The 57,671-nt window shown below is 44.9% G+C and carries 61 protein-coding genes (2 of these 61 cut by a window edge); 27 read left to right on the forward strand and 34 right to left on the reverse strand.

Annotation, left to right across the window (positions count from 1 at the left end):
• From G6047_RS09630 to G6047_RS09640, 3 genes are all read right to left on the reverse strand, one after another.
• On the reverse strand, positions 1-296 hold the 5' portion of the coding sequence (locus G6047_RS09630; protein WP_169527401.1) for a nuclear transport factor 2 family protein. Its footprint begins 190 nt before the window's first position; 296 of the gene's 486 nt are visible here — the first part of the coding sequence; it begins with the start codon at positions 294-296; the stop codon falls past the left edge of the window.
• 308 nt (positions 297-604) lie between these two features.
• On the reverse strand, positions 605-1,996 hold the full coding sequence (locus G6047_RS09635) for an ammonium transporter (protein ID WP_169527402.1): 1,392 nt from the start codon (positions 1,994-1,996) through the stop codon (positions 605-607).
• 175 nt (positions 1,997-2,171) lie between these two features.
• The gene (locus tag G6047_RS09640) at positions 2,172-2,387 is read right to left on the reverse strand and encodes a hypothetical protein (protein ID WP_169527403.1); all 216 of its coding nucleotides are present in this window, start codon (positions 2,385-2,387) and stop codon (positions 2,172-2,174) included.
• Between the two features lie 176 nt (positions 2,388-2,563).
• Here G6047_RS09640 and G6047_RS09645 point away from each other — a divergent pair, with 176 nt between their 5' ends.
• The gene (locus tag G6047_RS09645; protein WP_169527404.1) at positions 2,564-4,597 is read left to right on the forward strand and encodes a M13 family metallopeptidase; all 2,034 of its coding nucleotides are present in this window, start codon (positions 2,564-2,566) and stop codon (positions 4,595-4,597) included.
• Positions 4,598-4,702: 105 nt separating this feature from the next.
• Entirely contained in the window at positions 4,703-5,005 is a 303-nt protein-coding gene (locus tag G6047_RS09650) for a hypothetical protein (RefSeq protein WP_169527405.1), read from the forward strand.
• A 14-nt stretch (positions 5,006-5,019) separates the two neighbouring features.
• Here the strand turns inward: G6047_RS09650 and G6047_RS09655 are convergent, their stop codons facing one another.
• Both G6047_RS09655 and G6047_RS09660 read right to left on the reverse strand, forming a co-directional pair.
• Complete coding sequence (locus tag G6047_RS09655; RefSeq protein ID WP_169527565.1) at positions 5,020-5,673, reverse strand: metal-dependent transcriptional regulator; 654 nt, start codon at positions 5,671-5,673, stop codon at positions 5,020-5,022.
• Positions 5,674-5,697: 24 nt separating this feature from the next.
• A complete protein-coding gene (locus tag G6047_RS09660) occupies positions 5,698-7,572 on the reverse strand; it encodes an Nramp family divalent metal transporter (protein ID WP_169527406.1) in 1,875 nt (624 codons plus the stop codon).
• A gap of 81 nt (positions 7,573-7,653) precedes the next feature.
• Here G6047_RS09660 and G6047_RS09665 point away from each other — a divergent pair, with 81 nt between their 5' ends.
• Together G6047_RS09665 and G6047_RS09670 are read left to right on the forward strand one after the other, a co-directional pair.
• A complete protein-coding gene (locus G6047_RS09665; protein ID WP_169527407.1) occupies positions 7,654-8,406 on the forward strand; it encodes a transporter in 753 nt (250 codons plus the stop codon).
• A 100-nt stretch (positions 8,407-8,506) separates the two neighbouring features.
• Positions 8,507-8,917: a BrxA/BrxB family bacilliredoxin gene (locus G6047_RS09670; protein ID WP_169527408.1), complete on the forward strand. Its 411-nt coding sequence runs from the start codon at positions 8,507-8,509 to the stop codon at positions 8,915-8,917.
• Positions 8,918-8,965: 48 nt separating this feature from the next.
• On the opposite strand, the gene G6047_RS09675 is transcribed toward G6047_RS09670, so the two are convergent.
• Positions 8,966-11,023, reverse strand: a complete 2,058-nt coding sequence (locus tag G6047_RS09675; protein WP_169527409.1) for a glycosyltransferase family 9 protein — start codon at positions 11,021-11,023, stop codon at positions 8,966-8,968.
• A gap of 22 nt (positions 11,024-11,045) precedes the next feature.
• A complete protein-coding gene (locus tag G6047_RS09680) occupies positions 11,046-11,243 on the reverse strand; it encodes a hypothetical protein (protein ID WP_169527313.1) in 198 nt (65 codons plus the stop codon).
• Between the two features lie 217 nt (positions 11,244-11,460).
• Between G6047_RS09680 and trhO the strand changes: the two genes are divergently transcribed.
• The 9 genes from trhO to G6047_RS09725 all read left to right on the forward strand — a co-directional run bounded on the left by trhO (position 11,461) and on the right by G6047_RS09725 (position 20,978).
• Positions 11,461-12,801, forward strand: coding sequence for an oxygen-dependent tRNA uridine(34) hydroxylase TrhO (trhO, locus tag G6047_RS09685; RefSeq protein ID WP_169527410.1), 1,341 nt, complete (start codon positions 11,461-11,463; stop codon positions 12,799-12,801).
• Positions 12,802-13,003: 202 nt separating this feature from the next.
• Complete coding sequence (gene ricT, locus G6047_RS09690; protein WP_169527411.1) at positions 13,004-14,545, forward strand: PSP1 domain-containing protein; 1,542 nt, start codon at positions 13,004-13,006, stop codon at positions 14,543-14,545.
• A complete protein-coding gene (locus G6047_RS09695; protein ID WP_169527412.1) occupies positions 14,529-15,017 on the forward strand; it encodes a gliding motility lipoprotein GldH in 489 nt (162 codons plus the stop codon). Before ricT ends, G6047_RS09695 begins: the two co-directional genes overlap by 17 nt.
• Before the next feature lie 2 nt (positions 15,018-15,019).
• Positions 15,020-17,329, forward strand: a complete 2,310-nt coding sequence (locus G6047_RS09700; RefSeq protein ID WP_169527413.1) for a penicillin-binding protein 1A — start codon at positions 15,020-15,022, stop codon at positions 17,327-17,329.
• A gap of 462 nt (positions 17,330-17,791) precedes the next feature.
• Positions 17,792-18,493, forward strand: coding sequence for a CoA transferase subunit A (locus G6047_RS09705; RefSeq protein WP_169527414.1), 702 nt, complete (start codon positions 17,792-17,794; stop codon positions 18,491-18,493).
• Between the two features lies 1 nt (position 18,494).
• On the forward strand, positions 18,495-19,154 hold the full coding sequence (locus G6047_RS09710) for a 3-oxoacid CoA-transferase subunit B (RefSeq protein WP_169527415.1): 660 nt from the start codon (positions 18,495-18,497) through the stop codon (positions 19,152-19,154).
• A 78-nt stretch (positions 19,155-19,232) separates the two neighbouring features.
• Positions 19,233-20,378 (forward strand): esterase, encoded by a 1,146-nt coding sequence (locus G6047_RS09715; protein WP_169527416.1) that lies wholly within the window; start codon positions 19,233-19,235, stop codon positions 20,376-20,378.
• A gap of 22 nt (positions 20,379-20,400) precedes the next feature.
• Entirely contained in the window at positions 20,401-20,802 is a 402-nt protein-coding gene (locus tag G6047_RS09720; protein WP_169527417.1) for a hypothetical protein, read from the forward strand.
• Between the two features lie 23 nt (positions 20,803-20,825).
• On the forward strand, positions 20,826-20,978 hold the full coding sequence (locus G6047_RS09725) for a hypothetical protein (protein ID WP_169527418.1): 153 nt from the start codon (positions 20,826-20,828) through the stop codon (positions 20,976-20,978).
• 4 nt (positions 20,979-20,982) lie between these two features.
• Here the strand turns inward: G6047_RS09725 and G6047_RS09730 are convergent, their stop codons facing one another.
• The 19 genes from G6047_RS09730 to hemA form a co-directional block, all read right to left on the reverse strand.
• Positions 20,983-21,378: a hypothetical protein gene (locus tag G6047_RS09730; RefSeq protein WP_169527419.1), complete on the reverse strand. Its 396-nt coding sequence runs from the start codon at positions 21,376-21,378 to the stop codon at positions 20,983-20,985.
• Positions 21,362-21,967: a class I SAM-dependent methyltransferase gene (locus G6047_RS09735; RefSeq protein WP_169527420.1), complete on the reverse strand. Its 606-nt coding sequence runs from the start codon at positions 21,965-21,967 to the stop codon at positions 21,362-21,364. Before G6047_RS09735 ends, G6047_RS09730 begins: the two co-directional genes overlap by 17 nt.
• Positions 21,968-22,107: 140 nt before the next feature.
• Entirely contained in the window at positions 22,108-22,842 is a 735-nt protein-coding gene (locus G6047_RS09740; protein ID WP_169527421.1) for a DUF2071 domain-containing protein, read from the reverse strand.
• Entirely contained in the window at positions 22,835-23,215 is a 381-nt protein-coding gene (locus tag G6047_RS09745) for a DoxX-like family protein (protein WP_169527422.1), read from the reverse strand. Before G6047_RS09745 ends, G6047_RS09740 begins: the two co-directional genes overlap by 8 nt.
• 1 nt (position 23,216) lies before the next feature.
• Complete coding sequence (locus G6047_RS09750) at positions 23,217-24,656, reverse strand: nucleoside recognition domain-containing protein (protein WP_169527423.1); 1,440 nt, start codon at positions 24,654-24,656, stop codon at positions 23,217-23,219.
• A 92-nt stretch (positions 24,657-24,748) separates the two neighbouring features.
• Positions 24,749-25,144 carry a hypothetical protein gene (locus G6047_RS09755; RefSeq protein WP_169527424.1) on the reverse strand — a complete coding sequence of 132 codons (396 nt, stop codon included), beginning with the start codon at positions 25,142-25,144 and terminating at the stop codon, positions 24,749-24,751.
• A gap of 211 nt (positions 25,145-25,355) precedes the next feature.
• A complete protein-coding gene (locus G6047_RS09760; protein ID WP_169527425.1) occupies positions 25,356-26,069 on the reverse strand; it encodes a 3'-5' exonuclease in 714 nt (237 codons plus the stop codon).
• A gap of 24 nt (positions 26,070-26,093) precedes the next feature.
• The gene (locus G6047_RS09765; protein WP_169527426.1) at positions 26,094-27,254 is read right to left on the reverse strand and encodes a serine hydrolase domain-containing protein; all 1,161 of its coding nucleotides are present in this window, start codon (positions 27,252-27,254) and stop codon (positions 26,094-26,096) included.
• Between the two features lie 9 nt (positions 27,255-27,263).
• Positions 27,264-27,737 carry a methylated-DNA--[protein]-cysteine S-methyltransferase gene (locus G6047_RS09770; RefSeq protein ID WP_169527427.1) on the reverse strand — a complete coding sequence of 158 codons (474 nt, stop codon included), beginning with the start codon at positions 27,735-27,737 and terminating at the stop codon, positions 27,264-27,266.
• A gap of 65 nt (positions 27,738-27,802) precedes the next feature.
• Positions 27,803-28,180 carry a c-type cytochrome gene (locus tag G6047_RS09775; RefSeq protein WP_169527428.1) on the reverse strand — a complete coding sequence of 126 codons (378 nt, stop codon included), beginning with the start codon at positions 28,178-28,180 and terminating at the stop codon, positions 27,803-27,805.
• A gap of 3 nt (positions 28,181-28,183) precedes the next feature.
• The gene (gene hemB, locus G6047_RS09780) at positions 28,184-29,176 is read right to left on the reverse strand and encodes a porphobilinogen synthase (protein WP_169527429.1); all 993 of its coding nucleotides are present in this window, start codon (positions 29,174-29,176) and stop codon (positions 28,184-28,186) included.
• A gap of 24 nt (positions 29,177-29,200) precedes the next feature.
• Complete coding sequence (locus tag G6047_RS09785) at positions 29,201-30,184, reverse strand: DUF4421 family protein (protein ID WP_169527430.1); 984 nt, start codon at positions 30,182-30,184, stop codon at positions 29,201-29,203.
• A 12-nt stretch (positions 30,185-30,196) separates the two neighbouring features.
• Positions 30,197-31,099 (reverse strand): oxygen-dependent coproporphyrinogen oxidase, encoded by a 903-nt coding sequence (gene hemF / locus G6047_RS09790; protein ID WP_169527566.1) that lies wholly within the window; start codon positions 31,097-31,099, stop codon positions 30,197-30,199.
• Positions 31,089-31,640: a GNAT family N-acetyltransferase gene (locus tag G6047_RS09795; protein WP_169527431.1), complete on the reverse strand. Its 552-nt coding sequence runs from the start codon at positions 31,638-31,640 to the stop codon at positions 31,089-31,091. The genes hemF and G6047_RS09795 overlap by 11 nt, the downstream gene beginning before the upstream one ends.
• The gene (locus tag G6047_RS09800; RefSeq protein ID WP_169527432.1) at positions 31,637-31,978 is read right to left on the reverse strand and encodes a hypothetical protein; all 342 of its coding nucleotides are present in this window, start codon (positions 31,976-31,978) and stop codon (positions 31,637-31,639) included. Before G6047_RS09800 ends, G6047_RS09795 begins: the two co-directional genes overlap by 4 nt.
• Positions 31,979-32,112: 134 nt before the next feature.
• Positions 32,113-33,135 (reverse strand): uroporphyrinogen decarboxylase, encoded by a 1,023-nt coding sequence (gene hemE / locus G6047_RS09805; protein WP_169527433.1) that lies wholly within the window; start codon positions 33,133-33,135, stop codon positions 32,113-32,115.
• 46 nt (positions 33,136-33,181) lie between these two features.
• On the reverse strand, positions 33,182-33,877 hold the full coding sequence (locus tag G6047_RS09810) for a uroporphyrinogen-III synthase (RefSeq protein WP_169527434.1): 696 nt from the start codon (positions 33,875-33,877) through the stop codon (positions 33,182-33,184).
• Positions 33,874-34,791, reverse strand: a complete 918-nt coding sequence (hemC, locus tag G6047_RS09815) for a hydroxymethylbilane synthase (protein WP_169527435.1) — start codon at positions 34,789-34,791, stop codon at positions 33,874-33,876. Before hemC ends, G6047_RS09810 begins: the two co-directional genes overlap by 4 nt.
• Positions 34,788-36,044, reverse strand: coding sequence for a glutamyl-tRNA reductase (gene hemA / locus G6047_RS09820; protein WP_169527567.1), 1,257 nt, complete (start codon positions 36,042-36,044; stop codon positions 34,788-34,790). Before hemA ends, hemC begins: the two co-directional genes overlap by 4 nt.
• A 225-nt stretch (positions 36,045-36,269) precedes the next feature.
• Between hemA and G6047_RS09825 the strand changes: the two genes are divergently transcribed.
• The 6 genes from G6047_RS09825 to G6047_RS09850 are packed head-to-tail and all read left to right on the forward strand — an operon-like array spanning position 36,270 to position 42,332.
• Positions 36,270-37,142 carry an AraC family transcriptional regulator gene (locus G6047_RS09825; protein ID WP_169527436.1) on the forward strand — a complete coding sequence of 291 codons (873 nt, stop codon included), beginning with the start codon at positions 36,270-36,272 and terminating at the stop codon, positions 37,140-37,142.
• Between the two features lie 16 nt (positions 37,143-37,158).
• Entirely contained in the window at positions 37,159-38,190 is a 1,032-nt protein-coding gene (hemH, locus tag G6047_RS09830) for a ferrochelatase (protein ID WP_169527437.1), read from the forward strand.
• The gene (locus G6047_RS09835; RefSeq protein ID WP_169527438.1) at positions 38,191-39,537 is read left to right on the forward strand and encodes an MATE family efflux transporter; all 1,347 of its coding nucleotides are present in this window, start codon (positions 38,191-38,193) and stop codon (positions 39,535-39,537) included.
• On the forward strand, positions 39,530-40,075 hold the full coding sequence (locus tag G6047_RS09840) for a CopD family protein (protein WP_169527439.1): 546 nt from the start codon (positions 39,530-39,532) through the stop codon (positions 40,073-40,075). Before G6047_RS09835 ends, G6047_RS09840 begins: the two co-directional genes overlap by 8 nt.
• Positions 40,076-40,132: 57 nt before the next feature.
• The gene (locus G6047_RS09845) at positions 40,133-41,548 is read left to right on the forward strand and encodes an ATP-binding protein (RefSeq protein WP_169527568.1); all 1,416 of its coding nucleotides are present in this window, start codon (positions 40,133-40,135) and stop codon (positions 41,546-41,548) included.
• 1 nt (position 41,549) lies between these two features.
• Positions 41,550-42,332, forward strand: coding sequence for an enoyl-CoA hydratase/isomerase family protein (locus tag G6047_RS09850; RefSeq protein WP_169527440.1), 783 nt, complete (start codon positions 41,550-41,552; stop codon positions 42,330-42,332).
• A 60-nt stretch (positions 42,333-42,392) separates the two neighbouring features.
• Here G6047_RS09850 and G6047_RS09855 read toward each other — a convergent pair whose 3' ends face one another.
• Positions 42,393-43,283 (reverse strand): NAD(P)H-binding protein, encoded by an 891-nt coding sequence (locus G6047_RS09855; protein ID WP_169527441.1) that lies wholly within the window; start codon positions 43,281-43,283, stop codon positions 42,393-42,395.
• Positions 43,284-43,365: 82 nt separating this feature from the next.
• Between G6047_RS09855 and G6047_RS09860 the strand changes: the two genes are divergently transcribed.
• Positions 43,366-43,803 carry a winged helix-turn-helix transcriptional regulator gene (locus G6047_RS09860; RefSeq protein WP_169527442.1) on the forward strand — a complete coding sequence of 146 codons (438 nt, stop codon included), beginning with the start codon at positions 43,366-43,368 and terminating at the stop codon, positions 43,801-43,803.
• Positions 43,804-44,028: 225 nt separating this feature from the next.
• Here G6047_RS09860 and G6047_RS09865 read toward each other — a convergent pair whose 3' ends face one another.
• From G6047_RS09865 to G6047_RS09880, 4 genes are all read right to left on the reverse strand, one after another.
• Entirely contained in the window at positions 44,029-45,492 is a 1,464-nt protein-coding gene (locus tag G6047_RS09865) for a hypothetical protein (protein WP_169527443.1), read from the reverse strand.
• Between the two features lie 99 nt (positions 45,493-45,591).
• Positions 45,592-46,242 (reverse strand): HD domain-containing protein, encoded by a 651-nt coding sequence (locus G6047_RS09870; protein WP_169527444.1) that lies wholly within the window; start codon positions 46,240-46,242, stop codon positions 45,592-45,594.
• Complete coding sequence (locus tag G6047_RS09875) at positions 46,242-47,234, reverse strand: acyl-ACP desaturase (RefSeq protein WP_169527445.1); 993 nt, start codon at positions 47,232-47,234, stop codon at positions 46,242-46,244. Before G6047_RS09875 ends, G6047_RS09870 begins: the two co-directional genes overlap by 1 nt.
• A gap of 11 nt (positions 47,235-47,245) precedes the next feature.
• Complete coding sequence (locus G6047_RS09880; protein WP_169527446.1) at positions 47,246-47,980, reverse strand: lysophospholipid acyltransferase family protein; 735 nt, start codon at positions 47,978-47,980, stop codon at positions 47,246-47,248.
• A 339-nt stretch (positions 47,981-48,319) separates the two neighbouring features.
• Here G6047_RS09880 and recA point away from each other — a divergent pair, with 339 nt between their 5' ends.
• The 4 genes from recA (at position 48,320) to G6047_RS09900 (ending at position 52,105) form a co-directional block, all read left to right on the forward strand.
• Entirely contained in the window at positions 48,320-49,321 is a 1,002-nt protein-coding gene (gene recA / locus G6047_RS09885; RefSeq protein WP_169527447.1) for a recombinase RecA, read from the forward strand.
• Positions 49,322-49,387: 66 nt separating this feature from the next.
• The gene (locus G6047_RS09890; RefSeq protein ID WP_169527448.1) at positions 49,388-49,876 is read left to right on the forward strand and encodes a hypothetical protein; all 489 of its coding nucleotides are present in this window, start codon (positions 49,388-49,390) and stop codon (positions 49,874-49,876) included.
• Positions 49,877-49,886: 10 nt separating this feature from the next.
• On the forward strand, positions 49,887-50,432 hold the full coding sequence (locus G6047_RS09895; protein ID WP_169527449.1) for an RNA polymerase sigma factor: 546 nt from the start codon (positions 49,887-49,889) through the stop codon (positions 50,430-50,432).
• Positions 50,429-52,105 carry an outer membrane beta-barrel protein gene (locus tag G6047_RS09900; RefSeq protein ID WP_169527450.1) on the forward strand — a complete coding sequence of 559 codons (1,677 nt, stop codon included), beginning with the start codon at positions 50,429-50,431 and terminating at the stop codon, positions 52,103-52,105. The genes G6047_RS09895 and G6047_RS09900 overlap by 4 nt, the downstream gene beginning before the upstream one ends.
• A gap of 31 nt (positions 52,106-52,136) precedes the next feature.
• Here G6047_RS09900 and G6047_RS09905 read toward each other — a convergent pair whose 3' ends face one another.
• A complete protein-coding gene (locus G6047_RS09905; protein WP_169527451.1) occupies positions 52,137-52,910 on the reverse strand; it encodes a lysophospholipid acyltransferase family protein in 774 nt (257 codons plus the stop codon).
• Between the two features lie 97 nt (positions 52,911-53,007).
• On the opposite strand from G6047_RS09905, the gene trpS reads away from it, so the two are divergent.
• Positions 53,008-54,000, forward strand: coding sequence for a tryptophan--tRNA ligase (trpS, locus tag G6047_RS09910; RefSeq protein WP_169527569.1), 993 nt, complete (start codon positions 53,008-53,010; stop codon positions 53,998-54,000).
• On the opposite strand, the gene dprA is transcribed toward trpS, so the two are convergent.
• Entirely contained in the window at positions 53,997-55,097 is a 1,101-nt protein-coding gene (gene dprA / locus G6047_RS09915; RefSeq protein WP_169527452.1) for a DNA-processing protein DprA, read from the reverse strand. The genes trpS and dprA overlap by 4 nt on opposite strands.
• Before the next feature lie 102 nt (positions 55,098-55,199).
• On the opposite strand from dprA, the gene G6047_RS09920 reads away from it, so the two are divergent.
• Together G6047_RS09920 and G6047_RS09925 are read left to right on the forward strand one after the other, a co-directional pair.
• Positions 55,200-56,144, forward strand: a complete 945-nt coding sequence (locus G6047_RS09920; protein WP_169527453.1) for an HU domain-containing protein — start codon at positions 55,200-55,202, stop codon at positions 56,142-56,144.
• A 74-nt stretch (positions 56,145-56,218) separates the two neighbouring features.
• Positions 56,219-56,728 (forward strand): acyl-CoA thioesterase, encoded by a 510-nt coding sequence (locus G6047_RS09925; protein WP_169527454.1) that lies wholly within the window; start codon positions 56,219-56,221, stop codon positions 56,726-56,728.
• 3 nt (positions 56,729-56,731) lie between these two features.
• Here G6047_RS09925 and G6047_RS09930 read toward each other — a convergent pair whose 3' ends face one another.
• A protein-coding gene (locus G6047_RS09930; protein ID WP_235946528.1) for a murein hydrolase activator EnvC family protein crosses the window boundary here: on the reverse strand, positions 56,732-57,671 show its 3' portion. It continues 338 nt past the right edge of the window; the window shows 940 of its 1,278 coding nt (coding positions 339-1,278); its start codon lies off the right edge, out of view; the stop codon is at positions 56,732-56,734.

Raw genomic sequence — 57,671 nt, forward strand, 5'->3', positions numbered from 1 at the left:
AACCAAGCCATCTTTTCGTCGTTACTTAAAAAAATATGACGCTCAAGAGATGTGAAACTCCATGCTTTTCCTTTGTCGAAATAGGGTTTTGAAAAGGCTTTGAATTCGTTGACATTCCAATTTTCGGTGGCATCTGTCCCAATAAATATCGCATCTGTTGACATCGAATCAAAATAGGCATCGAACTGTGCATCGGCAGCGGCTTTGAGCCATGCGTCAAGGGTTTTGGTGATTTCGGCTTTTTGTGACAATAAAGCTGTTGGAATCAGGACCAGAAAAAGAAGTAGGTATCGCATAGTTTTTTGGACAAGATAAGCATAATTAATGCGAACGGTAATAGAAAATTACTACAGAGATTTAACAATTCAGGCAGTTTTTCTGTAATCAACCTATTTTGGCAATCCATACCTTGTCATAGGGAAGGGGCCGATGGTATCCCTAAAAAATCCGCGGTAATAAGAGGTACAGAAAAAATGTACTTTTTAGCTTCGCTCAGTTCTGCTAAAGCCTCGGGTGTTAAATGAATATGTTTTCGTTTTCAGTCCAAAAAAATCCCGTACCTCAACAAGTAAGATACGGGAATCACATGGCTTATGATTTACGGTCAGCCGTTCTGCATCAGGTTCATATAACCCAATGGTTCCGGCTTTGAATTGTCTATGGATTCATCATGTTGCGAAAGGTCGAGGCCTAAATGTTCTGAATCTTCCGAAACCCGCAGCGGGATGAAATAGTTGGTGACTTTAAATAAAATCCACGCCCCGAAAAAGGTGAAAACAGATACCAGTACGAGTGCCATCATGTGATGAGCGAACACGTTCCATCCGCCGTGCAACAGGCTCGCATTTTCTCCCTGGGCAAAAATCGCGGTCAGGATCATTCCCATGATGCCACCGACACCATGGCAGGCAAAAACATCTAATGTATCGTCTATCTTCTGCATGTATTTCGACGTAAGCACTTTGTTTGAAACGATGGCAGTAATGAATCCGAAGAAAATACTCTGGGGAACGCTCACATAACCGGCTGCCGGTGTAATGGCAACCAATCCGACGACAGCGCCCACACAAGCGCCCATAGCCGATACTTTACGGCCGTTGAGCCTTTCAAAAAAGAGCCACGTCAACATAGCCGCAGCTGATGCCGTGGTGGTGGTGGCAAAAGCCATCGCAGCCGTTCCGTTTGCCGCCAAAGCAGATCCGGCGTTGAATCCGAACCAGCCGAACCAAAGCATTCCCGTACCCAAAAGCACAAAAGGAATGTTGGTTGGAATGTGGCGTGAATTTTTGCGTTTGCCCAAAACAATCGCTCCGGCCAACGCTGCAAAACCGGCACTCATATGGACTACGGTTCCGCCCGCAAAATCCTTGACGCCAAAATAAGTTCCGAGGATTCCGCTCGGATGCCAGACCGAATGGCAAAGCGGTGCATATATGAATAAGGTAAATAGACAGATAAAGAGTAAAAAGGAAATGAAACGAACGCGTTCGGCGAAAGATCCGGTAATGATAGCAGGTGTTATCACTGCGAATTTCATCTGGAACAACGCAAACAGCATAAATGGAATGGTCGATGCCATTTTGTTATGAGGCAAAAGCCCTACATGATCCATAAATGCAAAGCTGCGCGGATCGCCAAAAAAACTGTAGAATTTTCCATCGATGGTAATCCCGATCGGGTCGCCGAATGAAAGGCTAAAAGCAACTACGACCCATAAAAGCGTCACCACGCCAAGGCAGATGAAACTTTGTAACATGGTAGAAATGATGTTCTTTTTGCCGACCATGCCGCCGTAAAAAAACGACAGTCCGGGTGTCATGAGAAGCACAAGGCTTGAAGCTGTCAATAACCAGGCGACATCGGCGGTTACGATCTGATCGGTGGTTCCGAACTGGCCTGTTGTATCAGGAGCGGCTTCTGGCCAGAAAACACCTGTAATGGAAACAATTGTAATGATTGCGAAAGAAATGATCCAACGTTTTTCCAGCTTCTTCATAAATTCAAAATATTAATCCTACCCCTGATTTGATGAGGCAAAATTAAAAAAATTATGTCTTTAAAGGATTAGTCGGTCAAAAAATAAAGGGTGTGACAGCTATTTTTACCAACATCTGTTTATCACACCCTGAATTAAAAAATTTTAATATAAATCCCGGATAAGGGAATCGATATTATTTCGCCGGAGCAGCAGTAGTGTCTTTTGCCACTGTATCTGTAGTAGCCGGAGCAGCTGCAGGCTCTGGTGTAGCTGCTGTTGTGGTGTCAACTGTTGTCGTATCGGTTGCAGCAGGTTCTTCCATTCCTTCTTTGCTCTTGCAGGAAAATACGGTTCCGGAAAGCATCAATGCCAATGCAAGGACGGTAAGCGATTTTGTGATAGATTTCATAATTAAGAGGTTTTTGTTTCCGTCCAATTTATAAAAAAATCGCATTGAAATTCCAATAATCTATTTTTTAATGGGTTGAATGTTAATTTATCGTAACATTTTTATTCGATCAGGGACAAACACTCCGCGCCATAATTTTATATTTGAAGGCTATTTGCATAACAAAACCAAATTTCATGAAAAGACACAAAGTACTTCTACTTGTCCCAACACTTACTACCTTATTATTATCATCGTGCAAAAAAGAGGAAAAGCACGAACTGACTTCCGGAATCATCAAACAAAATATGGACACCCTTGTCAAGCCGGGTGATGATTTTGACGCTTATGTAAATGGCGGATGGATGAAGAAAAACAAAATCCCGTCCGATAAATCATCGTTCGGGGTCGATGCGATTCTTGACGATGAAGCCCAGGCCAATGTAAAATCCATCATTGAAGAAGCTGCGAAATCAAACGCCAAAGAAGGTTCCAACGAACAAAAAATAGGCGATTTCTACAATTCTTACATGGATCAGAAAACACGGGATGCAAAAGGAATCACTCCGCTTAAACCTATTTTCGACCAGATTGACGCGATTACGAATGTCACGGAATTGCCTGCATTTTTCGGAAAGGCGAACAAAGCAGGTTTATCGGCACCGTTCAGTATCCAGGTTACTGAAGATTTCAAAGACCCGACGACTTATATGGCTTTCGTATGGCAAGGCGGCTTGAGTCTTCCAGAGCGCGAATATTATATGCTCCAGGATGCAAAGTCAAAGGAAATCCGCGTTAAATATGAACAACATGTAGCTTCCATGCTCAAGCTTGCGAACATTGCTGAACCGGAACTCAAGGCAAAAGAAATCCTGGCACTCGAAACCCGTATCGCATCGAACCATGTCAAAAAAGAAGAAACGCGTGATGCCACTAAAATGTATAATGTTTTTGATCTGGCTGCACTCGACAAGCTTTCACCGGGTTTCGACTGGACCGGCTTCCTTAAAGAATCGGGATTTGGCGGACAGAAAAAAATCATCCTTGCACAACCAAGTTACATTTCCAAAGTGTACGACATTATAAGGACCACGCCGCTCGAAGTGTGGAAGACCTGGCTTAAATGGGGCGCTATCCATGACAACGCGACTTATCTGTCAGCCAATCTTGACAACGAAAATTTCAATTTCTATGGTAAAGTACTCAGCGGAACCACCAAACAACGCGAATCGTGGAGACGTGCCGTTGGAGCTGTAAACAACAATCTTGGTGAGGTCGTCGGGGAACAATATGTCAAAAAACATTTTACGCCCGAAGCTAAGGAGCGTATGTCTGAACTCGTCAAAAACCTGCTCAAAGCATACGAAGCCAGCATAAAGGAACTAACTTGGATGACACCTGAAACCAAGAAAGAAGCATTGGACAAATTGTCGAAATTCACGCCTAAAATCGGTTATCCGGATCATTGGAGAGATTACAGCAAACTCACGGTGAAAAAGGATGATCTATTCGGGAACATGCAGCGTTCGTACGAATTCGAATACAACCGCATGCTTGACAAACTCGGTAAAAAAGTAGACAAGACCGAATGGGGAATGACACCTCAAACCGTAAATGCCTACTACAATCCGTCACTTAATGAAATCGTATTCCCGGCAGCCATATTGCAACCGCCATTCTTTGATTTGACTGCAGATGACGCGGTCAACTATGGAAGCATCGGGGCAGTTATCGGTCACGAAATCGGACACGGATTCGACGATCAGGGAAGCACATTCGATGGAAACGGCGTACTTCGCAACTGGTGGACGGAAGCCGACAAAAAAGCGTTCGAACAACGCACGGGCGCACTTGTAAAACAATACAGCAGCTTCAAGGTTTTCCCGGATCTAAATGTGAATGGTGCGTTTACACTTGGCGAAAACATTGGCGATTTGGGCGGATTGGCGATTGCTTTCAAGGCATACAAAATCAGCCTTGGCGGAAAACCGTCACCAAAAATCGAAGGTATGACAGGCGAACAGCGTTTCTTTATCGGATACGCACAATCGTGGCTTGTCAAGCAACGCGAGGAAGCATTACGTACACAGGTCGCTTCAGATCCGCATGCACCGGCACATTTCCGTGTCAACGGAATCGTGAGAAACACGCCGGAATGGTATGATGCCTTTAATGTAAAACCAGGAGATTCCTTGTATCTTGCTCCGGCAGATCGCGTGAAAATCTGGTAACACAACACGAACATCAATTAAAGCCTTCTTTCGGGAAGGCTTTTTTGCATGATGTAAATTGGCAGAACCGAATATTTCACTATATTCAATCTGCAAATCGAATTTATGACTGCCGATTATTCTCACATCCTCGACGCCCTTATCAAGCAAGGCTTCCATCAGATTCCCGAATCCAATCCGGAAACAGGAAAGAAATTCGATTACCGGATCACCGCCTATTCGCTCAATACCAAACTGAGTTTCCGGTTTGAAAGCCTGGAACATTTTGTTGAATTCCTTAAACTTTCAGATGCCGACAGCGAGAAAAGGATTGCCGTGCTCCAAACCAGGTTTACCGAACTCGGCCTTGACCCGAATCAGTTTTTCTGGGTGAATTTCTTTGAAGAAGGCAAGGAAAAAGAGATGTAGTTTATTAGGAAAATCTAACCTTTACGCACAAACAAATTCCCGGCAATTTTTTGGGAAACCACAACTTCACCTTGTTTGGTTCGGATGTGAAGCGACTGATCGAAATCTTCCTTTTCCAAAACTTCTATCGTTGTTCCAAGTGAAATTTGTTGTTTATCCAGATATTTAAGGAATTCGGACGAGCTGTCCTTAACGCCTACGCAAATCGCTTTCTCCCCTACTTTGAGTTCCGATAACAATTGCTTTTCGGTTTTTGCGATCTTGCCGTCGGCATCCGGAATTGGGTCACCGTGCGGATCCTGGGTCGGATTCCCCAAAAAATCGGCAAGCCGGTCAATCAGTTTTTCAGACTGGATGTGCTCGAGTTGTTCGGCTATATCGTGGACCTCATCCCATTTGAAATCGAGATGTTCGACCAAAAAAACTTCCCACAGCCGGTGTTTACGCACAATCATCTTGGCCTCATGCAAACCCGAATCTGTCAGTAAGACACCTTGGTATCGTTTATAGGAAACCAGATTCTTCTCGGATAGTTTCTTAAGCATATCGGTTACCGATGAAGCCTTGGTTTCCATTTTATCGGCAATGGAATTCGTGCTCACGCCTTCCGGGTGCAAGCTCATGAGGTGATAGATGGTCTTGAGATAATTCTCTTCGGAAAAAGTCATCGGTTTCATCAATGCAACTTTTGGTTAATCGCGTACAATCATCAACGGAATGGAAATGCCGTGTCGTACCTTGTCTACGGTTGTACCAAAGATAAGGTCTTTGAGGCCGGAATGCCCATGTGTTCCCATGACAAGCATGTCAAAATCGCCTTCGTTGACTATTTTAGGGATGCCTTTTCCGGGTTCTCCGTAACCGAGTCTGGTTTCGATGTCGTATCCTTTTTCAGTCAGCATAATATCATATTCGGCTAATAATTTTTCATCGACAGATGTTTCATGGTCTACAGTCTGTTCCCCATACATCATGGCCCCGACGGTTTCAACCACATGTATCAAGGTGTAATGTGCCTGGTTTCCGCCAATGGAAAACGCATGGTTGAGCGCACCTTCATCGGCACTTGAAAAATCGACCGTGACAGCAATTTTCTGTGCTTTGAGACCCGCGCTTTGGTTGAATTCCAGTTTGAGATTATGTGGACTGTGGTTGTAGATATGCTCTTTCGGTTTGACCACAAACGGACGGATCACGATATACAACAGCAACAAGGCAAAAAACACAGTTATCGGCACAACTGTAAACCAAAGCAACGTAGCATTCGGTGACGATGAAAGCCAGTCGCGCAATTCGCCGTAAACCAGCCTTGCATTTAACCCGACGATGACGAGTGCAATAGCCCACGCGGCAATCTGTGTCGGTTTGTTGATATGGAACCCTTTCATCCGGGTCTTGTCGCTGACAAAATGGATCAGCGGGATAATGGCGAATCCAAGCTGCAAACTCAGGATGACCTGGCTTAAAATGAGCAGTTTTCCGGTTACGCCTTCTCCAAAAACAGATATGGTGACCACAGCCGGAACAATCGCCAAAAGGCGTGTCATAATGCGTCGGACCCACGGACGGATACGCAAATTCAGGTAACCTTCCATGATAATCTGTCCGGCCAATGTTCCGGTCACGGTAGAACTTTGTCCAGCTGCAATAAGTGCTACAGCGAATAAAATCGGGGCGAATTTGGTTCCGAGCAACGGCTCAAGGAATCGATGCGCGTCCTGGATTTCGGCAATTTCAAACATGCCGTTTTTGTAAAAAGTAGCGGCAGCCAATATCAGGATTGCGGCATTGACAAAAAAGGCAAGGTTCAGGGCGATGACCGAATCGAGGAAATTGTATTTGATGGCTTGCCTGACACCGGAAATATTACGGTCGAATTTTCGCGTCTGGACCAATGAGGAATGCAAATAAAGATTATGCGGCATCACGGTCGCTCCGATAATACCGATTGCTATATAGAGTGCATTTTCATTCGGTATCGATGGAATCAACCCGGCAAAAACCTTCGGAAGTTCCGGTTGTGCAAAGATCATTTCAAATACGAACGAAAACCCAATGATGGCAACCAACGCAATGATGAATGCTTCCATTTTCCGCATGCCTTTATTGATGAGGAACAGCAACAGGAAGGTATCGAGTACGGTAATGAAAACACCGTGAAGCAACGGAATATCGAATAATAAGTTAAGCCCGATGGCCATTCCGAGTACTTCGGCCAGATCACAGGCGGCAATCGCTATTTCAGCTAGGAAATATAAGATATAATTGATACCTTTTGAATACGTTTCGCGTGAAGCCTGGGCCAAATCGAGTTGGGTAACGATACCAAGCCGCGCACTCAGGCTTTGAAGCAAAAGTGCCATGATGTTACTCATCAGCAATACCCAAAGCAACGAATACCCGAATTGGCTTCCGCCGGCAATATCAGTCGCCCAGTTGCCTGGATCCATATACCCGACGCTGATCAGGTAAGCCGGCCCTAAAAACGCCAGTATCTTTTTGAACCCGGACGTTTTATTCTGGGTCGATATCGATTCGTGTACTTCTTCGAGCGATTTTGATGACATGATTTTATTTTTTGCAACACAAAACTAATTAAATTTTCAATTGAACAAAATAAATTTTTAGATTTGTCTAAAAATAAAACTATGGCCCGCCTGTTTTTTGCCTCATTTATATTGTTCCCCTTCTATGCATTTGCCCAGGAGCCGGAAAAACCTGAACCTATTGAAGCCGATAGACCGGATCAAACCGAAACACCTGCCATTGTACCAAAAGGAATGTTCCAGGCCGAAACCGGTTTTGTATATGAGAAAGCGAATTCAGACGAAGAAAGTTTTGTCACACCCACCGTTTTATGGAAATACGGCGTCAATGAAAACTTCGAGCTTCGGTTGATTACTGAGTTGGAAACCCAGAAGAATCCACAAACGACCACAACAGGTTTGGCTCCTGTAAAAGTTGGTTTCAAAGCGAAATTGCTTGAGGAAAACGGCATCATTCCAAAAACCTCGATCATCGCACATTTACAGCTTCCGGATCTGGCCTCGAAGGAATTCAAAGCCGAACATTATGCCGCGTTGTTCCGGTTTACCATGCAGCACACCTTGTCGGACGATTTCAGCCTTGGCTATAATCTAGGTGCCGAATGGGACGGAAATGTGCCCGATGCGACTTTTATCTACACCTTGACCGCGGGCTATTCGATATCAGAAAAACTAGGATGCTACGCGGAAGTATTTGGATTCGCCCCAGAGGAAAGTACCACTTACCACAGTGCCGACGGCGGATTCACTTATTTGATATCGAACGATTTCATGATCGATGCCTCAGCCGGAGTAGGATTAACCGAACTTGCGCCCGATTATTATATCTCGTTGGGCTGCTCATTCAGACTGTGATAACTACAGCTGATGGTATCATCTGCACATCTAATTGTTAATTATTAATCGTTAATTATTCATTCCCCTATCTTTGCACTCTAACTTTAGCATAAATTTTATGTATCCAGCAGATCTTGTACAACCTATGCGCGCGGAACTTTCCACCGCTGGTTTTGAAGAATTATATAGTGCCGATGCCGTCGAAAAAGCAATCGGACAAGAAGGGACAACATTGGTCGTGGTAAATTCCGTTTGTGGATGCGCCGCGAGAAATGCACGTCCGGGAGCAAGAATGAGCCTTGAAGGTTCCAAAAAACCAGATCATTTGGTAACCGTTTTTGCAGGCGTTGACCGTGAAGCCGTTGATGCAGCCCGTGAAAAAATGTTTCCGTTCCCACCATCTTCCCCAAGTATGGCTTTGTTCAAAAACGGGGAATTGGTGCATATGTTAGAGCGTCACCACATTGAGGGCCGACCGGCGGAACTGATTGCCGAAAACCTTAAAGACGCTTACGAAGAGTTTTGCTAATTTCGTTACAGAAGTTACGTTAAGAAGGCTGCCGATTGGTGGCCTTTTTTATTTTGGGAAACTCGGTATGTCAAGGATAATTTTTTGTTCCGATAGAAAGTCGACAAACGGCCGAAGATGTTTTTTTGACGCATCGGAAAAATCTCCGGACAGAATCTGATACACTTCACCCGATGCGAATTCGTTGGTAAATTCGAGGTCGAACTTTGAATTGTCAATCGTCAGTCCGCAACCCGATTCCAATTTCTCAATAATCAAAGAAGGATTGATTACTTTTTGGATGCCCAATTCCGGATACGTTTTCTGCAACAATTTAAAAACCGCGCCCATAACCATCTTGCTTGTCGTAGATGACAAACAAACCCGATGTTCGCAGGCCAGTATCACTTCATAATTGCATCTCAATTCGCAATTTCCGGGTTTCCCCCATACGATTTCAGTCTGTTCCGAAAAACAACCCCAAGCACCGGGACCGGTCGGGCCGTAAATCCCGACGCTGGGAACATTATATGCTCCGGCAACGTGCGTGATTCCGGCATCATTGCCAATATGGAATAATGCTTTGGACATCGCATTACCTACATCTTCAATTCCACCGGTCACCAAATCAATGTAATCATGCTGGCCTTGCATGAAATCAACAGGATTTGGATCATCTGGCCCAACAATTACTTTACAGCGAAGTCCCGGGAATTCTTTGTGCAAATCCTGGATCAATTGGGCATATTTTTCTGTCGGCCATATTTTCAGCAGAAAACCCGCACCCGGATGAATGGTGTAATAGGGGTTTTCAAAATCCGGCGTTCGGTTGAAATAGGGAAATGGTTTTACCGCCGATGGATTCGGATGCATTTTGGCAATCGCATCGGCGTAATGACCAATGGCGTGTTGCTTCACCTTTTTATGCGTGACGTAATCGAGTTGTTCGGGATATTCGCGTCTTCCGAAAGCAGGACAATTCCCGAGCTCGATGACACGATCGAAATCTGAATTGGATGCTTCATTCCTGTCGATGAAAATCAAATCGGGAATATTTGCCTGAAGAAAATCCACCAGGCGCTTTTCAACAGCAAAAGTCACTTTATCTGAAATGCTTTTTAAAACGATAAGCGACGGAATCACAAAGAAAATATCGCCCAATCCGCCATAGGATTTGCGGACAAGCACGTTTCCGAGCGTATTTTGTTCCGATGCCGGTTCATCTGGAATCAAACCTTCAACCGTGTCCCAGAATTTTCCCGGCGTTTCCTCCATTTCACGAATGGCACGTTGTTTATCATTCGGATAGAAATCATACGAAAACGTCCCGACACGATCATTGGCGATAATCTCGCATCCGCTTAACCAGGCTTCCGCAGCCAGTCTTCCCGATGGTTCCGGCCAATACGGCTGGCAGAAAAAGTATTTGGATTTGCCCAGAATTTCAAGAACCTGTTCATTCGGAACCGATTCCATAAAAAAGACATTCTGTGGAATTTCGCGCTGCAGTTTATTCTTTCCGTAGACTTCGAATCGTCTTTGAGGATTTTCAATCGCATAATCTACAAATGCATTTCCGCCTTTGAGCAGGCTTAATTCACCAAAATAGGGAATAGTATGTTCCTGTTTCTCCGGATTGTCCTGGATCAGATCGACCTCGACCGTTGGCGGCATCAATTGATAAGCCCCGATTGCTTCCCCGTAAAAATGTTTGTGGTTTTCGTAATGCTTTGGCGATTGGAAGAAGTTCATCTTCGAACCTGCAGAAAGTTCGCGATACGCATGGAACTTATCGGTTTCGCAACAATTCTTGTAACGCGGATCTACGGTACAATAAATGGTTCTCCTGGCGCAGAAATTATGGTCGAATTCCAGCTTTGCATACGGCTTTTTACTGTCGATGAGGAATCGGATCAACTCCGTTTCAAATGGACAACGCGACGTGCTGCTGACGATTATAAAATCGGAAATTGAAATCGCCTGTTTTACATCATCAAAATCCTGAACGGAATTGCAAGAAACACGAAAACCTCTCGATTCGCCAAGGGAAATAAGTTGCTTTAATGTCAACTCGGCCCCGCGGCGCAGCGAAAGGTCTGTATCGTGTAAAAAAAGGATATGCTTCAAAAGTGGAATTTACGAACTGATTCTAATCGTCGTAATAACCGTCATCGTAATAGCCATCGTCATAATAGCCATCATCGTAGTAACCGTCGTCGTAATAGCCGCCGGAGTAATTTCCGTTGTCATCACTGCTACAAGCCTCCATTAGACCGCCCGTGACAACCAATCCTGTGGTGACAAGGACAACTTTTGCCGTTCCTGTCAGGAATTTTCTTCTGTTCATAGCGTGATTTTTTAAGATTCCGAAGCCAAAATAACCATTCGGTGCAAAAAAATCAAATAAAAAGCCAAATTAGTTCATTTTATGTTGAATATTCTGATAATAAAAATCACAATTAACTGAGGATCAGATATGAAAATTCTATTGAAACAAATTATATTTGCAGCCTCTACTAATCGGACCGGATAAAACCAGTCCACAAACTTAATTTGTTTATAGCATGCAACTGTACAACACATTAAGCGCAGAGGAACGTGCCGTGCTCATTGACGAAGCCGGAAAGCAACGACTGACTTTGTCGTTCTACGCCTATGCGCGAATTGAAGACCCTAAAAAATTTCGGGACGATTTATTTTTAGCATGGAATCCGCTTGACGTTTTGGGTCGGATTTACGTGGCACATGAAGGTATCAACGCCCAATTGTCACTTCCGGCAGATCATTTCTATGAATTCCGAGACACGCTTGAAGCCTATGATTTCATGCAAGGCATCCGGTTGAATGTCGCTGTGGAACAGGACGATCATTCGTTTTTGAAACTGACGATAAAAGTGCGCGATAAGATTGTCGCCGACGGATTGAACGACGATACGTTCGATGTCACAAACAAAGGCATTCACCTCAAAGCCTCCGAATTCAACGACATGCTCAATGATCCGGATACGATCCTGGTCGACATGCGCAATCATTATGAAAGCGAGATCGGTCATTTTGTTGGCGCGATAAAACCAGATGTAGATACGTTTCGCGAGTCGTTGCCTATCATTGAAGAACAGATTGCGGAACATAAACAGGATAAAAAACTGCTGATGTATTGCACAGGCGGAATCCGGTGTGAAAAAGCAAGTGCCTATTTCAAGCACAAAGGTTTCGAGAACGTCTACCAGCTCGAGGGCGGAATCATAGAATACACACGCCAGGTAAAAGCGGAAAATCTCGAAAGCAAGTTCATCGGCAAGAATTTCGTATTCGACCAGCGTTTAGGCGAACGTATTACGGACGATATTGTCTCCAACTGCCACCAATGCGGAAAACCGTGCGACACACATACCAACTGCGCGAACGAAGCGTGCCATTTGTTGTTTCTTCAATGTGAGGAATGTGCCGAAGCAATGCACGGATGCTGTTCCGTGGCCTGTGCCGATATCGTGCAATTACCGGAAGCCGAGCAAAAAGAATTGAGACGCGGCATCCAGAAAGGAAACATGATTTTCAAGAAAGGACGGCCGGAGAATCTGACGGCGCGTGAGAGTTTAGAGATTTTAGAGCCAAGAAGCAAGAGCCAAGAGCCAAGGCCAAAATTGCGGAAAAGCTATCTTGGAAAAGGCGTCCATTATTTTCCAAAAGCGGGAATCGGGCAATTTTTGATTGTGGAAGGTGAACTTAAAGTTGGTGACGAGATATTGATTTCGGGTCCAACGACGGGTGAAGAGATTTTAACGGTCGGTGAACTTTTCGTCAAAGACAATCCGACAAATCCGGCTCAGGTGAACGACTTGGTTTCCTTTAAATTGCCGTTCCGGATTCGGTTGAGCGATACACTTTACAAAGTGCTACGATAATCATTGAGCCTCGAATATCCGGGGCTTTTTTGTGGCCTTATTGCATCAGTCACACAAATGTTCGGATATAGCGTATAATTCTTTTCTGACCTTCCAGACTTTCCTGACTTTTCCGACTTCACCGACTTTCATCTCAAAACACTATCTTTACCGACTAAGTTGAGAAACGTAGTGGCATTGCCACGATCACTATATACATATTATGGCTTGTACATCTTGTTCAACCTCCGACGGCAGCGCGCCTAAAGGTTGTAAAAATAACGGCACATGCGGAACCGACAGTTGCAACAAACTGACGGTTTTTGACTGGCTTGCCAACATGAGCCTGCCTTCTGGCGAAGCGCCTTTTGACTGTGTCGAGGTGCGTTTCAAGAACGGCAGGAAAGAATTCTACAGAAATTCCGAGAAACTCACGCTGAGTATTGGCGATGTGGTTGCAACTGAAGCAGCATCCGGGCATGATGTTGGAATCGTGACGCTTACAGGCGAATTGGTGAAAGTGCAGATGAAGAAAAAGCACACGCCGGTCGATTCGCCGGAAGTTTTGAAAGTCTACAGGAAAGCTTCGCAAAAAGACATCGATATCTGGAGCAACGCACGTGATCGTGAAGAACCGATGAAGGTTCGGGCACGTGAGCTGGCCATCATGCTCAAACTGGAAATGAAGATTTCAGATATTGAATTCCAGGGCGATGCCTCAAAAGCTACCTTTTATTATACGGCCAATGACCGTGTCGATTTCCGTCAATTGATCAAGGAATTTGCGCGTGAGTTTTCAATCCGAATCGAGATGAAACAGGTCGGTTTCCGGCAGGAAGCGTCGCGTTTGGGCGGAATCGGCTCTTGCGGACGCGAATTGTGCTGTTCGACGTGGCTGACGGATTTCCGTTCGGTGAATACATCGGCAGCCAGATATCAGCAATTGTCCTTGAATCCGCAGAAACTCGCCGGACAGTGTGGCAAACTCAAATGCTGTCTCAATTACGAACTCGACACGTATATGGACGCGTTGCGCGATTTTCCGGATTTCGATACGAAATTACAGACGGAAAAAGGTGATGCGGTTTGCCAGAAACAGGACATTTTCAAAGGATTGATGTGGTTTGCGTATACCGATAGCCCCGCACATTGGCACACGCTCAAAATAGAACAGGTCAAGGAGATTTTGGCCGAAAACAAACTAAAGAACAAAGTTGCATCGTTAGAAGATTTCGCCGTCGAAGTCGCTGCCATCGAACCTGAAAAGACATTCAACAATGGTGTCGGACAGGAAAGCCTGACGCGATTCGACCAGCCGAAACGCAACAACAAGAACCGCAACAAGAATAAAAACAAACAAGGTGCTGCCGTATCTGCCGATGGAAATGCGCCTAAACAGGGGCAGCCAAAAAACAGAGGCGATCGTCGACCGAATCCGGAAGGCCGTCCGCAACAATCTAAAGGCGAACAAAGCGGGAAGCCCCAGAATACCGAGAACCGACAGGAAAATCGGCAAAGAAATCCGGAAGGAAAACCGAATCAGCCACGCGAAAACCGCAGGCCGGACAACCGGAACGAGAATCGTCCTAGGCAGGAAAATCGTCCGGAGAGCAAACCGAAAGCTGAAGGAACTGCAAATCCGAATGCTTCTTCTGGCGAAAAACCTGCGGGTGAAAACCGTCCGAACCCGAATCGGAACAACCGTAATCGCAATCGTAACCGCAATAACGATAAAAGAGGTAATTCAGATGAACCTAAAAGTTAGTATTGCTTTTTTATTGATTTCGATGGCTTTCGTTTCGTGTGACAAGAGCCGTGTTTTTGACGAATATAAGTCGATGCCGGCTTCCGGGTGGCACAAAGACAGTATCGTATCTTTTGATTTGCCACAGGTTGACAGTACCAAAACCTATAATTTGTTCGTTAATGTACGTGACAACGACAAATATGAATTCAGCAATTTGTTTTTGATCGTATCCATGGAACAGCCCAAAGGTATTGTGAAATTGGACACCTTGGAATACCAGATGGCCGATCCTGAAGGGAATTTACTCGGAGACGGATTCTCCGATATCAAGGAAAGCAAGTTGTTTTACAAAGAAAATTATACGTTCAAACCTTCAGGAAAGTATCATGTCAAGATTCGCCAGGCGGTGCGCAAGGGCGGAAAAATCTCAGGTGTAGAACGCCTGGATGGTATTACCGATGTAGGTTTCAGAATTGAATCAACAAAATAATCATGGCAAAAAAACAAGGATTCTTTCAGCGTGACGTAGCCTACTACAAACGCGGTTTCTGGAAAGTATTTTTTTATACGCTGGGCGGTGTCGCATTGTTCTTCCTACTGGCTTCGTGGGGTGTTTTCGGGTCTATGCCATCGTTCGAGGAGCTGGAAAACCCGGAATCGAATCTAGCGACTGAAATCATTTCGTCAGACGGTGTGACCATTGGAAAATTCTACAATGAGAACCGTACGATGATCAAATACAATGCATTGCCTCAACATTTGGTCAAGGCACTTGTAGCTACTGAGGACGAACGTTTTTACGAACATTCCGGAATAGACGGACGCGGAACTACACGCGCCCTCATGAGTCTGGGAACAAGCGGTGGTGCCAGTACCATTACACAGCAGCTCGCCAAATTGCTTTTCCACGGCGAAGGTTCACGTTTCTTACCGCTTCGTATCATCCAGAAAGCTAAAGAATGGATCATCGCCATTCGACTGGAACGTCAATACACCAAGAACGAAATCATTGCGATGTACCTCAACAAAGCTGATTTTGTCAATACGGCCGTCGGAATCCGTTCCGCCGCAAAAGTATATTTCAATAAAGAACCGAAAGACCTGACGCTTGAAGAGAGCGCTACTTTGGTCGGAATGCTCAAAAACCCATCGTTGTTCAACCCTATACGCCGTGCCGAAAAAGTGCGTTTGCGCCGTAATACGGTCCTGGGCCAGATGGTAAAGAACAATTTCATCACAGAAGCCCAAAAAACCGCAAGCGAAAACAAACCTTTGGTGCTTGATTTCCATCCGGAAAGCCATAAAGAAGGTATCGCTACCTATTTCCGCGAGTACCTGCGTGAATTCATGAAAAAGTGGACAAAGGACAACAAAAAACCGGACGGGACAGATTACGACATCTATTCCGACGGCCTCAAGATCTACGTCACGCTTGATTCGCGTATGCAGGAATATGCGGAAGATGCCGTACACAAACATCTGTCGAACCTGCAAATCGAATTCAACAACCAGCAAAAGGACAACAAGAACAAGCCGTTCGTGCGTATCTCAAAAGAAGAGACGGACAAAATCATGATGTCGGCGATGAAGAATTCTGACAGATGGAAGCAAATGTCTGCCCAGGATAAATCTGAAGAAGACATCATCAAATCGTTCAGCATCCCGACCAAAATGACCGTTTTCACCTGGAAAGGCGAACGTGACACCACGATGACGCCAACCGATTCCATCAGGTACTACAAGAGTTTCCTTCAGGCCGGAATGATGGCGATGGAACCAAAAACCGGAAACATCAAAGCATGGGTCGGCGGGGTCAATTATAAATATTTCCAATACGATCACGTTGGCCAGGGCGCGCGCCAGGTAGGTTCTACCTTTAAGCCATTCGTGTATGCAACGGCAATAGAACAGCTCAATTATTCCCCTTGCGATTCTATTCTCGATTCACCGTTCACGATTCCAAAAGGCCGTCACCACGTGACCGAAACCTGGACACCGAATAATTCCGACCGACAATTCCGCGGCATGGTGACGCTCAAAAAAGCGCTCGCTTATTCCATCAACACCGTATCGGCCAAACTCATTGACAAGGTCGGGCCGGAAGCTGTTATTGAAATGACGCATAAACTTGGAGTGAAATCTGAAATTCCGGCACAACCTTCAATCGCTCTGGGAGCTGTCGAAATCACCGTTATGGACATGGTTGCTGCTTACAGCACTTTTGCGAACCAGGGTGTTTATATGAAGCCGCAATTCATTTCACATATCGAAGACAAAAACGGCTCTCTTATATATGAGCCTATGCCTGAATCACGCGACGTACTCAATAAAGACATTGCATTTGCCGTAATCCGTTTGCTTGAAGGAGTGACCGAATCCGGTTCCGGTGTACGTCTGCGCACACAAGGCGGCGGTTACGGATACGAACGTGTAACCGGTTATCCATACGTATTCAACAACCCGATTGCGGGTAAAACCGGAACATCACAGAACCAGTCAGACGGTTGGTTCGTGGGTATGGTGCCGAATCTGGCAACAGGTGTTTGGGTCGGCTGCGAAGACCGTTCGGCACGTTTTAAATCCATTACTTACGGACAAGGTGCAGTTGCCGCATTGCCAATCTGGGGTATGTTCATGAAATCGTGTTACAATGATACCGCCCTCGATGTATCCAAGAAAGATTTCGAACGCCCGGCCAACCTTGCCATCAAGGTCGATTGTTGGGAACGACAGGTCAAGGAAGTAGATTCCACTGCCATTGACAGCACGGCCCAAGATACGGATGAATTTATGATTCAGTAATTTTTGGGCGGCAAGTTCGCGCTGCCCGCTCATAGCTTCCTTAAAAAAGCCTGGTTTTTCAGTTGTTGCAAAAGCTTCTTTTAGTCGCTTCTGCAACTGCCAAAAACCGGGCTTTTTTTTCGAAAGGCTATCCGCTCGCATCCCGGCCGCGTATCTGTAATTTGTAACACTCTTCGTAACGAGATAAAGAATGTCCTACACCAAAAATTGAAAACATTTAACACATGATACATTTTTCATGTAAGACTTGCATTTGCAAAAACACGATGTTTGCACAGGAAAGGCCAATGTGGTCCCTACAATTTCCCGATGAGAATCAGATACATAAAATATGAATATTCTGTTAAAAGTTTGCTTGCATTGTTCGGGTCATCATGGGCAATTGATTTCTGACAGAAAAACACCGTTTCATTACGAAATCGATATAGAAAAAAGTAAATTTGCGCTTCTTCATAACAAACTATGATCACTAAGAAAGTCAACTCGGTACATGAAGCCCTACAAGGTATTCAAAATGATATGACCATCATGCTCGGCGGTTTCGGACTTTCAGGAATCCCTGAGAATTCAATAGCTGAACTCGTTCGCATGGGCGTCTCAAATCTTACATGTATTTCAAATAACGCCGGCGTGGATGATTTCGGCCTCGGTCTGCTCCTCCAGAAAAAGCAGATCAAAAAAATGATTTCATCCTATGTAGGCGAAAACGCCGAATTCGAACGCCAGATGCTTTCCGGCGAACTCGAGGTCGAACTCACGCCCCAGGGAACACTGGCCGAAAAATGCCGTGCAGCCCAAGCCGGAATCCCTGCTTTTTACACGCCTGCCGGTTATGGAACCGAAGTGGCCGAAGGGAAAGAATCACGTGAATTCAACGGCAAAATGCACATCCTCGAACACGCCTACAAAGCCGATTTCTCCATCGTAAAAGCATGGAAAGGGGATGAGGCCGGAAACCTTATCTTCAAAGGAACGGCCCGCAATTTCAATGCGCCAATGGCCGGTGCCGGAAAAATCACGATTGCGGAAGTAGAGGAATTATTGCCCGTCGGAAGTCTGGATCCGAATGAAATCCATATTCCGGGAATCATGGTGCAACGCATCTTTAAGGGAGAAAAATTCGAGAAACGCATTGAACAAAGAACCGTTAGAACCAGAAACTGATATGGCTTTAGGCAAAGAAGAAATCGCGAAACGCATCGCCAAAGAAGTAAAAGACCGTTATTACGTCAACCTCGGAATTGGAATTCCCACATTGGTTGCCAATTACGTCCGTGAAGATATTTCGGTGGAATTCCAAAGCGAGAACGGTGTTCTGGGAATGGGTCCGTTTCCATTTGAAGGCGACGAAGATCCAGATGTGATCAACGCCGGAAAACAAACCATCACGACATTGCCCGGAGCGAGTTTCTTTGATTCTGCTTTTAGTTTCGGTATGATCCGCAGCCAGAAAGTCGACTTGACAATTCTTGGTGCCATGGAAGTGTCAGAAAACGGCGATATCGCTAACTGGAAAATCCCAGGGAAAATGGTCAAAGGAATGGGCGGTGCTATGGATTTGGTAGCGTCTGCGGAGAATATAATCGTAGCCATGATGCACGTCAATAAAGCCGGAGAATCCAAGATACTCAAGCGTTGCACGTTGCCGTTGACCGGCGTGGGTTGTGTCAAGAAAGTCGTAACGGAACTCGCCGTCATGGAAATCACGCCAAATGGTTTCAAGCTTCTGGAACGGGCACCAGGTGTTTCGGTAGATCACATCATCGCATCGACCGAAGCCGATTTGATTATTGAGGGTGAAATCCCGGAAATGATAATTGACTAACTTTCCTTTTTTTATCAAAAACTCCGAAAGTTGATTATTATCTGATTACAAGACGTACATTTAGGAAACGCTTTTTCTATGGCAAGAATCCTGAACGTCATCATCTTTTTTCTCAGTGTCGCTTCTGTCGCACAGAACAGAATCCCGGAACTCGTTTCACCCGAAGTCAACGCAGACCGTACGGTAACGTTCCGTATCTATGCGCCATCCGCTTCCGAAGTGTTGCTGGAATGTGATTTACTGCAGAAAGGTTCAGGCCCGATGCGACTCACCAAAAACGAATCGGGAGTCTGGAGCGTAACGACTGTGGCGCTTCCCTCTGAAATGTATCTGTACAATTTCCAGGTCGATAAAGTTCGGACGCTCGACCCCAATAATGCGTTTGTGATCCGCGATGTCGGAAATGTCTTCGGGATGTTTTTTGTCCCAGGCGGAAAAGCCGATGATTACCTGGTTCGTGACGTTCCTCATGGGTCTGTCATCCACGTGTGGTATGATTCGCCATCGCTTAAAACCAATCGCCGCCTCACGGTTTACACGCCTGCGGGTTATGAAACTTCAAAAGAAAATTATCCTGTGTTATACCTGCAGCACGGAGCGGGCGGAGATGAAGATGCCTGGTTGCAGTTGGGTCGGACGGCGCAGATACTCGATAACCTCATCGCATCCAAAAAAGCCAAACCGATGCTTGTCGTGATGGCCAATGGAAATGCCGGACAGACTGCGGCTCCGGGAGAATCATCGGCACCCATGAAAAAACCGGTTTTCATTCAACCGGATATGTTCTCCGGAAATACCGAAAAAGCCTATCCCGAAGTGGTAGCATTCATCGAATCGCGATTCCGCGTCAAAAAAGACAAAGCCAGCCGTGCGCTCGCCGGATTGTCAATGGGCGGCATGCATTCACTTGTGATATCGGCCAATAATCCGGAGCTTTTTGGTTATGTCGCTGTGTTTTCATCTGCCATGTTGTGGCCCAAAGAAGCACCGGGTGAAGTCTACAAAGATTTCGACAGGAAACTGGAAGCCCAGAAAAAAGCAGGTTATAAATTATATTGGATTGGGATTGGCACCGATGATTTCCTGTTTGAGCAATCAAATACGTTTCGGAAAAAACTCGATGCGATGCAGTTCAAATACGTCTACAAAGAAACTGCCGGCGGGCACACATGGAGTAATTGGCGTGATTACCTGACGGAATTCGTGCCGCTTTTGTTCCGTTAGTTTTACTATTCAAATCAAATTCATGAAAAAAAGTATCCTTTTGGTTTGCCTCATTTGTATGTCTTTCGCGACAAGTTCTGATCCGGTGGAAAGACTTGGAATCAAAGGTCCATTGCAATTCAACAAAACCGAATTCAGTTTGGCGTGGTCACAAAAACCGAATGAAAAAATGTATGTACAGGAATATCTGCCTAAAGGCGAAACTGTGGATCGGTTCGACCAAATGCTGACCTTATATGTGCTTCATGCCGGATTTAGCGTCGAACAAGCAGTTGCCCAGAAAGCAGAAGAACTTACCGAAAGAAAAAAAACCGATGAAATTTGCCATTTCAGTGTCATAAAAAGCCCGGATGGAAAGGAACAAATCCTGGATTGTTTATTAAGCGACAATTCTTCGGGGAAAGTGGACGTTGTCGAATTATAATCTACAAATACACTCAAATCGAATTGAAAGACAAAACCAAAGCCTTGGTGCTTTATTCCTATTCGAAAAGGAGTTATGGCAATGACGTTACGCCTTTCCTCGAAAAACTCAAAGATTCAAGAAACGGTTTACTCAACGAAATGATTACGGCCAAAGTTCCCGAAGTCAAACTCTGAAGCATCAGCCCAATCCAACAAAAACGAAAATTCCGGTCAAATAACCCCAAAGCACAACAAAAAAAACATGTGCGGCGGTTTCGAATACTTTGCCTTTCCATAATCGAGGCGAATATCCGATGAACTGTATAAGCAGTCGGATTCCGAAGAAAATGCCTATTCCCATAGAAATCGCTTTTCCGAGTTTCGTCGACAGCAATTCCACAGGATACATAAGGCACAACAAGCCCAACAGGAAAACGGCGAGTGCAATAAAAAAGGTATGGACAAGCATCATTTGCCTGTTGATGAGGCTCAATCTATCCAATTCATTCTTCCAGTCGAACAGGTGTGGAAAAAGGATATGGATTGTGCCCAAAAGCATGAGCAAAACACCGACAACTTTAAGCTGTATTATCATTCTTATTAATCATAAAAGTTGAGACAAACGGTGTGATTTTATACTCCCGATACATTTGGAAACCAGATTCAACGAATGTCCGGAACCAGGTTTGGCGCGAATGAAAATGGAAAGCCCCAATGTTGTACACCAAAAAATTGGAGCCATCACGTATATGTTCGGTCACAAATGAAAAACATTCCGGTTTTAAAACCCGATTTAGTTCCCGGAAAAAAGTAATGCGCTCTTTATCTTCCCGGATTTCATGTGCCGATAAAAACGCGATGACAAGATCAAAAGTTTCATTAGCAAATGGAATTTCCGACGTTTTCACGCTTACGGTTCCGGGTTTGGACGGATACTTTTTCCTTGCCCGTTCTATTGAGATTTCAGTGTGTTTTTGCGGATTGTAAAAATCGCAGACAACTACTTCGGCGGCTGGAAAACGTTGGGTCAGCCAATCTGAAGTTTCGTCGAATCCGGCCGTGACCAACAGTATTTTTTGTGGCCGCAGCTTTTCAAGCCATTCCATTTTGTATAAATCGGAACGGTCATAAATGTAATGTGATGCCACAAGTGAAATCAGATTCTGTAAGATGAACACAGACATAATTGTCGCCATCACCTTTTGCCAAAATGCCGGCAAGAAAAAAAGGGCCGACAATACTATCAAAATAATAAATCCGGAACTTATATAAAAATGCCGGTTGAATTCGACGATGTTTTTGACACCTTGAAACGGACTGCGTGTTACTTCCATGTTTCGACGATTCCCTTTTTCCATGAATATGGAACGTTTTCAATCTCAAACGCACTGGTCAACGTTGGATTTTGCAGGTTCAACGTATCGAGAAAACTAAAATGATATTCCGGAATTGCAATGGGTTTCGGTTCCCAATTTTGGCGTACGCCCTCTACACGGGTTACGGAATCTTGCTTGGCATCGAAGGAAAAAGTAAACGGCAACGGACCTGCAAAGCGACGGGCCTGTTTCCAATCTGAAAACACAGAATTTACGGGTAAGGTTATTTCTGATTTTGATCTGTCGATGTGAATTTCAAAACCTGATTTTTGGGATGAAATGATTTCTGATTTTGCATCTGATATTCGCAAAACGTCTATCAAACCATAGTTGTAATTGGTGAAGATATTACCCAGAAACTGCATTTTACGTTTGTCGGTTTCAGATTTGAGGATATATAATCCGCGTAGGTTCTTTCCCGATTTGGTTTTATATCGGACAAAGATGCGATATCCGACAAGGAAGAAATCGTTCCCTAAAAATTCAGGAAAAACAGCCGGACGAAGTTTTTCTGTCTGAACCATGGCTATGGCGATAAAGGCCCATTTGTCTTCAAAAGTGTCCAATTCGAGACGAGTCGGAATAAGCGATTTCAACTGATTTTTATCGACTGCAAAAGTCAGCACGACCGACGATTTGAAGAAGGCTTTTACCCCAAACGGATGTTGTGTAGATTTAGCCATTGGTTTTAGGAACGATGAATTCTGAATAATAGATCAGTCCGATAAAACAAAAAGCAAAAAGAATATTGGCTTTTCCCCAAAGCAACAAATCCGGAGCGAGAACAAATTCAAGCAGGTTCATGGTTGCAATAATTGCCATTTGGAAGATGACGTTAAGGCGCGATTTGTAACGCGAAATAATCCAAAAAGCCATCAGTAGTTCAAGGATTCCTATCGTGGTAGTAATCGAGGCAGAATAATCTTCTCCGAGAATCCGCGCCACGATTTCGCGATGCCTCGGAACCAGATTGAGTATTTTACAAAACAGCCCGTTTACAAGCCAGACCAAAGCAATTATCACCGTCAGGAAACGATGCTTCTTTCCCGATTCCATATCAAAAAAACCATCCTGCCACAAAAATCGCCGCCAAAACACAAATCAAATCAACGAGCAACATGGTCGTGAGTGTGTATCTCGTGTTCTTGATCTTGACCGATCCGAAGTAGACGGCGATGACGTAAAAAGTCGTTTCTGCCGAACATTGGAAAATGCAGCTCAATCGGCCCGTCAGGGAATCTACGCCGTACATCCGCATCGAATCAATCATAAAGCCACGCGAACCGCCGGAAGAAAACGGGCGCAATAATGCCACCGGAAGCGAATCCGTGATTTCTTTTGAAACGCCCAAGTGCGAAAACACAAACGCGATTCCGTCAGAAATGATCTCAAATAACCCGCTGTTCCGGAACAATGAAATCGCAGCCAGCATTCCCAGGACATAAGGAAAAATAGTGACCCCGGTTTTTAAACCGTTGTTGGCCCCGGTTACAAAAGAGTCGAAAACGGTGGTGTTCAGCGCCGTGAATTTCTTTTCGTGTACAAACGCAAAAATCAGTGTAAAGGCTATAATTCCAATCAGCAATAATCCGGACAGGTTTCCGGTGAAGAAATTCTTTTCGATCAGGTCAAGCCCGTTCACGTAAAATAATAATCCGGCGATAGCACCAATAAGCGTCATCAGGGTCACGACAAGTGAAGCACTTTTGAAATTGACTTTCTGTCGGATACCCACGATGAGAAAAGCGGCGATTGTCCCAATGAAAGACGTGATGATACACGGCAGCATCACATCGGCCGGATTGGCGGCATTTTCAACGGCGCGATATCCGATGATCGATGTGGGGATTAATGTCAGACCGGCGGCATGAAGACACATGAACATGATTTGGGCATCGCTCGCTCGTTCCTTATCGGGGTTGATTTCCTGCAGGCTTTCCATGGCTTTCAATCCGAAGGGCGTTGCTGCGGAATCGAGGCCGAGGAAGTTCGCGGCGAAATTGAGCGTCATGTACGATATAGATTCGTGTCCTTTCGGAACAGACGGAAACACTTTGACGAAAACAGGACTAAGTTTTTTTGCGAGCTTTTCCGATGCGCCCGAATCGATGAGAAGCTGCATCAATCCGCAGAAAAAAGCGAGATAGGCAATCAGCGGAAGGATTAAATCAAACAATGTGTTCTTACATGTCGGCAACAAACCATCGGACTTTTGAATGCCGCTGAATACTTTGACCGTCTTATTTTTGAAGACATACGTCGTATCAATGTTCGTAGTGTCGCGGTTAATTGTAAATGATTTTTCGTCGCTTTTTTGGATGCTGTCCTGAAGGAACTTCGGAAGTTCTTCCAGATACTGCTCAGAAATAAGGATTGGGTCATCTTTTTTTCCGTTGAGCACAAAATCTGTCGCATATGTTCCGCCGATGCAAAAACTGACGACAATAAAAAGGATTGACGAAATAAAGATAGTGAGCCAGAAACGCGAAAGGACCATTAATTAGATAATTTGAAAATGAGATAATGAGATAATGGCACTAATATTACCGGTTGCTTTGGGCTAATTTAGTGAATACAGATAGTCTATTTCTATGTAATGCTATTTTTCTGATTTTTCCAGCCGGAATACCTTTCCAGACCTAATCCGAAATAGTAGTAGGCAACCGATACGATTCCCAAGGCAAATGGAATCACGGCATAATATCTCAATGAATCATTGTCTGAGAAAAATTCCGTCATCATCCAATATGAATTCGCGATGATCCAGAAAAGCACGGCAACGTTATGCAGCAGTTCGCTTTTGATATGGCGCGTTTGCCATGTGATCAAAGCCGCCGCACCAATCGTCGGGAAAATCATGATCAAGCCGAGCGGTTTCCAGAGCATGACCCAACACAGGTCTTTGAGCAGCCAGAACACGATGTGCAGGTTTTCGGTTTTGCGGTAACGAAGCGGGATTTGGTAGAGTTGGTCGTTTATTTCCATATTAGTAAAAATAGAAAATCGGTTGAATCGAGCATGTGGAAAAACAAAGTCGTACAGCCTAGCCCCGATGCGAGCGGTTAGCCTGTAGCAGGAAAATTCAGGGCTTTTGCGCGAGTGGGTGAGCGACTGAAAGAAGCTACACCAAGCCGCTGCAAAACCTGAATTTTGCATAACAGCTAATAGCGGGCAGCGGGTTCATGCTCCTGAAAACTCAAACGTGCAAAATCTCCTCATCAACCAACAAATCCTCCCGTCTCATCCTAAGAAAAACTTGTGCCGTTGCAATCACGTCTTTTTCGCAATACGTCACGATTCTGTCGATGTCTTTTTCGACATGGAAAACGTGGCCGACCTGGCTGCCATCGATATCGCCTTTCGGGGAAGGAATACCGAGGATTTTTGTCAATAGCTTAAGCGACGTAAAATGTTTGTAATCGCCGAATTTCCACAGTTCAAGCGTGTCAAGATGCGGCACTTCCCAAGGTTTCTTACCGAACAGGTTGAGTTTTTCGGGCAATGAGATTCCATGGATAATCATGCGGCGCGCTATATACGGAATATCGAATTCCTTGGCGTTATGGCCGCACAACATGTATTGCGGACCTGAAAAATGGTTTTCAAGAAGATTGGAAAAGTCGCGTAAAATCTTGTCTTCTTCCCCAAAAAAAGACGTGACGCGAAAGTTGCGGATGTCGCTTTTCAACACAAAATAACCGACGGAAATACAGACTATTTTCCCGAATTCAGCCCAGATTCCGGCGCGATCGTAAAATTCTTCAGGCGTGAATTCGTCTTTGCGTTGATAGGCCGTTTTCTGAGCCCAAAGTTCTTGGTAATCAAGGTCCAATTCGTTGAAGTTTTCGTGAATCGGAACGGTCTCGATGTCAAGGAACAAGATGTTCCCGAGTGGAAATTTTTGAATCATGGCGTGTACAAATTTAAATGGCGTTTAGCGCTTCCGTTTCGAAAGCATTTTATAAGTCTCTTCCAAATATACGTAAAAATCATTGGCGTGCAACTCGCCCGGATCACTGACATTTCCGTTATGGCCAAGGCGAACGATGATCAGATCGTCTTTTGGGATTACGATGACGTATTGACCCAAATGACCGCGCATATAATAACCCTGATGGCCGTCGTGATCAAAAATCCACCAGCCATAACCATATTGGGGCGATTCCGGAAAACGCGGCGTGATACATTTTTTGACGAAAGCACTATCGAGTAGTTGTTGTCCGTTCCAGTTGCCGTGATGTTCGTAGAGTTTTCCGAACCGGGCAAAATCACGTGCATTCGAAGCGATGCAGCAATAGGCTTTTACAAGTCCGTTTTCATGGTCGGTTTGCCATAATGCGTCATTTTCGGCCCCGAGCGGTTTCCAGAATTTATCTGAAACATAGGTCGCCAAATCTGTCCCGACGGCTTTCTCGATGCACATGGCCAGTAGTTCGGTATTCCCGCTTGAGTATTGGTAGGATGTTCCGGGATCGTGAATAACTTTGAGGCTTTTCATGAATGTTGCCAGATCGCGGTCAAAATAGGCTTGCGTGGTTTTGGAGAACGGACTGTAATACTTCTCGTCCCAATCCAGGCCGGAAGCCATAGACGATAAATCGCCCACGGTAAGGTTTGCTGCTTTTCCCGATGTAAATTCAGGGAAATAGGTTCCTACTTTAGCATCGAGACTCGGAATTTTACCTTCCATGATCGCTTTCCCGAGCGCCATGGTCACAATACTTTTGGCCATCGAAAACGAATTGGATTTACTGTCTTTGCCAAATCCGTCAAAATAGCTTTCGTGCCAGATGCTGTCGTTCTTGATGATGAGAAACGCGACCGAACCGATTGTCTTGTGGACACTGTCAAGTCGTTTTGTAACCTCTACCGAGTTATAATCTGTCGCTGCTTTCCACGGCTGTTTTTGATTTCCGGCAGATATGGTTCTGTTGTCAAAGTGCTTGTAATCTTCAAGATAAGCCGTTTGATGTCCATGCATATAGGTGACCCAAACCGCCCGGACGATGTATCCGTAACCCGAAGCGTAAAGCCCGATTACTGCCAATAAAATCAACAGGATAATTCCAAGGAAAAGACGTTTGATAAATTTCATGGTATCGATTTAAAACAGACTTTGTTGGGTTGGAGGTGATTCATGTTCAAGCAGCCACTTCTTGCGCCATAAACCGCCGGCATAGCCCGTCAATGATCCGTCCGAACCAATGACGCGATGACACGGAACGACAATCCATAATGGGTTTTTTCCGTTGGCGGATGCCACGGCACGGATGGCTTTTTCATCTCCTAATTTGCGCGACAAGGCCAAATAGGAAGTTGTAGTCCCGAACGGAATTTCAACCAGGCTTTTCCATACTGATTTTTGGAAATCGGTGCCTTTTGGGTTTATTGCAAAAGTGAATTGTTGCCGTTTCCCTTCGAAATATTCCGTCAGTTCCGATACTGCTTTTGAAAGCGATTGGGGAATTTCGGTTGAGGCTTCGATGCTTTCATCCAGCACATGGATCAGGGAAATACCGTTTTCATCGCCTTCGATACGGGCTGTTCCCAGAGGTGTTTTTATATGTGCCGATTGCATTTTATAAATATAGGAATAAAAGCGCAAACGGTTTCGGGGACAGGATTCAAGACAACAGAAAAAAACTATTTTATACTGTAGATGTACGCTTCCAGTGCCTGCAATTCTTCATCTGTCATTCTCTTGGTCACGGTGAAATTCACTTTCATCGCCGCATATTGAGCCGGATCTACAATTGGTTCCGATTCTTCTTTAAGAAACTTAACAATGGCTCCATCGCGATTTTTGTAAACCGATGCTATTTCTTTCAACGACGGCCCGATGATTTTTTGTTCCGGCTGATGGCATGCCGTACAATTCCCTTTGCCTTCGAAGATTTTCTGGCCGTGTTGGACAGGTGTGAGTTTGTCATCTTCATAAGAAAAGTCCTGTTCCGGTGCCGATTCCTTGGATTTGCAGCCCAATAGCAGTAATAGGAAAAAAAGTGATAGCGTCCGATTCATTTTTTATTTGTTTAGCAACAAAGCCGCTTCTTTGGCAAAATATGTCGAAATCAAATCGGCACCGGCGCGTTTGATACACGTCAGTTGTTCGATCATCACCTTATCATGGTCGATCCATCCTTTTTCCGCAGCCGCTTTCACCATGGCATATTCACCGGAAACGTTGAAAACAGCAACCGGTACATGAACCGCGTTCTTGACTTCGCGTACAATATCCAGATATGACAATCCGGGTTTCACCATAACGATATCGGCTCCTTCTTCCACATCATGCAACGCTTCCCGGATTGCTTCGGTGCGATTGCAATAATCCATTTGGTACGTTTTTTTGTCTTTGGGAATTTCCTCGGCATCGACCGGAGCTGAATCAAGCGCATCGCGAAAGGGCCCATAATGGCCCGATGCGTATTTGGCCGCATAACTCATGATACCGACATCGTGGAAATTGTTTTCTTCAAGCGCTTTGCGGATGGCATACACACGACCGTCCATCATGTCGCTCGGCGCAATGAAATCGGCACCGGCCTCGGCATGCGAAAGTGCCATTTTGACAAGCGCATCCACAGTAGGATCATTTACGACTTTCCCTTTTTCGATGATGCCGTCGTGACCGTAAATGGAATACGGATCGAGGGCGACATCTGGCATTACGATCATTTCGGGAACCGCTCCTTTGATGGCCCGGATCGCTTCCTGCATCAGCCCGTCTTTGTTCCAGGCTTCGCGTCCGGTGTTGTCCTTGAGCTTATCATCGACCTTGACATAAATGTTGACGGCCTTGACCCCGATTTTCCACAATTCCTGGACTTCTCGAACGGTCAAATCAAGCGAACGACGGTAAATCCCGGGCATTGATGGAATGGCTTCCTGGGTGTTGGTTCCTTCTGTGATAAACATCGGGAACATAAAATCATTCGGTGTCAAAATGGTTTCACGCACAAGTGAACGGATGGATTCGTTGGTGCGTAAACGGCGGTTTCTGTAATAGGGAAACATGGGATTATTTTTTATTCTTAATTATTATTTTTTATTCTTACCGGGGTCTTCTTTTTTTTGAAGCAGTTCCTTTGCCTTTTGCATGCGGCTTTTGAGAAATTCAGGTGCATCGAAACGATATCCGCCGAACAAGGTGAAATATCCCAAAGCATCGCCAACATCTACGCCTTCGCCCGAATTATGGCTTGATACCTGGACGCGTGCATTCAACCCGCCAAACCAGGAATCTGAATTGTAACCCAATCCCAGCAGCAGTTGCCCCTGAACCAGCAGCGCGGTCGTGCTTGTTCCTTCATCATGGGAAAAGGTCAATCCGGCACCGGTTGCTATGCCGCCCATGACCTGTACGTGTCTGGCGATGACCCAATTGTAATAATAGGCGGGGAAAAAGGCGATATCTACAAAATAGAATTTCCCGTCTATGTCCGCGTCCCCGTTTCCGTCGAGCTCGGTGTAATAATAGGAAATACCTGGCGCGAAAGTCCCGGCGCTTTTGATCTGGCGCTCGTTCTGCATGGCCATGGCCTTGAACGAGTAATTTGGGTTGAACCGGTACGAAGTACTTCCGCCTATTTTGAGCGTCTTCATTCCGCCTACGTACGTACTGGCATGCGTGTCCATAACTTCAAGCGTCATTCCTTTCTGATAGTAAAATTCGAAATGCTGCATGAGTCTTTTGGGAAACAGTTTCAGTTCGAACGAATACATTTTGGATGGATCCTTGACGGCTTTATTTTCTTCGAGAAAGTTAGGCGCATAACCAAAACTAAAGGCTATCACATCATAACTTGCTCCTAAATTCAGTGTCGTTCGCGAATTCGGGCGCATTTCAAGCTGAATGTCTTCGTCGCGATAATCGAGCGTGAATGTGTTCTCTTTTCTAAGCAGGAATAATTCAAGCGATACCTTTTGGTCGTAGGTCTCAAAATACTTTACAGTCGTCGAATCTTCCTGAGCGTTCACAAAGCCCGGCAGAATCGAAAGCAAATATGCATATTTCCTGGCCATTTTCCTGATTATCTAAACCCAGTCCTGAGGATTGGCAAGCACTTGTATCAATTTTTCTTCTTCGCTTCCGGACTCCGGATGATGGTCATAAACCCATTGCACATGAGGCGGCAAGCTCATCAGGATACTTTCGATGCGCCCGTTTGTCTTTAGTCCGAACAACGTGCCTTTGTCGTGGACGAGGTTGAATTCCACGTAACGTCCGCGCCTGATTTCCTGCCAGTTGCGATTCGGTTCAAGATACGGCAAATCTTTTCTTCTTTCGACAATCGGTACATACGCATCTAAAAAACTGTTGCCGACTGCCGTTACAAAATCAAACCATTGCTGCATGGTCTTTCCATTTTCGGCTTTGCAATAATCGAAAAACAATCCGCCTATACCGCGTGCTTCGTTGCGGTGCGTATTCCAGAAATAGCCGTCACATTGTTTTTTAAACTTGCGATAGAACTCCGGATCGTGCTGGTCACAAACCGTTTTGCATATCCGGTGAAAGTGCGTGGCATCTTCCTCAAACAGATAATACGGTGTCAAATCCTGTCCGCCGCCGAACCATTGATCTATGATTGTTCCATTGGAATCATACATCTCGAAATACCGCCAGTTCGCATGGACGGTCGGAACCATCGGATTTTTCGGATGGATGACCAGACTGATGCCGCACGCAAAAAAATCGGCTTCTTCAACCTTGAATAACTGTTGCATCGATTCCGGAAGCTTTCCGTGGACGCCGGAAATATTGACGCCTGCTTTTTCAAACACAGCTCCGTTTTCCAGCACACGTGTTCTTCCGCCTCCGCCTTCAGGTCGTTCCCAAATGTCTTGTCGGAATTTTACAGCACCATCGGTTTCCTCAAGTTTTGAAGTGATTTTATCCTGCAGATTCTGTATGTAAGCGAAAAATTTATCTTTCATCATAGTTCGATTTGAGCAGGCCGAAGTAGAAAATATCTTCTAAATTACCGTCGCCGTTTTTGAATTCCTGACGCAACATGCCTTCGTTTTTAAAGCCGTGTTTGGTTGCGATGCGTTGACTGGCAGCGTTTTCAGGTGATGTACATATAGTTACTTTATTCATCGACAGTTCACCAAAACAGAATTCGAGCAAATTGGAAACAGCTTTGGTAATGATTCCTTTTCCTTCGAATTCCCTATCTACGAAATAAGCAATTTCACATTTTCCGATATTCCTGACGACGTTTTTAATCAGCACATAACCTATCAGCATTTGACTTTTCGTGTCACGCAGATAGAAATAGTATCCGTCACCTGATTCTTCCTTATGCACATTTTCGTATAAAAACGCAATCGTGTCTTCAAGCGTTTTGGAACGTTCCAACGTTCCGGGAAATGTCTTTTGGATATGTTTCCTGTTGCGTTGGATCAGGTCAAAGAATTCTTCGGGCTCAATTTGATGCAGCCTGTCGGTTTGCCAATGCTCATGGACTTCTTTCATGGTTTCAGCGCCGCTATTTTGTTCATGATGCCGAAGGAAAAAGTACCGCTTTCCTGTTGGATGAAAGTATAAATGGCAAGCGCCTTTTGTTTGTGTGCCGATGCAAGCCAGTCAGCAAACGATTCGAAATTGGTCCAGTCGAATTGCTGGTTTTGCAATACTTCTATGAGTTCCGATGCAGAAAGTCGTTCCAGTTTTTCTACTGATAACTCAATTCCTGAAAGTTCCGCATCAATCAACTCAGATTTCTCAGGCACAAAACCAAGCCCGATCAACCGCAACAGGATGTTGTTGATGCGTTCGTTTTGTTCGTCTCGACGGCCGGCTGTTAGAGGCATTGAATGTTTCTTTTTACATGTACGCGTTAGTGATGGCAACGGCATCCTTTTGCAGCGTTCTTAAGCGCAAAAGATACAGTGGACAGCGCGGGCCTTCAGGCAACGCCCAATTATTAATTATTAATTGTTACTTATTAATTCCATTCCTTCACCGCATCAATAAACGCCTTCGCATGATCTACCGGAATATTCGGCAAAATGCCATGCCCGAGGTTCACGATGTAATTGTCTTTCCCGAATTCATCGATCATTTGGTGCACCATTTTCTTGATGGTCGGAATGGGCGACAACAAGCGCGACGGATCGAAATTGCCCTGAAGCGTGATTTTTCCACCTGACAGATAACGGGCATTTCTCGCCGAACACGTCCAATCCACACCAAGAGCCGACGCTTTCGATTTGCCCATTTCATTAAGTGCGAACCAGCAGCCTTTTCCAAACACAATCACTTTGGTCATAGGTGACAACGCCTCTACGATCTGGTTGATGTATTGCCATGAAAACTCCTGGTAATCGACCGGTGACAACATGCCGCCCCAGGAATCGAAAATCTGGACGGCGTTTACTCCGGCGGCGACTTTTCCTTTGAGGTATTCGATGGTCGTATCGGTGATTTTTTGCAATAAGGCATGAGCGGCTTCGGGTTGAGAAAAGCAGAAACCTTTGGCGGTGTCGAAACTTTTGGAGCCTTTGCCTTCGACGCAATAACAGAAAATCGTCCACGGAGAACCGGCGAATCCAATCAACGGAACCTCATCGTTGAGCATTTGTTTGGTCAGCTTTATCGCATCGTACACATAACCCAAGGTTTCATTGACATCTGGCACAAACACTTTCTCCACATCTTGCGCGGAACGAATCGGATTCGGCAACCACGGACCTTGGTTTTCCTTCATTTCCACCGTGATTCCCATTGCTTGGGGCACGACGAGAATATCGGAGAACAAAATCGCGGCATCCGGCTGGACGATACGAATAGGTTGCACCGTTATCTCTGCGGCCAGTTCCGGAGTCCTGCAGCGGGTAAAGAAGTCGTATTTGTCACGAATGGCGCGGAATTCCGGCAAGTATCTTCCGGCTTGGCGCATCATCCAGACTGGCGGACGTGAAACGGGTTCGTTGTTGAGGGCGCGGAGGAAAAGGTCGTTTTTGATCATTGCTTTTGTTTTGGACACGAAGGCACAAAGGCGCTAAGTCTCGAAGTTATATTTTTTGGTTGAAATGATTTATAGCTTTGGCAATTGTGCTTTCTATGGTTTGCTGATTGGCAATAATAATGTTCGTAATCGCAGAAGGATTCGAACCTAAAGTTTTCACCAGATAATCGGCTGTTGTTTGTCCGATACAGAAGTAAGCATCGGCAGACAATTCATTATCCATTGAAAAACTTTTGACGGCACTTGGGCTGAAAAACAAAATCCCGTCAATTTTAGATTGAATTTTTACTGGTGTCAGCTCTGTTTCATAGACTTCGATCTCGTTCATTTCGATGTCGGCCGATTGAAGTGCTTCCGGCAGTTCGTTGCGGCGGATATTTCCGGAAAAGAACGTGAACGATTCAGAAGCGTAATTCCTGACGATGATTTCAGCCAGTTCCGATGCATTCCCGGCAGATTCAATCACTGTAAATCCAACCTCATCAAGTAAATCAGCCGTTTTTTCACCGACACAGAAAACCGGATTGCGCCTGATTTCCTGGACTTCGGGATGCTCGGAAACTGCTTTTACCGCGTTCTGGCTCGTGAAAATCAGGTTTTCGTTCACGCCTTCCAGCTGAAACGGCAACTGGGTTGTCCGGATAAAATCGGCTTCGACTATAGAAAAACCGGCATTGAGCAAAAACTGCTTTTGGTTCGGCTTTAGTTTTTTAGTCGATAAGATGCGGGTCGATCGACTCATTTTTTTAGCTGTGAGCGGATGAGTTTCATGAGGAAATCGCCTCCATTCTGTAAAACTTCTTTAGCACAATCGCTTCCGAAATCTTTATATCTGTCTGAGGAAATCGTCTTTTCAAATGCAATTTTCTCACTCCCGTCAATCATCAATAATGCGCCTTCGAACCTGATTTCATTGTTGAAGATTTGTGCCGATGCGCCAATCGGAGCCGTACATCCGCCTTCCAAGGTCCGCAGAAAGTCACGTTCTATTTTGGTGCAGATTTCAGAATCGAAATGGTTCAGTTTTCCAACGGCTGCTCTACAGAAATCGTCATTTTCCATCGCAACCACAACCATCGCGCCCTGAGCCGGAGCGGGTAACATCCAGTCTAAATCAATGTGATTTTGAGGTATCAGATCCAAACGTTCCAAACCTGCTTTCGCGAAAATGGCACCGTTCCAATCGCTATCGGCCAACTTCTGCAAACGTGTATTTACGTTTCCCCGAAGATCGACGACATTGTGTTTCGGATACCGATGCAGCCATTGCGCCTGACGACGTAAACTTCCAGAAGCAATCGTAGCATTTTTTTGGTAAAAATCAGCGTCACCTTTATAAACCAGAATATCTTTTTCCGACGCTCTTTCCAAAACCGCCGCCTGGACGATTCCTTTTGGCAAGGCCGTCGGAACATCTTTCATCGAATGAACCGCGATATCGACCTGGCCCGAAATCATGGCCACATCAAGGGTTTTGGTGAAAATTCCGGTGATGCCGAATTCGTATAACGGTTTGTCGAGGATGACGTCGCCAGTAGATTTTACGGCGACAATCTCGGTTTCAAAACCTAAGTCGTTGAGTTTTTTTTCTACGGTGTGCGCCTGCCATAAGGCGAGTTGGCTGTCGCGTGTGCCGATTCGGATGACCTTGTTCATTTCACCGAATTTTCAATCCGAAAAACCTTCTCGATCCATTCAATGCTTTCATCGACAGATGTGTTGTGATCTTTAAGATGATTCGCAAAATGGGTCGTGATTTTCTGGATGATGCGGTTCGAGATGATTTCGGCCTGGGCTTCGTTGAAGTCGGAAATCTTTTTGCTTTGGAAATCGAGCTCGGAGTTTTTGATCTCGTTGAGCTTTTCCTTTAGTGCGTTTATCGTCGGGGCAAATTTGCGAGCATGCGTCCAGGTGGTGAATTCGTCCTGGATTTCGGCAATGATCGCTTCGGCCGCCGGAATATGTTTTTTGCGGTTTTCAAGTGTGTCGTCTGTAATTTGTGACAGATGATCCATATGGATGAGCGTCACGCCTTCAAGTTCTGTCACATCGTCTGCCACGTTTTTCGGAACAGATAAATCGAGGATCAACAAGGGTTTCTTCAGATTCAGGACCGCTTTATCGATCGTCGGATTCTGTGCGCCAGTTGCCACAACGAGAATATCTGCTTTTTGCAGTTCCAGATGCAGTTCCGAATAATCCTTTACGGTCAAATGGAATTTTCCGGCCAGTTGCTCCGCCTTGTCTTTTGTCCGGTTGATGAGCGTGATGTGGTTGTTCTTGGTGTGTTTGACCAGATTCTCACACGTGTTCCGACCGATTTTTCCGGTTCCGAAAAGCAGTATGTTCTTATTGCTGATATCATCCACATTACGCAACATGTATTGGACAGATGCAAACGAAACAGAAGTCGCCCCCGAAGAAATCTCCGTTTCATTCTTGATGCGTTTGCTCGCCTGGATCACGGCATTGGTCAGTCGTTCCAAATGTGCATTAGTCAATCCTTTGGCTCGCGATTCCGAAAAGCCGGTCTTGATTTGGCTGATGATTTCGAAATCGCCCAGAATCTGGGAATCCAAACCGGTTCCGACACGGAAAATATGATTGACCGCATCGTTGTTCTTATGGATATAAGCCACACGCTGGAATTCGTCAATCGAACCCTGGCTGTTGTCGCACAATAATTTGATGAGTTGGTACGGATGTTCGGCAAAACCGTACAGTTCCGTGCGGTTGCAGGTAGAAGTTGCGATGAGGGCGGAAATGCCATCTTCCTTAGCCTGATCGAGTAATTTCGATTTGGTTGTGGAATCGAGGCTGAATTTTCCGCGTATATCGGCATCGGCTTTTTTATAGCTGAGTCCAACGGCATAGAAATGCAGATGCTTCGATATGGAATGTTGTTGCATGCGTTTGGTAAAATACGGCACAAAAATATTTCAGTGATTCAATTAAAAGTAACGCTCAAAGGACTATTTATGTCGCTAAGGGAGATTTGGATGCCAAATGGTACGTGCATCGGTATTTCTTTATACTTTTGCAGTGCTGACGGGCATTGACATCATTCTTATGTAGAATTGTTCTAAATAAAAACAATGCTGTTTTACATCAGCTATCACTAAAAAAATATCGCTATGGGTTCTCAGGAAGTCATTAAAATTGAAGATGATTTTTATCTGCTTCGTTTCCAGAACGATTCACCGGAAATGTTTCGGGCAGAACGTCAAATCCATCAAGGGTTGATCCAGTTCCATTTCGGGCTCAAAGGACGTGCGAAGTTCATTTTCAATCAGGGAACGTATGCACTAGATCTTCGGGAGGAAAAGTCATTATTGCTGTATAATCCGACAAAGGAATTACCGCTGAACCTTGAAATTTCACCGAATTCATGGGTAATCTCCGTCATCATTTCCATTAAGAAATTCCATGCGTTATTTTCTTCGGAAGCGGATGTGATTCCATTTCTATCGGCTGAAAACAAGGACAGGAAATATTATAACGAAGCCGATATTTCCCCGTCGATGGCCATCACGCTGAACCAGTTGTTTCATTTCAATTTGCATCCGTCGATCAAAAACCTGTATTACAAAGGAAAAGGTTACGAATTGTTGAGCCTGTATTTCAACAGAACCGAAGATCCGGACGCCGAACAATGTCCGTTTCTCGTCGATGAGGAAAACGTCCTCAAAATCCGAAAGGCCAAAGACATTGTCATCGCAAACATGGCCGAACCGCCCGGATTACAGGAACTCGCCGATCAGGTCGGCCTTAATCTGAAAAAACTCAAAGTGGGTTTCAAGCAGATTTACGGTGATTCGGTCTACAGCTTTCTGTTCGATTACAAAATGGAAGTGGCACGCAAACTTTTGGAAGAAGGCACGCACAACGTCAATGAAGCCGGACTCAAAATCGGGTATTCGACGGCGAGTCATTTTATATCGGCTTTCCGCAAAAAATTCGGCACTACACCAAAAAAATATCTGATGTCGATCAATGTATCGGCATAATTCCATATACTTTATAATGAAAGGCGTTCTTTTAGTAAACCTCGGTTCCCCAAATTCCCCGACACCCAAAGATGTAAAACCCTATCTCGATGAATTTCTCATGGACAAATACGTGATCGATGTGCCGTATTTGCTTCGTGCGCTTCTTGTCCGCGGGATTATTTTGAGAAAAAGACCTGAAGAATCGGCACACGCTTACAGCAAAATATGGACGGAGGACGGTTCGCCCTTGATTGTAATCTCGAAAAAATTCTACAACAAAGTCAAGGCAAAATCTGATGTTCCGGTAGCACTTGCGATGCGTTATGGAAAACCGTCGATCGAATCCGGATTGAAGGAATTATCGGAACAAGGTGTCGATGAAGTCTTACTGTTTCCATTGTATCCTCAATATGCTATGGCGTCGACCAAAACCATTGAAGTATTGGCAGAAGAAATCCGCGCGAAGCAATTTCCACAGATGAAAATATCGGAAGTTCCTGCCTTTTACAATCGGCCAGATTATATAAAGAATCTATCGGATTTGATCGCTGAACATTTAAAAGATTTCCAATACGATCACTTGCTTTTCTCCTACCACGGCATTCCCGAAAGGCACATCCGCAAGACCGACATCACCAAATCGCATTGTAAGATTGACGGACAATGTTGCGTCACTGCTTCACCTGCGCACCAATTCTGCTATCGCCACCAATGTTATGAAACCACGCGGTTGGTCGTGGAAAAACTCGGAATCGCCAAAGAAAAATATAGCCTGACATTCCAATCGCGTTTGGCCGGAGACAAATGGCTGGAACCATATACCGATATCGAAATCAACAAAATGCCCAATCAGGGAATCAAAAATCTCGCTGTCGTAACGCCTGCTTTTGTCGCCGATTGCTTGGAAACACTCGAAGAAATCGGGATGCGTGCCAACGAAGATTTCAAATCCCACGGAGGTGAAAATTTTCTCGCTATTCCATGTCTAAACGACAATGACGATTGGGTCGAAACGGCTTCCAACTGGATTTCTCAATGGGTCGCCACAGATAAAGTCCTCGCATAAATGGCAGAATCGACCGAAGCCTTCGGAACCGGTGACATTAGAACGTTGCTGCTCAAACAAGCTGTTCCGGCTTCGATTGGCATTCTTTTTTTGACCGTCAACTTGCTCGTCGATACGATTCTCGTCGGTCGTTGGGTCGGAGGAAACGCGATTGCGGCTTTGACGGTCGTAACTCCGGTTTCCTTTTTTATCGCTTCATTGGGATTGGCGATTGGCGTTGGCGGAAGCTCGGTTTTGTCACGTGCGTTGGGTTCGGGAAACCGCGAAAAAGCAGAAAAGACCGTCGCGCATCAATTGCTGCTTACCTTTTTGCTTTCGAGCCTGATCGTCATCATCGGATTGGTTTTTTCCGATGGCATGCTGAAACTTTTCGGGGCACAAGGTTCAATACTTGAATCGGCGAAAGCCTTTTATTTTCCAATACTTATTGCAGGTCCTTTACAGGCAATTGCGGCTATGGCAAGTAGCGTGATGCGGGCCGAAGACAAAGCCCGTCTGGCTATGATCGCGTTGATTGTTCCATCTGTCATGAACCTGGTTTTCGATGTTATTTTCATCAAAGTGCTCGATTGGGGCGTTTTTGGAGCTGCAATGGCAACGGCGATTTCTTTTGCCATGGGCTTTTTATATGTGGTTTGGTTCTTCATCACAAAAAGTGAAATCCGGTTGTCATTCAAGCATTTTGTTCCCGATTTTAAACTCGCTGGAGAAATATCGGCTTTAAGCGGAACGACGTTGGCCAGACAAAGTGTGATTTCAGTCCTATCGGTTTTGCTCAATCATGTTTTGTACGATCACGGTGGCGAAACTTCGGTCACGGTTTACGGAATCGTGAGCAAAATGTTAATGTTCGCGCTGTTCCCGGTCAACGGAATTACGGAAGGTTTCCAGCCGATTGCCGGATATAATTTCGGGGCGAAGAAATACGACCGGGTTCAAAAGGTCATCAAACTTTCGCTGCTTTACGCTTGCGGATTCGCTATTGTGATTTACGGGCTGATATTGATTTTTGCAGAGCACATCGTTTCTGTTTTCATCAAAGATGCTGACGTTTTGAAAGAGACACCGAATGCCTTGCGTTGGGTTTTTGCAGCGTCTCCGGTGATTGCGGTCCAACTTATCGGATCGGCCTATTTCCAGGCAAAAGGCAACGCATTGAAATCTTTATTGCTGACGCTGACCAAACAAGGTTTTTTCCTGATTCCGCTAATTCTGATCCTACCCGATAAATTTGGTATTTTTGGGGTTTGGGTTTCGTTCCCTATTGCTGATACCCTGGCCGTTTGCGTCACCGGTTCGTTCCTGTGGCTTGATGTCCGACATAAACTTTCCCAACAAAATGGATAGCTATCCGTACCTGAAATCGCTTCATTTAATCTTCGTGATCACTTGGTTCGCGGGGCTTTTTTATATTGTCAGATTGTTCGTCTACCAAATCGAGGCATCTGAAAAACCATCGCCTGAAAAAAAAATTTTGCAGAAGCAGTATAATTTGATGGCGTATCGATTATGGTATATCATCACCTGGCCCTCTGCAATCCTTGCTAGTTTATTCGCCTTCTCACTCTTGTATTTGGCTCCCGAATGGCTGAACCAATCCTGGATGCATGTCAAATTGTGCTTCGTAGTTTTGCTGTACGCCTATCATTTGAAATGCCACCAGATCTTCAACCAATTACAGCGGAACGAAATAAAACACACCTCGAATTTCATGCGGTTGTGGAACGAAGGCGCTACGATAATCTTATTCGCGGTCGTATTTTTAGCGGTGATGAAAAATGCCGTAAACTGGATTTTTGGGGTTGTCGGAATTATCTTGTTTTCGGTGCTGATCATGCTCGGATTCCGGTTCTACAAAAGGATCAGAGAAAAGAACAATAGTTAAATGGCTTCCTGGTTCAACATATCGTTGCTTTCGCTGCGGACACGGATTTTCCTGTCGATGATTGTGTTGATCGTACTCGCATCTGTTTTACTGGCTTCAATTTCCATTATCCAATTCCGCAATGAGGCCAAGGAATACCATCAGGACCGATTGGAGAACAAGGAAAATGCCATCAAGGAACATATCAATTATGTGCTTTCTACCACGACGTATCCGCTGACAACGCGAAACCTGCCGCTCATTTTTAAAGACAGAATCCACGAATTGTCAGACATCCATAACCTTGAAATCAATATGTACGGGTTGGATGGAAAACTGCTCATCTCGTCCAAATCGTCATTTTCGATCGATAGTGTCGCGCCACCGGTTCCGCCCTATGTCTTGAAATTGGTGAATTCCTCGATTGAAAAACGGTACGTCGATATCAAGACGGTGGACGGATTCAAGAATCGCTCAGCTTATAGTCAAATTAAAGACGACAAGTTCAAGCCGCTCGGGATTTTGAATTTGCCTTATGTGGAAGACGACGGATTTTACGACAAGGAACTCCGGAACTTTTTGATCCGATTGTCCCAGGTTTACGGCTTTACGATTGTCATTGCGTTCGGGCTTGCCTATTTCTTATCGACCTATATCACCCAATCGCTCAAGACCATTTCTGATCGTATCAACGAAACGAGTTTCCTCCAAAAAAATAAAAAAATCTACCTCAAAGCCAACAGTAAAGAAATCGATTCCCTGATCAAAGCATACAACGGAATGGTGGGCGAACTCGAAAAAAGCGCCATCAAACTCGCCCAAAGTGAACGTGAGGAAGCCTGGCGTGAAATGGCGAAACAGGTGGCACATGAAATCAAGAATCCGCTTACGCCTATGCGTTTGACCGTCCAGAGTTTCCAGCGAAAATTTGATCCGAACGATCCGGACTTAAAACAAAAACTCAACGATTATTCCCAAACGCTTATCCAACAGATTGATACGATGAGCGCAGTGGCATCGGCATTTTCGAACTTCGCATCGATGCCGGCCCAGCAGAATGAGTCGCTGAACGTAGTCGAAGTGGTGGAACTGGCACTCGATATTTTCAATGAAGCATTTGTGGTTTTCATCTGCAAGGAAAAAGAAATCACAACCCAATTCGACCGTACCCAGTTGATCCGGATCATTACGAACCTGGTCAAAAACGCGACCCAGGCCATTCCGGAAGACCAGGATTATAAATTGGTCGTGGTTCGGTTGGACCGCAATGAACAATGGATCAAGATTTCGGTAAAAGACAATGGAAACGGTATATTGCCGGAAAACGTGTCTCATATTTTTGAGCCGAAATTCACGACCAAATCCAGCGGAATGGGCCTTGGACTTGGCATCATCAAAAACATCATAGAAAATTATAACGGAACGATTACCTTTGAGACCGAGGCCGGAAAAGGCACCGAATTCATTGTTACACTTCCAATAAGCACTACTTAAAATGGCATTTGAAAACATCCTGATAGAAGACCAAAACGGACTTACAACAGTAACCATAAATCGTCCTGACAAACTCAACGCACTGAACAAAGCGACCATCAAAGAACTCAGTGAAGCCTTTACCCAACTTGAAAATGACGATACTACACGCGTCATCATTTTAACCGGAAGCGGAACCAAATCTTTCGTGGCCGGAGCCGATATTTCGGAGTTTGCCGATTTCGACGAAGAACAGGGAACGGCACTTGCCGCAACCGGACACGACATTCTTTTCAACCTCATCGAGAACCTGAGAAAACCTGTGATAGCAGCCGTTAACGGATTTGCGCTTGGTGGCGGATTGGAACTGGCTATGGCGTGCCACTTCAGGATTGCATCGGACAATTCCAAAATGGGTTTGCCGGAAGTTACACTCGGACTGATTCCGGGTTATGGCGGAACACAGCGTTTACCTCAATTGGTCGGAAAAGGAAAAGCGATGGAAATGATTCTCTCCGCGACCATGCTTACTGCCGATGAAGCTTTGCAATGGGGTTTGGTCAACCAGGTCGTGCCTCAGGAACAATTGCTCGAAACCGTTTCTGGAATCGCTCAGAAAATTGCCAAAAATGCACCGCTGGCACTTTCAAAAGCGATAGAAACGGTGAATGCCGGTTTCAATAAGGATTCAGATGGTTTTATGACCGAAGTACGCGCGTTCGGATATTGTTTTGCCACAGAAGATTTCAAGGAAGGAACGACGGCATTTTTGGAGAAACGGAAACCTTCTTTTAACGGAAAATAATAATCTATTACCAATAAAAAAAGCCGGACACAACATCCGGCCTTTTCTATTTTACATCTTTTAGGCATTGTATGCCGGCACAAAAACCTCTTTCACAAAATCGGCAAAAGATCTTTTTCCCCTTACGATTTCCTGCGGACGCGCATCGACTTCTTCCCACGAACGTCCTTCGCGGAACGCATCGCCCATTTCGACAAAGGATTGTGCGGCACTTTCCGAGAAACCATGTTGGATCAACGCACCTTTATAATCTGCGGCGGGGAATTGTACCCAAGGCAATTCCGGTTTTCCGATGGCATTTCCTATTGTCGACGCGATTTCATTGTTTGTCGTTTCCTGAGAAATGATGAAGCGATAGGTTGTTCCGGCAACTGGATTTTGCAAGGCATCGGCCGCCACATCTGCAATATCAGCCGGATGTGTGAGCAACATTCTGGATTCAGGCGAGGTATTGTCACCGATGATTCCGGCGGCTTTGATAAGCCCGATCGACGGCAGGTAATTCACATAGAATCCGCCCGGACGCAAATAGGTGATGTTGACATTCTGAAGGTCATTGTATGTTTTTTCGACCAAAGTCAACGCACTCAATGGTCCGTTTCCGAGTGGAAGATGTGCGCCCATGCTGCTTAGAACAACAAGGTTTTTGACACCGCTTTTCTTTACGGCTTCGGCATAGATTTTTCCGGCTTCTGAAATATAAGCTGTCATATCGGCGGCGCGGTAATCCGGCGGAATCATCAGGTAGACTGAATCAGCTCCGGAGAATGTCTCTGTAAGGAAATCTGCATTGTCCAATTCGCCAATCGCAGCTTTTGCTCCGAGGTTTTCTATTTCTGATTTGCGCTCCGGTGTTCTGGAAACAACGATGACATCGTGGCCGTTTGCAACTAAATTCTTGGTAAGCGGAAGGCTGATATTGCCCAAAGCGCCTGTAACTATTATTTTCATGTGAAAGAGTTTTTTAATTCGCGAACAAAGTTATATTTGCACTTACTTTTATACAAGTACTTACCCTAAAGTGTGTATTACAATGGCAAAAATCAAAGAAAGCTCGACAATCCAGGAAAACAAAAAAGCCGCAATCATAGAATGTCCCGTGACGTATGTAATGGAGAAGATCGGCGGCTACTGGAAACCGATTATTCTTTTCCAGCTGATGTCGGGCGAAAAGAGGTACAACGAACTGCGTCGCGGCATTCCGCCAATTACCGAGAAAATGCTGATCCAAAATTTGAAACAACTTGAAGCCGAAAACCTCATCATACGTGAGGCGCGTCCGGTTGTGCCGCCACATGTGACGTACAGGCTCAGTGAATCCGGAATCAGTTTGCAGAAAGTGTTGCGGGCGATGGCCGACTGGGTCGTTGAGGAAAGCGTCAAAAATGGCATTCCGTTGAGCAAGAACCTGGGTGATTTTCCTGCCGTAATGGATAAATGGGAAGCGCGCATCAGGATGGAACGGATGTAACGTATTTGGAAACTTCTTCTGGAAACTACTGCCTAGCCCAGATTTGAACAGAAAGCCCGCAAGGTTGCAAAACCTGGTTTTTAGGGAGAAACACAGCGACCAACGGAAGCTTGTGTGGCGACTATAAAAACCAGATTTGCAACCGCGGACTTGAAGTGGAAGCTCGATTGGCTCCCATAAAAAAACCGGACGAATTGCCCGGCTTATTTACACATTTCTCAAGACTCATTTCTTGCACTGGTTGTATTCCTTGATAATGGTTTCCAGGCTTTCCTGCAGCTTCAAATCCATTTTGCCTGCGGCGATTTCCTTTGACAGTTCCGGACAATCTTTTAGATATTCGGCAAGTGCGGCCGAGAGTTTTTCATTGTTGCGACGGTCAATCATCTGGCCTTCGTCTTTATTCTTGAGCTTGATGACGAACCTATCTGTCTCTATTGGATCGACGAGCAATTGATTTCCGTTTTCCTCGAACAACAGCTTGTAGAAATAGGCATTCGTAAAGCCGAGAGACATGGCATTTGATAACTTTTTGGCCGAATCGCCTTTGACTTTCATGCCGTAATAACAACCGTTGGATTGTTCTTTCCCATCGACACAGAAATAGGTTTTGTCATTGGCGGTCAATGTCGTGCTGCGCTCTTTTCCTTTTTCGTTCAGGTATTTCACAGTGACTTTCTTGCCATAATTATCAATTGCATCCACAACCTGATTGTCGCCGGTTTGGTTGACATCGAGCTTTTCGAACTGGCACGTGATCTTTCCGGTGTATTTGACGCCTTTTTCATCTACGGCGTAACCGTTGATCTGATAGACATTGATGCTTCTTTCCTTAGCTAGCGCGACTTTTTTGGCTTGAAGCTGACGGTCGTAGGTCTTGGCCTGATGTCCGAGCATAATAACTCTCGAAACCAATTCCTCGATCAGCTGCTGGTGGAACAAGGTGTTATCACCATGGGCGTAACGGCGTTTGGCGCGATAGGTAAAGGTGTCGTTGTTGAACAAGGTCACTTTGACATCATTCTCGAATTTGTCGTTGAGTTCGGCCCGGGCAACCTGGATGCCGTCAAGGTCGAAAACCTGGATTGGCGCGTTTTGCCCGAGTGGCTGGAAATTAGAGATACCCATGACTTTTCCGACGATGTCCTTACCCATTTGTCCTCCAAAAACCACGGTTCCATCATTCTTCACGAACGGACGGATTCGGCCTACTTTGGCATCGAAATCGGCTTTGTTGGCGGCTGCTTCGGCTGTAGCTCCGGCAATGCCACCGCGGTATTTTCCGTCGAGATCTTCCTTGTGCGTTTCGAAGAATTCATCGAGCTTGGCAGTATTGATTCCATTGGCGTCGATGAGGCCGTATTTTTGGGAAAGCAGGTTGAGGATGATTTTGGAGGTACTGAAAGCAGTGATCAGCACTTCGTATTCGATTTCGCTCTTTTTGGAATTATCGGGATTCGTGATGGTCAGCCATTGGGCGGCGACTTGTTTGTCCTGCATCAGCGAGTTGTATTTGACCGAGAAAACCTTGGTTCCGTCAAGGGCCGAAAAATCATAATTGTCGCGCGAGGTTTCTTTCATGATGGCGACTTCCTTATCTCCGGAAAGTATCTTGTCTTTTTTAAGTGAAATTTTTTGAGAGATTGCCAGAACGGGCAAAAGCAGTAGAATCAGCAGTATTTTTTTCATCTTCATTTTTCAACTTATTTGTTAGCGGCCGCAAATGTACGTGCTAATTAAGAGTAAGCTGCTTTATCCCAAATATTTAACTTTTCCGGTTTATGGAAATTACTTTTCACCGTTCCATTCAGCGTGGAACTGATCGAGGAATTGTTGCATGAATTCATGACGCTGGGCCGCGACGCGTTTTCCGGTTTCGGTGTTCATGCGGTCTTTTAGAAGCAGCAGTTTTTCGTAGAAATGATTGAGCGTTGGCGATTTGGAGTTTTTATATTCGTCTTTGGTCATGGACAGATTCGGTTCGATGGCCGGATCAAACAACGCCCGATTCTTGAATCCGCCGTAATTGAAAGCCCTTGCGATTCCGATGGCGCCAATGGCATCCAATCTGTCCGCATCCTGGACAATATCGAGTTCTTTGGACGAAAATGTCTTTTGGAAATTACCGCCTTTGAACGAAATGTTTTCGATAATGGCAACGACATGATTGATGGTTTCCGGATTGGCATTCTGGGATTCGAGGAATTCACGCGCGACTTTCGGCCCTACGGTTTCGTCTCCGTCATGGAACTTACTATCAGCCACATCGTGAAGCAAGGCTCCGAGTTCCACGATTTCCAGATTGGCATTTTCGCTTTCGCAGATGAGTCTCGCATTTTTCCAGACGCGTTCCATATGGAACCAGTCGTGACCGGCTTCGGCTCCTTCGAGTTTTGACTTTACGAAATGGACGGTGTTTTGAATCAGTGACTGATCCATCACAAATTAAAACCGGCAGGATTGACCCATTTGAAAATGTGTGATTCTTTTGGGATGACCAATCTTTCTGAAATCCGTGCCATACGCGCCGGAAGTTTCATGAGGTAATCACGGGCTTTTTCGGCTTCGTCCGTTAGGTTTGAGATATCGGCGATTTTCCAGCGATCGATGAGCTTTTGCAGAATTTCGACATAATCGGCAGAAGTGTAGACACCAATGCGCTGGGCAGAATCTGAGAAATGTTCGAATGCCGAACTGATCTTATCACCCGATTCTCTCAGGAAATGGGCCGGCATGACGATTTTGAGTTTCATCATGTGTTGGAACGCCAGCATCATTTCGCTTGGATCGACCTCGAAGATACGGGTAACGAATTCGCTATAAGCATTATGGTGGCGCATTTCATCACCTGCAATCATCTTACACATCTTGGAAAGTCCTTTGGCACCGTGTTGCTTGGCCAATTGGGAAACTCTGTTATGTGAGACATAGGTAGCCAATTCCTGGAAACTGGTATAAACGAAGTTTTTGTACGGATCACGGTCGGTTCCGATGTCGAATCCGTCGGCGATAAGATGTTGCGTCGTCATTTCGATTTCACGCATATTGACGCGGCCAGACAGATATAGATATTTGTTCAGCAAATCACCATGTCGGTTTTCTTCTGCAGTCCATTGACGTACCCACATAGACCAGCCATTGCGTTCCACCTGTCCGACACCATCAACATCCATAAGCCACGATTCATACGTTGGAAGTGCTTCTTCGGTAATCATGTCACCAATGAGCGTAATCCAGAAATCGTATGGCAAATCTGCGGCGACTTCACGCAATTCACGTACTTGCTCGTAGAAATTCTCGTTTTGGGAATCAGGCAGAAAGTCGGTCGGTTGCCAGATTTTTTCGACAGGGATAAGGTAATTATCGACGTAGTTTTCGACATCCTTTTCCAGGAATTTCATGACTTCAAGCCGAACGTTGTATGTAGACATTGTATGGTATTTTAATTTACTATTGCGCTTTTGACAGCGGCTTCGGTATATTCCATGATTTCATCGAAAGTATGGCCTTGCACCGAAATAGGTTCGTGAACGGTAAACGTCAGCCGGTTGCCCAGCCCGAATGGAAAACCGCCGAATTTGACCATCTTCCAGGAATTATTTATGGTCAGCGGAACGACATAGGCCGATGGTGCCGACTTGCACAATATTTTCAATCCGGTTTGGGCAAAATCCTTTGGCACGCCATTTTTACTGCGTGTTCCTTCGGGGAAAATTACCGCCGACCTGTTGAACTTTTCAATATATTTTCCCATTCCGCCAATAACCGGTATGGCTTGTTTGGGATCTTTTCGGTCAATGAGAACGGAGCCTCCGTGTCTCAAATTGTAGGAAACACTTGGAATTCCTTTGCCCAATTCCTTTTTGCTGACGAATTTGGGATGAAAATCGCGCAAGAACCAGATGATGGCAATAATGTCATACAGGCTCTGGTGGTTAGCTGCGATAATCAACGGTACGCCTTTCGGAATACGCTCACGATGCCTGAACCGATACCTGGTTCCTAATATATAGGTACACGCAACGAGTGCCCCGTTGAGATAATCGACACTTTTTTTGTGTGCCTGATATCCGAACAGATTAAAACAAATCCATTGTATCGGTTGGAAAACTATCAGGCATAATAAAAAGCAGATAGCATACAGGAACGATACAGGATAGGATACGATTTTCTCCATTTACCGAAATAAAATGCCCAAAATTAAGGAATTTAAAAAGATTAGGGGTTAACAATTATCATTGGTTTTCGTTTATTTAAAAGTGGGCTGATTAAAACGTGAATTTAACAATTGATACAGAAAAACTGTAATTATCATTACGTAAAGGATTTTACTTTAGCCGAAGTAGAATTATCAGAAAAACAACCCGATACCTTTACGCCAAAATGAAGAATACACCCCATTATAACATCAGGTTGTTTTTTTCTGATAATCACCTTTGCATAGTTGCCGACAGTTGTCCGAGCGGAAAAAAAAAGTACATTTACCAAACTAAAAAAATCTATAAAAGCCTATAAAATGAGTTCAGAAAAAGAAGCCAAACTCAAAGCGCTCCAACTCACCTTGGACAAGCTCGACAAGACCTACGGAAAGGGAACAGTAATGAAAATGGGCGACCAGGCGGTCGAAGAGGTCGAAGTCATTCCATCGGGTTCGCTCGGGGTAGATCTGGCTCTTGGCGTCAACGGTTATCCAAAAGGACGTATCATTGAAATCTACGGCCCGGAATCATCGGGTAAAACCACGCTTACCTTACACGCCATTGCGGAAGCACAGAAAATGGGTGGCATCGCCGCTTTCATCGATGCGGAACATGCATTCGACAGGAGCTATGCAGAAAAGCTCGGTGTCAACATAGACGAGCTTATCATTTCACAACCGGATAATGGTGAACAGGCACTTGAAATTGCCGAAAACCTTATCCGTTCGGGAGCTATCGACATTGTCGTGATCGACTCGGTTGCGGCCCTTACGCCAAAAAGTGAAATCGAAGGTGAAATGGGTGATTCCAAAATGGGATTGCATGCCCGATTGATGTCACAGGCGTTGCGTAAACTTACAGCTACGATCAGCAAGACGAATTGTACGGTGTTCTTCATCAACCAGCTTCGCGAAAAAATCGGGGTGATGTTTGGAAATCCCGAAACCACTACCGGAGGTAATGCATTGAAATTCTATGCTTCAATCCGTCTTGACATCCGCAGAAGCTCACAAATCAAGGACGGAGACAACGTAATCGGCAACCGCACTAAAGTAAAAGTCGTAAAGAACAAAGTAGCACCGCCGTTTAAATTCGCCGAATTCGACATCATGTACGGAGAAGGCGTTTCCAAAACCGGTGAAATCCTCGATTTAGCCGTTGAATATGAAATCGTGAAAAAGTCAGGGTCGTGGTTCAGTTATATGGACACTAAACTCGGCCAGGGTCGCGACGCAGTAAAGCTGATGATAAAGGATAATCCGGAATTATCTGACGAACTAGAAGAAAAAATCAAAACCAAGATCAAAGAAAATGCATAATTGAAAGCCCGGTATTTGCCGGGTTTTTTCGTTTAAACAGGTCATTCAATAATATTTGTAGAAAAAATGTCATTTGAAGTAAATTTCGGCGCAACCATTTACAGTGTCTTGCGTCTTGCACTCGGTAAAAGAAAGTTCATGAGATTATTTCTGGTTTTTTTGTGTGTCGTTTTTGGTGTATCATCTTGTAGTCTTTCTGATGAAGATACCAAGAGTTACGAATATACATTGCCTGTCCAGTATGTTGTATCCCCGCAAAGCATAACACTTGGAGATACAGCAACCTTCGCGGTGAGCTACAGAAGGCCAAGCGATTGTTATATCTTTAATGGATTCAATGTTGAAGTGGCTAATTTTAACCGATTGGTTTCTGTAAAAGCAATTTATTTTAACAACTCTGAATGCCTGGACGATCAGGGAACTGTTTATGAAGTCCCGATGGATTTTGTACCCAGTACCACCGGAACTTATGAATTTAAATTCTGGTCCGGTGACAATGAACAGAATGAACCAGAATACATCACAAAGACGGTAACAGTCGAGAATACTAATTAATTGAACCGGTTTGAACCTTGACGAGCTAATACGGGAATGCCAACAGAACAATGCCCGTGCTCAGGAGCAGATATACCGCCTTTTCAAATCGAAGTTGTTCGCTGTCTGTTTGAAATATTCCCGCAACTACGCGGAGGCCGAAGATAATTTCCAGGATGGTTTCATTATCATCTTTAATAAAATAGGCCAGTTTAAGTTTAATGGTTCTTTTGAAGGCTGGATGAAACGCGTGATGGTCAACAACGTGTTGCAGCAATACCGGAACGTATCGTTTCTGGATATGGGCAACCGGGATGTTGAAGATCCTGACGCGAATGTTGAGATTGAGGACGATGAGATTCCGATGGATTTCCTGATGCAAATCATTCAGGAATTGCCACATCGGTACCGACTTGTTTTCAACCTGTATGTGATTGATGGTTATCCGCATAAGGAAATCGCGGAGATGTTGGGAATTACAGACGGAACATCAAAGTCAAACCTGGCACGTGCCCGGATTATATTAAAAGAGCGGATCGAACAATATAAAGCACAAAAATTCCCCTCGGCCAAATGAGCGAGAAGAAAAACATAGATCGGTTGTTCCAGGAACGGTTCAAGGATTTCGAGATTGATCCGCCGGAATCGTCCTGGGAAAACATATCAGAACGGCTTGGAAACAAACACAAGCGGCGCATACTGCCTTTATGGTGGCAACGCGCAGGTGTTGCGGCAATACTGCTGATAGGATTATTGCTGATGGATCAAACCGGCGGATTCGGTTCTTTCACTAACGGACAAGACACAAATGTGACCGACAGAGGGAATGCCAAATCGAATGAAAAAGGAATCACTCCGGGTCAAATCCAAACCGAAAGCATTCAGAATCAAACCATAAACCGCGATAATGCCGTAAATGGAGTTGTTGATGCTTCTGAAAGTCTGAAAAAAAATGATTCAGACAATCCGGATAAAAAATTGCCTTCAGGCAAAACGATAAAAAATAATACGTTCAAAAACAATAGCAGTTCAGCCGTCGCAAACACTGACAAAAACGAATCTTCACCCAAATCTGTTTCAAACAGAAAAAGGTTTGGAAGCAAATCACAAAAAGCATCCGGAGTTTCTTCAGATGATGACAATTCACAGGTTGCAACAGTTGGACATAACGGCTCTAAAAAGCATCGGTCTTCAAAAGCCCCAAACAAGATTGGATCTGCTGCTGTTGCTGAATCAGGTCAAAAGACATCAAAAGGAAAAAACAGAAAAGACAACCTGAACAATTCACATGAAAATTCGGGAATCGCATCTGTAACCGATACAAATAAAAAGAATTCCACAACAACTAATGCAAACGATAAAAAAGTAACTGACAACAACACACTAACCCAAATGCTGGCCGAAAATCAAAAACCGGCCGAAAAAACAAAAACGGATTCCGCTGCTATTGCTACGGCTGAATCCCTCGCCATGGGAGAATTGTTAAATGAAAAAGAAAACAAGTCGGTTACCGAAGTTGAACAAAAAATAAATAGGTGGCAGGTCGATACGCACGTTGCCCCTATTTATTTGAGTTCATTATCTAACGGATCTCCTATCGATCCTGAGTTTGCAAATAATGGTAAAGAGTATAAAACGACACTTTCATACGGAGTTGGCGCACGTTACGCCATAGGCAAAAAAGTATCTGTACGCACTGGAATCAACTCTTTGGCAATGGAATACAGGACTACCGGAGTGACATTTAATCAATCGGCATTCGCACGCCAACAACTGGCTCACCTGAATAGTAATGTACAAGGATCTTATATAAACATCGAGTCCCAGACTTCGCGTCCAGCTGCTGTCAATCTGGAAGGATTCAATATTAACGCGGCTCAGTCCAAAACAATTCCGGGAAGCATTTCACAAAAGACAGGTTATCTGGAAGTCCCGTTGGAAGTGACTTATTCTGTTCTTGATAAACGATTTGGGGTAGAAGTCATAGGCGGTATGAGTACGTTGTTTTTACAGGAAAATGATATTTCACTCATTTCAGGTGAATCTGAAATGTCGATTGGAAAAGCCGACAACCTCAACGCGACGCATTTCAGTACCAACCTTGGTCTTGGGTTGTATTACAAGATATTCCGCAACATGAATTTCCGTGTGGAGCCGATGGTCAAATACCAGCTCAACGCCTATTCCGATGCCGGAAACTACAAACCGTATTTCTTTGGGATTTACACCGGTTTGAACTATCGATTTTAGTTAAGTTGTTATCCGGTGCCGAGGCATTGGATTAAAAGGATGCTTGGCCGGCATCCTTTTTTTGTGCTTCCAAAAGTCCTTTTTCAATAATTTCATGTACCTGGTTACGCAGGTTGTGGATGTCTTTTTTGTTCTCGTCTTCCAAACCTTGGGTGCTTACAAACCGATGGATACGGGCGCGCATCAATCCGGGACTTCCGGTTAAAAAAGTAAATGAGAATCTCTTTTTGTTGTCCGGAAAACTCAATGGCACGATAGGTATGTGATGTTCTATGGCAAGTCTGAAAGCACCATCCTTGAATTTATCGAGTAAGATACTTTCGTCATCGCTCACGCCACCTTCCGGAAAAATACAAATGCTCAGGCCTTGGCTCAGACGACTTTGGGCTCTTTCAAAAACGGCACGCCTGCTTTTTGGACTGCTTCTGTCAACCAGAATACATGTTCTTTTATACACAAATCCGAATAGCGGAATTTTAGCAAGTTCCATTTTTCCGACAAAAACGAATGGGTTCCGGATCAGCACGAGCATCAGCATTATATCTGCCATAGAGGAATGATTCGCGACAATCATATAGCTTTTTCCGGGTTCCGGTTCTTCGTCCCGCTGTACTTTGTAGTAAAAGCCCATTCCCAACAAAATGAACTTTGCCCAGAACCGCGCCATCACAAAAAAGTACGGATACCATTTCTCACGCGATATGGCCACAAGCAAAAACGGAAGCAAGCCGATTATCGGAATCGCCATCAGCACATAAAACCAAATGCGCCACACAACCGTTGCGGCCAATCGAAAATACTTCATGGTCTCAAATGTAACGAATCGGGAATAAAAATTACCAAAAGCACTACCTTTGCACCACTTTCGTCCAAAAAGCATCAACGAAGACAACATCAGTATCATGGCAAAAATCCTTACGGGAATCCAAAGCACCGGCACACCCCATTTGGGCAACCTTCTCGGGGCGATCCTTCCGGCTATAGAACTTTCGAACCAACCAGAAAACGAGTCTTTCCTGTTCATTGCAGACTTACATTCGGCTACCCAAATCAAGGACGGCTCATTGCTTCGTTTCAATACCTACAGTACGGCCGCAACCTGGCTGGCTTGTGGATTGAATACAGATAAAGTCGTTTTTTACAGACAGAGCGACGTGCCCCAGACTGCCGAACTTTCCTGGTACCTAAGTTGTTTTTTTCCGTATCAACGATTGACCTTAGCGCATTCCTTCAAAGATAAATCAGACCGTTTGGCAGATGTCAATGCCGGATTATTCACCTATCCGATGCTGATGGCTGCCGACATTCTATTGTACGATGCCGAATTCGTCCCAGTCGGAAAAGACCAGTTGCAACACATAGAAATCACACGTGATGTGGCTTCGCGTTTCAACCATCAAATGGGTGACACGTTTGTGCTTCCCGAACCTATTACCGGAGAAGAAACCATGTTGGTTCCCGGAACGAACGGTGGCAAGATGAGTAAATCGGCCAATAACATCATCAACATTTTCCTGCCTGAGAAAGAACTTCGCAAACAGGTCATGTCGATTGAAACTGACAGTACGCCGCTTGAAGAGCCTAAAAATCCAGATACATGCAAGATTTTCGCCATCTATCAACTATTGGCGGATGCTGACCAGACGGAATCGCTTCGTATCAAATACCAAAACGCCAACCGTGATTTTGGGTACGGACATGCCAAGCAATTACTGTTTGAGCTGATCCTTGGGAAATTCGGGACTGCCCGTGAGAAATATTCCTACTACATGGAAAACCTTTCGGAACTCGATGCGCTTCTTGAAAAAGGTGCAGTCAAAGCCAGTGTCGTGGCCAATAGTGTTTTGGATCGTGTCCGTGAAAAACTCGGTTATGAAAAAATGTCTCGCGATTAAACAGCTTGAAACATTTTTCCGGGCATCGGCCTGACGACACCTTTAAGTTCCATCTGCAATAACAATCCCGATAATTTCTGGACCGGAAACCCGCATTCCAGGGCAATGACGTCGAGCGATTGATTTCCGGTTTGGCTCAGATGATCGAAAATCAGTTTTTCTTCGTCAGACAGATCGACGAATAATTGCTTCTGGACCTGAAGTTCTGTTTTTTTGAGATCCCAGTTGAGACTGTAAACCAAATCTGCTGCCTGTGTTAATATCTGGGCACGTTGGGTTTTAATCAGGTTGTTGCAACCCTGGCTCAATGGATCGGTCGGTTTTCCGGGAACTGCGAAAACATCACGGTTATAATCAAGGGCCATGTTCGCGGTAATCAACGAACCTCCTTTTTCGGCAGATTCGATTACGACGGTCGCCTCTGAAAGTCCGGCGACAATCCGGTTCCTTTTGACGAAATTCTCCGGAAGCGGATTTTCCCAAGTGCAGAATTCGGTCATGAATCCGCCATTTTCCAAAATGGGCTTGACGAATTTCTGATGCGGTTTGGGATAAATCTGATTGTGACCGTGAGCCATGACGGCAATTGTTTGCAACCCTTTTTCGATGGCGGCCTGATGTGCGACGATATCGACACCATAAGCGAATCCTGAAACAATGACCGGGTCCAAAGGCGCCAGATCGAAAATCAACCGACGGCAAAAATCAATTCCGGCTGCAGTCACTTTCCTGGTTCCAACAATACTGATTATTTTTCTATCTTTAAGATTGATGTTGCCTTTTGAAAACAAAAGTGTCGGTCCATCAGGGCAATGTTTGAGTTTTTCGGGATAATCCGGATCATCAAAACGCTGACAATCGATATTATTCTGAAATGCAAACTCAGCTTCGCGTTCTGCCTTTTGAAGCCATTCAGATAGCTTGATATTCTGTGAATTTTTGAGTCCGATTCCAGTCAATCCGGCAATCTCGACCGGATTTCTTTTAAAGACTTCTTCTGCCGATTTGAAGTGTGTCAGCAGCTTTTTTGCGGTGATGTCTCCAATGCCGTAGCACTGCCGCAAGGCGATAAGGTAGATTAAATCTGTATGGCGCATAGTAAAATATTGATTTTGAAAAGTATGAAATTACTTCGGCATTGTTAATAAAAATTGTGGATAAAATTTTGACACCAAGCCGTAAACCCTAATTTTGTTTCTATGAAGATCGAACATTACATTTCTCGCCTGCTGTATCGTTACCAATGTGTAACGGTTCCGGGATTCGGAGCTTTTTTGACCGAATTCCAGTCGGCACAAATCCAGGAATCTTCAAATGCGTTCTATCCGCCGAAGAAACGGATTTCGTTCAATCCGCACCTGAAAAACAACGACGGGCTTTTAGCCAATCATATATCTGAATCAGAAAAAACTGCTTACGACGATGCTGTAGTTGCCATCCAGAATGAAGTTTCGATCTGGAAAGACATCCTTAAAGTCAACGGACGATTCACGTTGAAAAATATCGGTGAGCTTTCATTGAATGCAGAGCAGAGTGTGGTGTTTTCTCCATCTGACAATATCAATTACCACACGGAATCGTTCGGATTGAGTTCGTTCGTTTCACCAAAAATCAAGCGCGAAGTCTACAAAGAAGAAGTTCGTGTGCTTGAAGAATCCGTTCCGGTTGTATTCACTCCGGAAGCCCGCGAACGCAAAAACAGTCCTTCTTGGCTCAAATATGCAGCCGTTTTCGTGTTGGCTTTTTCTGCCACAGGCGGAATCGGTTACACACTATTCCAAAAGCAAGTTGAACAACAGACCTTACTCGTAAACGAACAGGTACAGGAACAGGTACAGAACAAGATACAGGAAGCTACTTTTTTTATAGAAAACCCGCTGCCGGCAGTTACGCTGACTGTAAAAGAAAATAAATTACCCTATCATATCGTTGCGGGTGTTTTCCGTAATGAAAGCAATGCCGACAATGCCTGCCAGGATCTTAAAAAGTTAGGTTATCCGGCACGACGCATCGGAAAAAACAAGCACGGATTATTTCCGGTTCTGTACGGAAGTTATCCAGATGCCGAAACTGCAAAGAATGCCATGACCGAAATCAGGTCGACGCGCGACAAGCAAGCCTGGCTGATGGTAAAAGATTTATAGAAAACTCCCGGAAATTCCGGGTTTTTTTATGCCCGATCCGTATCGTACCTTTGGACAACTTTTAATAGAATTCCATGCAGCCGAAAACGCCTTCCGAGTCATTGACCATCCTTACAGATATTGTCCTTCCAAGCGAAACCAATCCGTTAAACAACCTATTTGGCGGTGAGCTGTTGGCCCGAATGGACCGTGCGGCAAGCATTTCTGCAAGACGACATTCGCGTCGGGTTTGTGTGACGGCATCAGTGAATCACGTAGCTTTCAACAGATCGATTCCGTTGGGAAGCGTTGTTACGATTGAATCGAAAGTTTCGAGAAGCTTCAAAAGTTCCATGGAAATCTTTATTGATGTGTGGATCGAAGACCGTGAATCCGGTGTCCGCACAAAAGCAAATGAAGCGATTTACACGTTTGTTGCCGTAGATGAATCGGGCTTACCTGTTGAAGTCGCCCCAATATTACCTGAAACCGAATTGGAACAACAACGTTATGACGCAGCTTTGCGCCGGAAACAACTGAGCTTGGTTTTAGCTGGAAAGATGAATCCGCATGATGCTACGGAATTAAAGGCGCTTTTTATCTAAAGTTTACATTCCCGACAACCAAACTTCCGGGTTATTGTACACCAGATTCTGCTTGATCAGGAATTTCAAAACGGTCTTACCCGTATCACCATTGGTACGGATACGCCCTAGGTTCTGCTTGATACGGACGTTATCACCTTTGCTTACCGCCACAGAACTCAAATTCTGATAGACTGTGAAGAAATCCCCGTGCTGGATGATGACCGCTTTGTTGACCGGTGAAATCACGATGACCGAAATGACTTCTCCTCCAAAAACAGCACGGGCATTGGCACCGTCTTCAGTCGTGATCTCGACCCCGCTGTTATGGACCACAAGTGATTTGTGAACCGGGTGCGGCTGGTCGCCATAACCCAATGTCACGACACCTCGTTCTACAGGCCATGGCAGTTTTCCTTTATTGGCGCGGAAATTATCGGCTACAATCTTGGCTTCCGGTGTCAACACGATTTTGGTTGGCGCTTCGGCGACTTTGGCTTTGACCTCTTTGGCTTTTGTAGGATTGGCTTTTGCTGCTGCCGCTGCTGCTTTGCGGTTGGCTTCTTCAATTGCTTTCTGGATCAACCTATCAATCTGTCTGTCGATATTGCGGCTTTCCTGCTGCTTTTTCTTGATATCGGCAGCTATTTTTTTCTTGTCCTTTTTAATACCGTTGACCAATACTTCCTGCTCTTCTTTTTCTTTTAGCAAAGACAATCTCTCCGTTTCGTTTTCCTTGAGCAGTTTTTGCTTTTCCTGTTTCTGGACTACAATATGATCGTTATACTGTAGCAACTGCTTGGTCTTTTGCTGTATTTCCTCGCCTTGGGAACGACGGTAACTCGCATATTGCTTCATGTACTGCGCCCGTTTGTATGCCTGAAGAAAGTTTTGGGACGACAACAAAAACATCGCCCGGCTTTGTTCGGAACGACTGCGATACGATTTTCGGATCATCTCTGCA

The sequence above is a fragment of the Flavobacterium silvaticum genome (assembly GCF_012911565.1).
In the GTDB taxonomy this organism is placed as follows: Bacteria; Bacteroidota; Bacteroidia; order Flavobacteriales; family Flavobacteriaceae; genus Flavobacterium; species Flavobacterium silvaticum.

Coding starts and splice junctions, on each gene's coding strand:
- G6047_RS09795 (WP_169527431.1), bottom strand. CDS start 31,640: ATGAAAGAAGTCCATGAGCATTGGCAAACCGACAGGCTGCATCAAATT.
- G6047_RS09735 (WP_169527420.1), bottom strand. CDS start 21,967: ATGTCTGTGTTCATCTTACAGAATCTGATTTCACTTGTGGCATCACAT.
- G6047_RS09875 (WP_169527445.1), bottom strand. CDS start 47,234: ATGTCTACATACAACGTTCGGCTTGAAGTCATGAAATTCCTGGAAAAG.
- G6047_RS09880 (WP_169527446.1), bottom strand. CDS start 47,980: ATGGAGAAAATCGTATCCTATCCTGTATCGTTCCTGTATGCTATCTGC.
- G6047_RS09730 (WP_169527419.1), bottom strand. CDS start 21,378: ATGATAATACAGCTTAAAGTTGTCGGTGTTTTGCTCATGCTTTTGGGC.
- hemF (WP_169527566.1), bottom strand. CDS start 31,099: ATGAAAGATAAATTTTTCGCTTACATACAGAATCTGCAGGATAAAATC.
- G6047_RS09710 (WP_169527415.1), top strand. CDS start 18,495: ATGGCTTTAGGCAAAGAAGAAATCGCGAAACGCATCGCCAAAGAAGTA.
- G6047_RS09770 (WP_169527427.1), bottom strand. CDS start 27,737: ATGCAATCGGCACATATAAAAACACCTCTGGGAACAGCCCGTATCGAA.
- G6047_RS09825 (WP_169527436.1), top strand. CDS start 36,270: ATGGGTTCTCAGGAAGTCATTAAAATTGAAGATGATTTTTATCTGCTT.
- hemC (WP_169527435.1), bottom strand. CDS start 34,791: ATGAACAAGGTCATCCGAATCGGCACACGCGACAGCCAACTCGCCTTA.
- G6047_RS09665 (WP_169527407.1), top strand. CDS start 7,654: ATGGCCCGCCTGTTTTTTGCCTCATTTATATTGTTCCCCTTCTATGCA.
- G6047_RS09845 (WP_169527568.1), top strand. CDS start 40,133: ATGATTGTGTTGATCGTACTCGCATCTGTTTTACTGGCTTCAATTTCC.
- G6047_RS09755 (WP_169527424.1), bottom strand. CDS start 25,144: ATGGAAATAAACGACCAACTCTACCAAATCCCGCTTCGTTACCGCAAA.
- hemE (WP_169527433.1), bottom strand. CDS start 33,135: ATGATCAAAAACGACCTTTTCCTCCGCGCCCTCAACAACGAACCCGTT.
- G6047_RS09905 (WP_169527451.1), bottom strand. CDS start 52,910: ATGAAGTATTTTCGATTGGCCGCAACGGTTGTGTGGCGCATTTGGTTT.
- hemA (WP_169527567.1), bottom strand. CDS start 36,044: ATGCAACAACATTCCATATCGAAGCATCTGCATTTCTATGCCGTTGGA.
- G6047_RS09695 (WP_169527412.1), top strand. CDS start 14,529: ATGAACCTAAAAGTTAGTATTGCTTTTTTATTGATTTCGATGGCTTTC.
- hemB (WP_169527429.1), bottom strand. CDS start 29,176: ATGTTTCCCTATTACAGAAACCGCCGTTTACGCACCAACGAATCCATC.
- G6047_RS09860 (WP_169527442.1), top strand. CDS start 43,366: ATGGCAAAAATCAAAGAAAGCTCGACAATCCAGGAAAACAAAAAAGCC.
- G6047_RS09750 (WP_169527423.1), bottom strand. CDS start 24,656: ATGGTCCTTTCGCGTTTCTGGCTCACTATCTTTATTTCGTCAATCCTT.
- G6047_RS09855 (WP_169527441.1), bottom strand. CDS start 43,283: ATGAAAATAATAGTTACAGGCGCTTTGGGCAATATCAGCCTTCCGCTT.
- G6047_RS09745 (WP_169527422.1), bottom strand. CDS start 23,215: ATGGAATCGGGAAAGAAGCATCGTTTCCTGACGGTGATAATTGCTTTG.
- ricT (WP_169527411.1), top strand. CDS start 13,004: ATGGCTTGTACATCTTGTTCAACCTCCGACGGCAGCGCGCCTAAAGGT.
- G6047_RS09705 (WP_169527414.1), top strand. CDS start 17,792: ATGATCACTAAGAAAGTCAACTCGGTACATGAAGCCCTACAAGGTATT.
- G6047_RS09775 (WP_169527428.1), bottom strand. CDS start 28,180: ATGAATCGGACGCTATCACTTTTTTTCCTATTACTGCTATTGGGCTGC.
- G6047_RS09670 (WP_169527408.1), top strand. CDS start 8,507: ATGTATCCAGCAGATCTTGTACAACCTATGCGCGCGGAACTTTCCACC.
- G6047_RS09920 (WP_169527453.1), top strand. CDS start 55,200: ATGAAGATCGAACATTACATTTCTCGCCTGCTGTATCGTTACCAATGT.
- G6047_RS09740 (WP_169527421.1), bottom strand. CDS start 22,842: ATGGCTAAATCTACACAACATCCGTTTGGGGTAAAAGCCTTCTTCAAA.
- G6047_RS09810 (WP_169527434.1), bottom strand. CDS start 33,877: ATGAGTCGATCGACCCGCATCTTATCGACTAAAAAACTAAAGCCGAAC.
- G6047_RS09850 (WP_169527440.1), top strand. CDS start 41,550: ATGGCATTTGAAAACATCCTGATAGAAGACCAAAACGGACTTACAACA.
- G6047_RS09865 (WP_169527443.1), bottom strand. CDS start 45,492: ATGAAAAAAATACTGCTGATTCTACTGCTTTTGCCCGTTCTGGCAATC.
- G6047_RS09765 (WP_169527426.1), bottom strand. CDS start 27,254: ATGAAATTTATCAAACGTCTTTTCCTTGGAATTATCCTGTTGATTTTA.
- trpS (WP_169527569.1), top strand. CDS start 53,008: ATGGCAAAAATCCTTACGGGAATCCAAAGCACCGGCACACCCCATTTG.
- G6047_RS09635 (WP_169527402.1), bottom strand. CDS start 1,996: ATGAAGAAGCTGGAAAAACGTTGGATCATTTCTTTCGCAATCATTACA.
- G6047_RS09645 (WP_169527404.1), top strand. CDS start 2,564: ATGAAAAGACACAAAGTACTTCTACTTGTCCCAACACTTACTACCTTA.
- G6047_RS09660 (WP_169527406.1), bottom strand. CDS start 7,572: ATGTCATCAAAATCGCTCGAAGAAGTACACGAATCGATATCGACCCAG.
- G6047_RS09925 (WP_169527454.1), top strand. CDS start 56,219: ATGCAGCCGAAAACGCCTTCCGAGTCATTGACCATCCTTACAGATATT.
- G6047_RS09870 (WP_169527444.1), bottom strand. CDS start 46,242: ATGGATCAGTCACTGATTCAAAACACCGTCCATTTCGTAAAGTCAAAA.
- G6047_RS09800 (WP_169527432.1), bottom strand. CDS start 31,978: ATGCCTCTAACAGCCGGCCGTCGAGACGAACAAAACGAACGCATCAAC.
- G6047_RS09760 (WP_169527425.1), bottom strand. CDS start 26,069: ATGATTCAAAAATTTCCACTCGGGAACATCTTGTTCCTTGACATCGAG.
- G6047_RS09650 (WP_169527405.1), top strand. CDS start 4,703: ATGACTGCCGATTATTCTCACATCCTCGACGCCCTTATCAAGCAAGGC.
- G6047_RS09890 (WP_169527448.1), top strand. CDS start 49,388: ATGTCATTTGAAGTAAATTTCGGCGCAACCATTTACAGTGTCTTGCGT.
- recA (WP_169527447.1), top strand. CDS start 48,320: ATGAGTTCAGAAAAAGAAGCCAAACTCAAAGCGCTCCAACTCACCTTG.
- G6047_RS09640 (WP_169527403.1), bottom strand. CDS start 2,387: ATGAAATCTATCACAAAATCGCTTACCGTCCTTGCATTGGCATTGATG.
- dprA (WP_169527452.1), bottom strand. CDS start 55,097: ATGCGCCATACAGATTTAATCTACCTTATCGCCTTGCGGCAGTGCTAC.
- G6047_RS09900 (WP_169527450.1), top strand. CDS start 50,429: ATGAGCGAGAAGAAAAACATAGATCGGTTGTTCCAGGAACGGTTCAAG.
- G6047_RS09715 (WP_169527416.1), top strand. CDS start 19,233: ATGGCAAGAATCCTGAACGTCATCATCTTTTTTCTCAGTGTCGCTTCT.
- G6047_RS09840 (WP_169527439.1), top strand. CDS start 39,530: ATGGATAGCTATCCGTACCTGAAATCGCTTCATTTAATCTTCGTGATC.
- G6047_RS09680 (WP_169527313.1), bottom strand. CDS start 11,243: ATGAACAGAAGAAAATTCCTGACAGGAACGGCAAAAGTTGTCCTTGTC.
- G6047_RS09700 (WP_169527413.1), top strand. CDS start 15,020: ATGGCAAAAAAACAAGGATTCTTTCAGCGTGACGTAGCCTACTACAAA.
- trhO (WP_169527410.1), top strand. CDS start 11,461: ATGCAACTGTACAACACATTAAGCGCAGAGGAACGTGCCGTGCTCATT.
- G6047_RS09720 (WP_169527417.1), top strand. CDS start 20,401: ATGAAAAAAAGTATCCTTTTGGTTTGCCTCATTTGTATGTCTTTCGCG.
- G6047_RS09655 (WP_169527565.1), bottom strand. CDS start 5,673: ATGACTTTTTCCGAAGAGAATTATCTCAAGACCATCTATCACCTCATG.
- G6047_RS09835 (WP_169527438.1), top strand. CDS start 38,191: ATGGCAGAATCGACCGAAGCCTTCGGAACCGGTGACATTAGAACGTTG.
- G6047_RS09785 (WP_169527430.1), bottom strand. CDS start 30,184: ATGGCCAGGAAATATGCATATTTGCTTTCGATTCTGCCGGGCTTTGTG.
- hemH (WP_169527437.1), top strand. CDS start 37,159: ATGAAAGGCGTTCTTTTAGTAAACCTCGGTTCCCCAAATTCCCCGACA.